Annotated in this window: 55 protein-coding genes and 1 rRNA gene (1 of these 56 cut by a window edge); 28 read left to right on the top strand and 28 right to left on the bottom strand. The window is 61.1% G+C overall.

The genetic code is table 11. From position 1 onward, the window contains the following. Nucleotides 1–175, top strand: the final stretch of a protein-coding gene (locus tag G9C82_RS16360; RefSeq protein ID WP_127014688.1) for an NAD(P)/FAD-dependent oxidoreductase. 995 nt of this gene lie to the left of the window's left edge; only the last 175 of its 1170 coding nucleotides appear in the window; the start codon falls outside the window, past its left edge; its stop codon occupies nt 173–175. Nucleotides 176–378: 203 nt separating this feature from the next. Here G9C82_RS16360 and G9C82_RS16355 read toward each other — a convergent pair whose 3' ends face one another. The 3 genes from G9C82_RS16355 to glp all read right to left on the bottom strand — a co-directional run bounded on the left by G9C82_RS16355 (nt 379) and on the right by glp (nt 4866). Beyond that, the gene (locus G9C82_RS16355) at nt 379–1602 is read right to left on the bottom strand and encodes an iron-containing alcohol dehydrogenase family protein (protein ID WP_127014687.1); all 1224 of its coding nucleotides are present in this window, start codon (nt 1600–1602) and stop codon (nt 379–381) included. A gap of 163 nt (nt 1603–1765) precedes the next feature. Beyond that, nucleotides 1766–3646, bottom strand: coding sequence for a molybdopterin biosynthesis protein (locus G9C82_RS16350; protein ID WP_127014686.1), 1881 nt, complete (start codon nt 3644–3646; stop codon nt 1766–1768). Beyond that, a complete protein-coding gene (gene glp / locus G9C82_RS16345) occupies nt 3643–4866 on the bottom strand; it encodes a gephyrin-like molybdotransferase Glp (protein ID WP_004956755.1) in 1224 nt (407 codons plus the stop codon). The genes G9C82_RS16350 and glp overlap by 4 nt, the downstream gene beginning before the upstream one ends. A 68-nt stretch (nt 4867–4934) precedes the next feature. Between glp and G9C82_RS16340 the strand changes: the two genes are divergently transcribed. Together G9C82_RS16340 and G9C82_RS16335 are read left to right on the top strand one after the other, a co-directional pair. After that, nucleotides 4935–5093, top strand: a complete 159-nt coding sequence (locus G9C82_RS16340) for a hypothetical protein (protein WP_164734771.1) — start codon at nt 4935–4937, stop codon at nt 5091–5093. A gap of 52 nt (nt 5094–5145) precedes the next feature. Then, a complete protein-coding gene (locus tag G9C82_RS16335) occupies nt 5146–6372 on the top strand; it encodes a tripartite tricarboxylate transporter permease (RefSeq protein ID WP_007188918.1) in 1227 nt (408 codons plus the stop codon). Here the strand turns inward: G9C82_RS16335 and corA are convergent. The 5 genes from corA to G9C82_RS16310 all read right to left on the bottom strand — a co-directional run bounded on the left by corA (nt 6367) and on the right by G9C82_RS16310 (nt 10313). Next, nucleotides 6367–7344, bottom strand: coding sequence for a magnesium/cobalt transporter CorA (corA, locus tag G9C82_RS16330; RefSeq protein ID WP_127014685.1), 978 nt, complete (start codon nt 7342–7344; stop codon nt 6367–6369). The genes G9C82_RS16335 and corA overlap by 6 nt on opposite strands. Continuing rightward, nucleotides 7341–7511: a hypothetical protein gene (locus tag G9C82_RS16325; RefSeq protein ID WP_164734770.1), complete on the bottom strand. Its 171-nt coding sequence runs from the start codon at nt 7509–7511 to the stop codon at nt 7341–7343. The genes corA and G9C82_RS16325 overlap by 4 nt, the downstream gene beginning before the upstream one ends. 43 nt (nt 7512–7554) lie before the next feature. Continuing rightward, on the bottom strand, nt 7555–8196 hold the full coding sequence (locus G9C82_RS16320) for a DUF6517 family protein (protein ID WP_004956742.1): 642 nt from the start codon (nt 8194–8196) through the stop codon (nt 7555–7557). Between the two features lie 105 nt (nt 8197–8301). Continuing rightward, nucleotides 8302–9780 (bottom strand): cysteine--tRNA ligase, encoded by a 1479-nt coding sequence (cysS, locus tag G9C82_RS16315; protein ID WP_127014684.1) that lies wholly within the window; start codon nt 9778–9780, stop codon nt 8302–8304. A gap of 47 nt (nt 9781–9827) precedes the next feature. Further along, the gene (locus tag G9C82_RS16310) at nt 9828–10313 is read right to left on the bottom strand and encodes a hypothetical protein (protein ID WP_127014683.1); all 486 of its coding nucleotides are present in this window, start codon (nt 10311–10313) and stop codon (nt 9828–9830) included. 218 nt (nt 10314–10531) lie between these two features. On the opposite strand from G9C82_RS16310, the gene G9C82_RS16305 reads away from it, so the two are divergent. Together G9C82_RS16305 and G9C82_RS16300 are read left to right on the top strand one after the other, a co-directional pair. Next, nucleotides 10532–10690 carry a hypothetical protein gene (locus G9C82_RS16305; protein WP_011223535.1) on the top strand — a complete coding sequence of 53 codons (159 nt, stop codon included), beginning with the start codon at nt 10532–10534 and terminating at the stop codon, nt 10688–10690. 114 nt (nt 10691–10804) lie between these two features. Beyond that, nucleotides 10805–11686: a CbiX/SirB N-terminal domain-containing protein gene (locus G9C82_RS16300; protein ID WP_011223534.1), complete on the top strand. Its 882-nt coding sequence runs from the start codon at nt 10805–10807 to the stop codon at nt 11684–11686. Here G9C82_RS16300 and G9C82_RS16295 read toward each other — a convergent pair. Both G9C82_RS16295 and G9C82_RS16290 read right to left on the bottom strand, forming a co-directional pair. Then, a complete protein-coding gene (locus G9C82_RS16295; protein ID WP_049938870.1) occupies nt 11683–12798 on the bottom strand; it encodes a PQQ-binding-like beta-propeller repeat protein in 1116 nt (371 codons plus the stop codon). The two genes, G9C82_RS16300 and G9C82_RS16295, sit on opposite strands and share 4 nt — an antisense overlap. Then, nucleotides 12795–13787 carry a M48 family metalloprotease gene (locus G9C82_RS16290; RefSeq protein WP_127014857.1) on the bottom strand — a complete coding sequence of 331 codons (993 nt, stop codon included), beginning with the start codon at nt 13785–13787 and terminating at the stop codon, nt 12795–12797. The genes G9C82_RS16295 and G9C82_RS16290 overlap by 4 nt, the downstream gene beginning before the upstream one ends. A gap of 187 nt (nt 13788–13974) precedes the next feature. On the opposite strand from G9C82_RS16290, the gene G9C82_RS16285 reads away from it, so the two are divergent. Continuing rightward, nucleotides 13975–15054: a DR2241 family protein gene (locus G9C82_RS16285; RefSeq protein WP_004956723.1), complete on the top strand. Its 1080-nt coding sequence runs from the start codon at nt 13975–13977 to the stop codon at nt 15052–15054. A gap of 7 nt (nt 15055–15061) precedes the next feature. Here the strand turns inward: G9C82_RS16285 and G9C82_RS16280 are convergent, their stop codons facing one another. From G9C82_RS16280 to G9C82_RS16270, 3 genes are all read right to left on the bottom strand, one after another. Further along, complete coding sequence (locus tag G9C82_RS16280) at nt 15062–15607, bottom strand: hypothetical protein (RefSeq protein WP_004956720.1); 546 nt, start codon at nt 15605–15607, stop codon at nt 15062–15064. Between the two features lie 51 nt (nt 15608–15658). Continuing rightward, the gene (locus G9C82_RS16275) at nt 15659–15853 is read right to left on the bottom strand and encodes a methytransferase partner Trm112 (RefSeq protein ID WP_127014682.1); all 195 of its coding nucleotides are present in this window, start codon (nt 15851–15853) and stop codon (nt 15659–15661) included. A gap of 113 nt (nt 15854–15966) precedes the next feature. Next, a complete protein-coding gene (locus G9C82_RS16270) occupies nt 15967–17343 on the bottom strand; it encodes an adenylosuccinate synthase (RefSeq protein WP_004956714.1) in 1377 nt (458 codons plus the stop codon). Between the two features lie 178 nt (nt 17344–17521). On the opposite strand from G9C82_RS16270, the gene G9C82_RS16265 reads away from it, so the two are divergent. Then, a complete protein-coding gene (locus tag G9C82_RS16265; protein WP_004516266.1) occupies nt 17522–17827 on the top strand; it encodes a hypothetical protein in 306 nt (101 codons plus the stop codon). A gap of 9 nt (nt 17828–17836) precedes the next feature. Here the strand turns inward: G9C82_RS16265 and G9C82_RS16260 are convergent, their stop codons facing one another. Next, on the bottom strand, nt 17837–20365 hold the full coding sequence (locus G9C82_RS16260) for a hypothetical protein (RefSeq protein ID WP_127014681.1): 2529 nt from the start codon (nt 20363–20365) through the stop codon (nt 17837–17839). An 89-nt stretch (nt 20366–20454) separates the two neighbouring features. On the opposite strand from G9C82_RS16260, the gene G9C82_RS16255 reads away from it, so the two are divergent. From G9C82_RS16255 to G9C82_RS16240, 4 genes are all read left to right on the top strand, one after another. Beyond that, nucleotides 20455–20850, top strand: a complete 396-nt coding sequence (locus tag G9C82_RS16255) for a hypothetical protein (protein WP_121303254.1) — start codon at nt 20455–20457, stop codon at nt 20848–20850. Nucleotides 20851–20913: 63 nt separating this feature from the next. Continuing rightward, on the top strand, nt 20914–21165 hold the full coding sequence (locus tag G9C82_RS16250; RefSeq protein WP_004956700.1) for a DUF6684 family protein: 252 nt from the start codon (nt 20914–20916) through the stop codon (nt 21163–21165). Between the two features lie 167 nt (nt 21166–21332). Further along, complete coding sequence (locus tag G9C82_RS16245; protein WP_004956695.1) at nt 21333–23117, top strand: cytochrome c oxidase subunit I; 1785 nt, start codon at nt 21333–21335, stop codon at nt 23115–23117. 212 nt (nt 23118–23329) lie between these two features. Next, nucleotides 23330–23599, top strand: coding sequence for a hypothetical protein (locus tag G9C82_RS16240; protein WP_004956692.1), 270 nt, complete (start codon nt 23330–23332; stop codon nt 23597–23599). 144 nt (nt 23600–23743) lie between these two features. Here the strand turns inward: G9C82_RS16240 and G9C82_RS16235 are convergent, their stop codons facing one another. The 6 genes from G9C82_RS16235 to G9C82_RS16210 all read right to left on the bottom strand — a co-directional run bounded on the left by G9C82_RS16235 (nt 23744) and on the right by G9C82_RS16210 (nt 31457). Continuing rightward, on the bottom strand, nt 23744–25447 hold the full coding sequence (locus G9C82_RS16235; protein ID WP_007188906.1) for a methylmalonyl-CoA mutase family protein: 1704 nt from the start codon (nt 25445–25447) through the stop codon (nt 23744–23746). Nucleotides 25448–25522: 75 nt separating this feature from the next. Beyond that, nucleotides 25523–26314: a CBS domain-containing protein gene (locus tag G9C82_RS16230; protein ID WP_004956686.1), complete on the bottom strand. Its 792-nt coding sequence runs from the start codon at nt 26312–26314 to the stop codon at nt 25523–25525. A gap of 38 nt (nt 26315–26352) precedes the next feature. Then, complete coding sequence (locus tag G9C82_RS16225; protein WP_127014680.1) at nt 26353–28068, bottom strand: DHH family phosphoesterase; 1716 nt, start codon at nt 28066–28068, stop codon at nt 26353–26355. A gap of 35 nt (nt 28069–28103) precedes the next feature. Then, entirely contained in the window at nt 28104–28532 is a 429-nt protein-coding gene (lrpA1, locus tag G9C82_RS16220) for an HTH-type transcriptional regulator LrpA1 (RefSeq protein ID WP_004956678.1), read from the bottom strand. 84 nt (nt 28533–28616) lie between these two features. Continuing rightward, nucleotides 28617–29555 (bottom strand): thiamine pyrophosphate-dependent enzyme, encoded by a 939-nt coding sequence (locus G9C82_RS16215; RefSeq protein ID WP_004516277.1) that lies wholly within the window; start codon nt 29553–29555, stop codon nt 28617–28619. A gap of 3 nt (nt 29556–29558) precedes the next feature. Continuing rightward, nucleotides 29559–31457, bottom strand: coding sequence for a 2-oxoacid:acceptor oxidoreductase subunit alpha (locus G9C82_RS16210; protein ID WP_127014679.1), 1899 nt, complete (start codon nt 31455–31457; stop codon nt 29559–29561). A 267-nt stretch (nt 31458–31724) separates the two neighbouring features. Here G9C82_RS16210 and G9C82_RS16205 point away from each other — a divergent pair, with 267 nt between their 5' ends. Next, nucleotides 31725–32444, top strand: coding sequence for a DICT sensory domain-containing protein (locus G9C82_RS16205; protein ID WP_004956670.1), 720 nt, complete (start codon nt 31725–31727; stop codon nt 32442–32444). A gap of 69 nt (nt 32445–32513) precedes the next feature. Beyond that, a complete protein-coding gene (locus G9C82_RS16200) occupies nt 32514–32696 on the top strand; it encodes a hypothetical protein (RefSeq protein ID WP_007188902.1) in 183 nt (60 codons plus the stop codon). Between the two features lie 16 nt (nt 32697–32712). On the opposite strand, the gene G9C82_RS16195 is transcribed toward G9C82_RS16200, so the two are convergent. Next, a complete protein-coding gene (locus G9C82_RS16195; RefSeq protein ID WP_007188901.1) occupies nt 32713–33510 on the bottom strand; it encodes an N-acyl homoserine lactonase family protein in 798 nt (265 codons plus the stop codon). Nucleotides 33511–34122: 612 nt separating this feature from the next. Between G9C82_RS16195 and G9C82_RS16190 the strand changes: the two genes are divergently transcribed. Continuing rightward, nucleotides 34123–35451, top strand: a complete 1329-nt coding sequence (locus G9C82_RS16190; protein ID WP_004956661.1) for a Cdc6/Cdc18 family protein — start codon at nt 34123–34125, stop codon at nt 35449–35451. Between the two features lie 829 nt (nt 35452–36280). Here G9C82_RS16190 and G9C82_RS16185 read toward each other — a convergent pair. Further along, entirely contained in the window at nt 36281–37435 is a 1155-nt protein-coding gene (locus tag G9C82_RS16185) for an acyl-CoA dehydrogenase family protein (protein ID WP_004956660.1), read from the bottom strand. Nucleotides 37436–37561: 126 nt separating this feature from the next. Here G9C82_RS16185 and G9C82_RS16180 point away from each other — a divergent pair, with 126 nt between their 5' ends. Then, entirely contained in the window at nt 37562–38335 is a 774-nt protein-coding gene (locus G9C82_RS16180) for a DUF6517 family protein (RefSeq protein ID WP_004956656.1), read from the top strand. 33 nt (nt 38336–38368) lie between these two features. On the opposite strand, the gene G9C82_RS16175 is transcribed toward G9C82_RS16180, so the two are convergent. The 4 genes from G9C82_RS16175 to G9C82_RS16160 form a co-directional block, all read right to left on the bottom strand. After that, nucleotides 38369–40021, bottom strand: coding sequence for a long-chain fatty acid--CoA ligase (locus G9C82_RS16175; protein WP_004956654.1), 1653 nt, complete (start codon nt 40019–40021; stop codon nt 38369–38371). Between the two features lie 102 nt (nt 40022–40123). Then, complete coding sequence (locus G9C82_RS16170) at nt 40124–40726, bottom strand: chemotaxis protein CheC (RefSeq protein WP_011223526.1); 603 nt, start codon at nt 40724–40726, stop codon at nt 40124–40126. A 100-nt stretch (nt 40727–40826) separates the two neighbouring features. Next, on the bottom strand, nt 40827–41495 hold the full coding sequence (locus G9C82_RS16165; RefSeq protein ID WP_007188899.1) for an O-methyltransferase: 669 nt from the start codon (nt 41493–41495) through the stop codon (nt 40827–40829). A 50-nt stretch (nt 41496–41545) separates the two neighbouring features. Further along, nucleotides 41546–42583, bottom strand: coding sequence for a hypothetical protein (locus G9C82_RS16160; protein WP_127014678.1), 1038 nt, complete (start codon nt 42581–42583; stop codon nt 41546–41548). 197 nt (nt 42584–42780) lie between these two features. Between G9C82_RS16160 and G9C82_RS16155 the strand changes: the two genes are divergently transcribed. Beyond that, nucleotides 42781–42939 carry a hypothetical protein gene (locus tag G9C82_RS16155; protein ID WP_004956641.1) on the top strand — a complete coding sequence of 53 codons (159 nt, stop codon included), beginning with the start codon at nt 42781–42783 and terminating at the stop codon, nt 42937–42939. A 243-nt stretch (nt 42940–43182) separates the two neighbouring features. On the opposite strand, the gene G9C82_RS16150 is transcribed toward G9C82_RS16155, so the two are convergent. Beyond that, the gene (locus G9C82_RS16150) at nt 43183–43773 is read right to left on the bottom strand and encodes a thioredoxin family protein (RefSeq protein WP_127014677.1); all 591 of its coding nucleotides are present in this window, start codon (nt 43771–43773) and stop codon (nt 43183–43185) included. Nucleotides 43774–43846: 73 nt separating this feature from the next. After that, nucleotides 43847–44179 carry a hypothetical protein gene (locus G9C82_RS16145; protein ID WP_007188896.1) on the bottom strand — a complete coding sequence of 111 codons (333 nt, stop codon included), beginning with the start codon at nt 44177–44179 and terminating at the stop codon, nt 43847–43849. A 117-nt stretch (nt 44180–44296) separates the two neighbouring features. Between G9C82_RS16145 and G9C82_RS16140 the strand changes: the two genes are divergently transcribed. The 12 genes from G9C82_RS16140 to G9C82_RS16085 all read left to right on the top strand — a co-directional run. After that, nucleotides 44297–44791 (top strand): Lrp/AsnC family transcriptional regulator, encoded by a 495-nt coding sequence (locus G9C82_RS16140; RefSeq protein WP_004956629.1) that lies wholly within the window; start codon nt 44297–44299, stop codon nt 44789–44791. Continuing rightward, nucleotides 44788–45933 carry a pyridoxal phosphate-dependent aminotransferase gene (locus G9C82_RS16135; protein WP_007188895.1) on the top strand — a complete coding sequence of 382 codons (1146 nt, stop codon included), beginning with the start codon at nt 44788–44790 and terminating at the stop codon, nt 45931–45933. The genes G9C82_RS16140 and G9C82_RS16135 overlap by 4 nt, the downstream gene beginning before the upstream one ends. Nucleotides 45934–46070: 137 nt before the next feature. Further along, the gene (locus tag G9C82_RS16130) at nt 46071–48563 is read left to right on the top strand and encodes a type II/IV secretion system ATPase subunit (protein ID WP_007188894.1); all 2493 of its coding nucleotides are present in this window, start codon (nt 46071–46073) and stop codon (nt 48561–48563) included. Then, entirely contained in the window at nt 48560–50596 is a 2037-nt protein-coding gene (locus tag G9C82_RS16125; RefSeq protein ID WP_011223521.1) for a type II secretion system F family protein, read from the top strand. Before G9C82_RS16130 ends, G9C82_RS16125 begins: the two co-directional genes overlap by 4 nt. Before the next feature lie 57 nt (nt 50597–50653). Next, nucleotides 50654–51178, top strand: coding sequence for a hypothetical protein (locus G9C82_RS16120; protein WP_127014676.1), 525 nt, complete (start codon nt 50654–50656; stop codon nt 51176–51178). A 2-nt stretch (nt 51179–51180) separates the two neighbouring features. Continuing rightward, on the top strand, nt 51181–51747 hold the full coding sequence (locus G9C82_RS16115) for a hypothetical protein (RefSeq protein WP_127014675.1): 567 nt from the start codon (nt 51181–51183) through the stop codon (nt 51745–51747). After that, nucleotides 51741–52607 carry a hypothetical protein gene (locus G9C82_RS16110; protein WP_127014674.1) on the top strand — a complete coding sequence of 289 codons (867 nt, stop codon included), beginning with the start codon at nt 51741–51743 and terminating at the stop codon, nt 52605–52607. Before G9C82_RS16115 ends, G9C82_RS16110 begins: the two co-directional genes overlap by 7 nt. After that, nucleotides 52604–53068, top strand: a complete 465-nt coding sequence (locus G9C82_RS16105) for a hypothetical protein (RefSeq protein WP_127014673.1) — start codon at nt 52604–52606, stop codon at nt 53066–53068. The genes G9C82_RS16110 and G9C82_RS16105 overlap by 4 nt, the downstream gene beginning before the upstream one ends. After that, nucleotides 53065–53820: a hypothetical protein gene (locus G9C82_RS16100; RefSeq protein ID WP_127014672.1), complete on the top strand. Its 756-nt coding sequence runs from the start codon at nt 53065–53067 to the stop codon at nt 53818–53820. Before G9C82_RS16105 ends, G9C82_RS16100 begins: the two co-directional genes overlap by 4 nt. Nucleotides 53821–54343: 523 nt before the next feature. Next, a complete protein-coding gene (locus tag G9C82_RS16095; protein ID WP_004956601.1) occupies nt 54344–54580 on the top strand; it encodes a UPF0058 family protein in 237 nt (78 codons plus the stop codon). 153 nt (nt 54581–54733) lie between these two features. Further along, nucleotides 54734–55030, top strand: a complete 297-nt coding sequence (locus tag G9C82_RS16090) for a translation initiation factor eIF-1A (RefSeq protein WP_049909223.1) — start codon at nt 54734–54736, stop codon at nt 55028–55030. Between the two features lie 632 nt (nt 55031–55662). Then, nucleotides 55663–56629, top strand: a 16S ribosomal RNA gene (locus G9C82_RS16085); the annotation flags it as partial.

The raw sequence follows: 56629 nt of genomic DNA, 5'->3' as shown, positions 1-56629 counted from the left end.
CAAGGGCACGGTCGTTTCGGTCGGCGAGAAAGCCGTCGCCCACGACGTGGTGAATATGCCTATCGAGACGTTTGGCGGGATGCCCGCGAAACTGCTGAAGAAAGCGATTGCCGCCCGCTGGATCAACGACATGACTGGTGTCGGTCGAGCCGCCAAGGCCTGGCCTGACATGTAGCGAGTCCCTTTTTACGTCACCTCCTCTCCTCGCGCCTCCGGCGCTGCGGGGAGCGGGTTCGTAAAAATCTACGCTAAAAACGACCTCCGAGTCGCGTTCTGCGAACGCGCTCGGAGTGAAACCGCGTTCGCTCCGCTCGCGCGGTATGCCGTGTCTGCCACCTTCCCCAGTAGCTATTGATATATGCCGCCGTCTGTAGGTCGCTACCAAGCAGACTCTAACACGCCGACAATATCCTCCCGGGTTGGCTCCAGCCCCGACGGGACGTTCATCATGAAGGCGTCTTCAAGGACGGCATCGGCGACTTCGGGAAACTCCGCCCGGTCAGGGCCGGCTACGTCCCGGAGTTGTGTTGGCAGTCCCAGCGTCGTCACTACCTCACTGACTCGGTCAACGACCGCCGTCCCAGGGTTGTCAGCGTCGCCGACCCCGAGTGCGTCGGCCAGAAGTGACCGCCGGCCGTCGACCTGCTCGAAGAGGTACGAGAGCGCGTCCGGAGCAATGATTCCGTGAGCCGCGCCCTGCTGGACGGCGTCGGTCCGGGTTAGTCCGTGGCCGAGGGCGTGGATCAGCGAGAGCGTCGTCCCGTTGGCCCGCGAGATACCGTACTGGACGAGCATGAGTCCCTGCGTGACCGACTGGTACACCCATGGGTCGTCGTCACCGTTACCGAACGCGAGCAGGCCTTCTGTGAGAAGGCCGAGGCCGTGCGACGCTGTGGCGTCGGTTATCGGAGTTGCGTTGGCCGCGTACAGCGTCTCGATACCTTTGTCGAAGCCGTTCATCGCCGACGCCGTGAGGACCGACCGGGGCGTCGTCGCAATCAGTTCGGGGTCGTAACAGGCGGCCGCGGGCATCAGTTCCGGGTCACTGACACCGCCGCTGGCCGGTTCGTCCACAGGACAGGTGTCTGGTGCGGCTGTGACGCCAGCGACGATAGAGAGGTCAGCGCCGGCCAGCGTCGTCGGGACGGCGATAATCGGTGGCAGTGCTGCTTCGGGGACAGCTATCGTTCCGGAATCAGCGAACGCCGTGCCGACAGCGGTTGGGTCGCGGTCGGTCGCCGCGAGAATACTGATGATTTTTGCCACGTCGAGGCTGCTCCCGCCGCCGACGGCCACGAGACAATCGGCGTCAGCCTCGCGGAAGCGTTCAAGCCCGTCGTACGCAGTGCCGAGCCGCTTGGCTGGCGTTGTCTCCGCGAAGACGCCGGCAAGTCGGTCACCGAGTCCGTCCCGAACAGGGTCCATCACGGCCGGCGTCTCACCGACGGTAGTGCCACAGACGACCAGTGCACGGTCGTAGCCCTGCTCGTCTAACTCCGTACCCAGCGACCGCACGGCGTCAGGGGCGTATCGGAGCGTCGCGGGGGCATACTCGAACCGAAACGGGGCCTCAAGGTCGCCGGCAACCGGTGTGTCGGCCATCGGTGTGACGCATTCGGCCCCGCTCGTCTTTAGGCCTTCAGGTCGCCAGAGCCGTCAATCGCCACAACTTTCGCTTTCGATGACTGCAACGCGGACACGTGACGGTCCCTTGCAGGACGGCAGCGTATTCTCGGCTGAAGTCCCCGCGTTCGGGTAAACGCCGTTACTGCGGTTCCATACCAGCTATCCCGTCGGCCAGCGAGTCAAGGTCGTCGAGCGCCTCCTCCAGCGCACCGACGCTGTGTTTCTCCCGTCGGTCCGGGTTCGCAAGTACCCGGACCTGCTGTGTTCCCAATGAGACGAACCCGAGGTCAAGTTTCGCCGCTGTAGCGTGAAGCCCGAGCCCCGCATCCGCACCGCCCGCCATGACCTTTCGAGCGGGACTCTCGTGGGCTTTTGTCGTGAGTTCGTAGCCTTCGATGGCATCGACGACCTCCGCGCGGCCGACGCCCCGGTCCTCGCCGAGGGCGTCGAGCGCGTCGTCGAAGCTCCGTCGCAGTCCGGAGGCGGTGTCGCGGTTGACAAAGCGGTAGTCACCGTCGACGAGGTCGCCCAAGTCGGATACGTCGGTATCAGGACCAACGACAAGCCCCCATTCGCGCTCCCAGCCGCCAATGTCGGCCGCGTCGTGGTCATCGGCGGCCGGCCCCGCAACGACGGCGACGTCGGGCACGCCGTTGTCGAGGCGGCGGAGCCCCTCAGTAGATCCAAGCGGGAGATACCGCGGCCGGCCAATCGTGTCGAGCAGGCGCGAGAGCAGCGGGTCGTCCTCGCCCATCCCCAGAAGCGTCGGCGGCCTGACTGCCGGAGAGAACAGCGTCACGTCGACTGCCTCCCCCTCTGCCAGGTAGTCCGTCCCCGGCGGGACGTCGACGAACCCGTCGGCGTCGACGAGGCTTGTCGTCGCGCCGCTGCCCTTGTCGACGGGGTAGACCAGCAGCGACCCCGTTTCGTCCTCGACCAGACCCGCCGGCATGAGGCGTCTGCGCCCCTCGCCGTAGCGTTCCTGAACTGCCATCGTGCCAGAGACCGTTGCTGTCCGTGGCGGGTCCCGTCCGGCGGCGTCCCGGACTGCCGGCGCGACAAACGTCTGGAAGATGGTCAGCGCCGACACCGGGTACCCCGGCAAACCGACGTACGCCGAGTCGCCGATAGTGCCGACGAGCATCGGCTTGCCGGGCTTGACGGCGACGCCGTGGAGCCTGAGTTCGCCCCGCTCCTCGATGACGCGGTAGATGACATCGACCGCGCTGGCGCTCGTCGACCCCGACGAGAGGACGAGGTCGCACTCGTTGGCTGCCTCGTGAAGTAACCGCTCCATCTCCTCGTAGTCGTCGCCGGCGTGGGGGTACATCACAGGGTCGCCGCCGGCCTCCGCGACCGCGCCCGCCAGCGTGTAGCTGTTTACGTCGTATATCTGGCCGGCAGCGCTGTCGAGGGGATTCCCGGGTCGGACGAGTTCGTCCCCGGTTGAGAGGATGCCAACCTGGGGCCGGCCACGCACCGGAACCTCGTCGACGCCCAGCGCGGACAGGAGTCCGATTTCCCGGGGCGTGATTCGCGTTCCGGGGCCGAGCGCGCGCGCGCCGGCCGCGATGTCCGCGCCGGCGAGCATCACGTTGTCGCCGGGCGCAACGGACGTGCGTATCTCGATGCCATCGTCAGTCTCAGTCGTTCGTTCGACCATCACGACGGCGTCCGCGCCGGCCGGCATCACCGCGCCGGTCGAGATTTCGGCGAGTGAACCCGGTTCGACGGTTACGTCGGGCTCCTCGCCCGCGTGGACCTCCCCAACGACCGACAGCGTCACCGGGTCAGCCTCGTCAGCGCCGAAGGTGTCTCTGGCGTGTACAGCGTAGCCGTCCATGCTCGCGCGGTCGAACCCCGGCACGTCGATGTCGGCGTCGATCCGCTCCGCAAGGACACGGTCGCGGGCGTCCGCAAAGGGAACGCTCTCAGGTTCGGGATCAATGTCGAGGCCAGCGACGACTTCGTGGGCCTCTTCGGGTGACGCCAGGTCGCGGAACTCGCGGCGGTCGCTCACTGTGACCACTCCCAGTCCTCGACGGTCACGGTGTCACCGGCGTCGTACCCCTCAACGGACTCCGGAACGACAACCCAGCCGTCAGCGAGCGCGACGCTTGAGAGGACACCGGAGCCGCTGGCCCGCGTCGGCGTCGCGGTCGTTTGCTCGTCTGCGTCTTCATCGTGCAGTTCCACCCGCGCGTAGGTTCGGGTCCCCGGCTCGCTGGCGATCTTCCGCGTGAGTTCGGCCTTGGTCGTCGGCGGGTCGGTCGACCGGAGATGGCCGGCCTGCCGGAGCGCTGGCCGGAGGAACTGGACGGCGTTGACGATGCAAGCGACCGGATACCCCGGAAGCATGAGAATCGGCGTCCCCTCAGCCACGCCGAGCGCGACCGGGTGGCCCGGCTTCAGTGCGACCCCGTGGACCAGCACCTCGCCAATCTCGCTGACGACCTCCGGGAGCAGGTCACGCTCGCCGACAGAGGACCCGCCGGTCGTCACCACGAGGTCGTGGTCAAGGTCGTCACTGATGGCCGCCCGGAGTGCGTCCACGTCGTCGGTGACGATGTCGCGGTAGGTCGCGTCGCCGCCCCAGCGCTCGACGTACTGGGTGACGGTCTGGCCGTTCGTCTCGATTACCTGCCCCGGTTCTGGGTCATTTTGGACCAGCTCCTCGCCGGTCGGAATGACGCTGACCGTGGGTCGCTCGTACACTTCGACCACGTCGTTGCCGACCGATTTTAACAGCCCGAGGTCCGACGGTCGGAGCCTGTGGCCATCCTCGTACAGCGTCTGCCCTTGCTCCACGTCCTCGCCGACAGGGGCGACGTTCTCCCCGCCAGCGACCGCATCGAACACTGTGACGCTGTCGCCGGTCACCTCGGTCTCCTCAACCATCACGACGGCGTCGGCACCCTCGGGGAGTTCGCTCCCCGTGTGCACGCGAGCCGCTGTTCCCGTTGTCACCGCCTCATCGACCCGGAGCGATGCCGGCGACCGCTGGCTCGCGCTAAACGTGTCCTCGGCTCTGACAGCGAAGCCGTCCATCGCCGCACGGCGGTAGTGGGGCACCGCTCGCTCGGCCGTGATTTCACCCGCGACGACGCGTTCGTCGGCGTCACGCAGCGGGACACGCTCCGTCCGCTCGTGTGGGGACACTGCGTCCAGCAGCGTCTCCCTGGCCGTCGTCACCGGCGTTCGGTCCTTGAATCCGGCTGACTTCCGGGACTCGTTGCTCATATGTGTACGAATGGCCGGCACACCAAAAAGCTCGCCAGATTCAGGGGGCTTCGGGCAAACAAGAACGTATGGCTGAGTCGGACCTTCGCTGTCGGCTCTGTGGGAACGAGCTCTCGAAAGGACTGGTCGCAACCGACAGCCGGCACTGCTGTCTCAATGCCACCCCTATCGCCGGGACCTGCCCCGAACACGGTCCGGTCGGCCCGCATCACGCTGTGGAGGACTAGCCGGGCTGCGCGTCGCGGAGGTTCAAGTACGGGAACGGGGCCACGCCTCAGTGTGCTTCCGGGGCTTCCTGCCGCCGACCCGACAGCGACGCTCGCGCTCCTCACAGCGATCGGGGCAGGGGTCGGACTGGGAACGCTCAGCGGACTCGTTCCGGGGCTACACGCCAACACGTTCGCGCTCTTGCTCGCTGCTGCGGCGAGCAGTTTGCCCGGGCCGCGGCTCTACGTCGGCGTCGCGATGCTTTCGGCCGGGGTGACACACACCTTTCTCGATGTGATTCCGGCGCTGGCACTGGGCGTGCCGGACCCGGCGATGGCGGCCAGCGCGCTACCGAGCCACCAGCTGGTGATAGAGGGCCGCGGTCGGGAGGCGCTTCGCCTGTCTGCGCTGGGGAGCGGGCTCGCCGTGGTGTTTGCCGTCCCACTCGCGGTTCCGCTCACTCTGGTAATGAAGCGTGTGTACCCGCTCCTCCGGCCGTGGCTGTCGGTGCTACTCGTCGGGGTCGCCGTCCTGCTCGTGGTCACGGAGCACGGCCGCCGCCAGCAGGTCGGCGCTGCGTGTTCGCTCGCCGCGAGCGGGCTGCTCGGAGTCAGTCTGCTCGATGCGCCAGTGACCGGCGCGTTGCCTGTGTCAGACGTGCTGGTCCCGCTGTTTTCGGGGCTGTTCGGCGCGCCGGTGCTCTTGGCCGCTATCGAGGGGGATGGCGTCCCGCCACAGGCCGGTGCAACGGTGACGACGCCGCGGCGAACAGTCGGCGTCTTAGCAGGCATCGGCACGCTCTGTGGGGGTGCAGTCGGCTACATCCCGGGAATCTCGAGTGCTATCGCGGCGACGCTAGCGTTGGGTCTGGTCTCCGACCAGGGACCGCGAGCGTTCATCGTGACGACGAGCGGCGTCAACACGGCGACGGCGGTATTTGCGCTGTTCGCGCTCATCTCGCTCGGGACGCCCCGGACCGGCGTCCTCGTCGCGCTGGACCGGGCGGAAGTCCCGCTGGTGCTTCCAGCGCTGCTTGCGGCAGTCGCTATCGCTGCCGTCGCCGGCGCGATACTCGTCCCGACGCTGGGCGACCGGTACCTCCGAATTGTCGGCCGACTGGACCCGACATATCTCTCGCTGTCGGTGATTGCAGTACTCGTCTGTCTCTCCGCGCTCTTCGCCGGCCTCGTCGGGGTGGGCGCGTTCGGGGCCGCGACTGCAGTGGGCCACCTGCCCCCGAAGTTCGGAGCCCGGCGAGCAACCCTGATGGGGGTCTTACTCGTCCCGCTGGCGTTATAGGTAGCCCCGCTGGCGGAAATGAGCGAGCAAGACTCCGACGACGATCACCATCCCAATCATCACCGCGGGATACCCGAACGCCCAGCCCAGTTCCGGCATATTGTACGGGCTGTCGGTGAAATTCATCCCGTAGACGCCGACCACGAATGTCAGTGGGATGAAGATCGTCGCAACGACGGTCAGCATCTTCATCACCTCGTTTGTCGACTGGGACACCGTATTCAGGTAGATATCCCGCGCCCCCGAGACGAGGTCGCGGTAAGTCTCAGTCAGGTCGACAATCTGGACCAGGTGGTCGTAGACGTCCCGGAAGTATTTCTCCGTCTGTGGCTGGATCTGTTTGGGGTCGCCACGGGCGAGCACGCCAATTGCCTCCCGTGCTGGCCAGACCTGTTTGCGGAAAGACAACAGGTCACGCCGAACGTCGTTGATCCGTTCGAGCGTCTCGATATCGGTGGAGGTAGTCACCTCCTCTTCGATCTGTTCGATATCGGTCTCGATCTCGTCCAGCAAGTCGAAGTACGCGTCGACGATGACGTCGATGACCCGGTAGGCAGTAAAATCCGGGCCGCGGTGAAGGAGTCGCTCGTCCCCACGGCCGACAGCGTCCATCACGCGCTGGATGGATGGGACGGCGCCCGTCGACAGCGTGACAACCCAGTCGGAGCCGACAAACAGGCCGAGCGGCGTCGTTTTCACCTCCTTGTCGAAGGTCGTATCGCCGGGCGTAAGCGACGCAGATTTGACGAGCACGAACGTGTAGGCGTTGAACTCCTGAACGTTCGCCCGGACGTCGTTCTTGATGTCATCGATAGCCAGCGAATGAAGGTCGAAGGCGGAACTGACGGCGTCAACCTCATCGGCTGTCACGTCGGTGACGTGAACCCACGTCGTTCCGGCAGCCGTTCGGGCGGTCGTCAGATCCTCGTACTCTATCGCCTGCTCGTCAGCGTACACCACTGCGGAAATCACGGCGTGTCCTCCGTCGGCGTGGCGTGGCCGACGGCCGCCACAGTCAGCCCGACCATCACCGCCGTTACTGACACAGACCGGCCGGGATAGGCGACGCTCGTCCCGACGGCGTAGCCGGCGATACCGACAAGCGTGAGCACCACACCGCCGACAGACAGCCGATTCATGCCTCCGTTATCACTGGCCCGAAAGAAAACAGTGTCCCCGCAATCAGTTGCCCGAGTGCGAGAGGCCGCCAAGCAGCGTATCGACGCGCGGCCCTTCGCTGTCGTCAAGCCGCTCAGGGTAGACGGCGACGGCGACGACCACGTCGCCCTCGTGTTCGAAGCTCGTGAGGTGGATCAGGACATCGACACTCTGACCCTCAATGGTCGTCGTCCCGGAGAACACAGCCACCTCACGGGACTCACCCAGCGCTTCCACTGTGCGGTTACGCTCGAACTGGACGTCGTTGATCTGGTCGTTTCGACTGGCGACTTCCTCGACAAGGCGTTCGTTGGACCAGCTCGCGGCGGGGTTCAGCGTCTGTCCCGCCACACTGGCGCTGGGCGTCGAGAAGACGATGAATCGACCGGCGTTGACCTCACCGACCGGTCCGAGATCGATGCCACGCTGGTACTGTCGGACGTGGTTCGTGACACGGATGGTTCGCTCTTGGCCGGCGACGGTGACCGTCCGCTCGATTGTTTGTTCGTCCGCCATCGACTGCTCGTAGCCGGTTTCATCGAGCGCACTGTCGCTGACTGTCGCCGGTGCGGAGTCGAACGCTACCGTCTCTCCGGTTATCAGGCCGGTACAGCCCGACGAGACGACGAGTACCCCGACAAGAAGCGTGAGTATCCCCTTTCGCATTGTTGTCCTTACACTGTGTCCAGTATATAAAGTACATGGCCGTTCAAGGTATCAGCCGGGCTATAGAACTCACCGATACGCGTTTAGAGCCGGTACATCGTCCCTTCAGAGGCGATAGGTCGGCCCGTCGTCGGTGTCCTGCACCTCGACACCGAGCGCTTCGAGTTCGTCCCGGAGTTCGTCGGCGCGCTCGTAGTTACCGGCCTCCCGTTCCTGTTGACGGACGGTCAGAACGAGGTCGACGACGTCACCGGCCAGCGACACGTCGCCGCTGTCGTCGTCGCCGAAGGCCAGTCCGAGGATGCCGCCGCCGAATTCCTCGAACGTCTCGACGGCGCGGCGGAGCCCCTGGTAGTCGTACTCGTCGTGGCCGTCAACGTGCGTGTTGACCGCGGCCGTCAGGTCAAGCAGCGCGGTCATCGCTTCCCGCGTGTTGAAATCGTCGTTCAGTGCCGCCTCGAACGCCGAGCGAGCATCCTCAACAGCGTCGCGAAGCGTCTCGTCGGTCACCTTCGTGTGGGCGTCCACGTCGTCGCAGGCTTCGACCGCCCGCTCGTAGCCACGGGAGAGGCGGTCCCAGCGTTCTTTGGCCTCCGCAATGGTCTCATCGCTGTATGTTGCCCGCGAAGTGTAGGCCGTCGACAGCAGGAAGGTTCGGAGTACGTCGGGGCCGAACTCCTCTACAGCGTCGGCGACGGTGAAGTAGTTGCCAAGTGAGGATGACATCTTCTCCTCCTCGGTTTCCAGCAGGCGGACGTGGAGCCAGTAGTTCGCGAACTGCTGGCCGGTCGCGGCCTCGCTCTGGGCTACCTCGTTCTCGTGGTGGGGAAAGACAAGGTCCTGCCCACCGACGTGGATGTCGATGGACTCGTCGAGGTGGGTCATCGACATCGCCGAGCACTCGATGTGCCAGCCGGGTCGCCCCTCGCCCCACGGCGAGTCCCATATCTGAGCGGTCTGGCAGGCTTCCTCGGCGGGTGCGGCCTCGGGGTGCTGGTGGTCGGCGATGTCCTCCGGGTCGACGCCGCCGGCCTTCCAGAGCGCGAAGTCTGCGGGGTGCCGCTTCTCCCCTTCGGTGTCTTCGCCCTGGGACTCGATGTCGTCGACGGACTGGTTCGAGAGTTTCCCGTAGTCCTCGAAGCTCGTCACATCGAAGTAGACGGAGCCGTTCTGCTCGTAGGCGTGGCCCTGCTCGATGAGTCGCTCAACGAGGTCGATGATTTCCGGGACGTGCTCTGAGACGCGGGGGTACACCTCCGCGCGGCCGAGGTTGAGCGAGCGCATATCGTCGATGGCCTGCTGGACGTAGTGGCGGGCCACGTCGGCCTCGCTGTCGCCGTCCTCGCCGACGCGAGCGACGATCTTCTCGTTGACGTCGGTGAGGTTCTCGACGTGGTGGACGTCATAGCCCAGATAGTCGAGCCAGCGGGCCATCACGTCAACGTGGACCCAGCCGCGCGCGTGGCCGAGATGGGGCGGGTCGGAGGTCGTCAGCCCACAGTAGTACAGCAACACGGAGTCGGGGTCGCGCGGCTCGAAGGGCTCTTTCTCACCGGTCAACGTGTTCGTCACGCGAAGCGTCATTACCCGGGAGAACTGTGTCCGCCCGCTTTAAGCCGTCGGAAGGCGGCTCACTTTTGAACTGCAGCTTCAACTGTTCGGAGTACGTCAGGCCCCGCGCGGCGGCTCACTACCACGACGAGCGCGGCGTCGGTGACACCGGCAGCGTCGACGGAGACGTCCGCCGCTCGCAGGCGTCCTAGCACCTCGGCCAGCGCCGCCGCCGAGAGGTCACCGGTGGCGACGATGCCAGTCAGCGACCCGGCGCCATCGGCGAAGGCGGCGTCGCCGACTGTGAGGACGGCGGCCGACTCAGCATCGGGGGACTCGACCCGGCCAAGCCCGCTCTGCATCGAGACCCTGGCGTCGCTGTCGTGTGGCGGGTCGGTGGGCAGTTCCTCGGCGAACCGACGGAGCGCAGTCGCGACGGCTTCCTCCTCGCCGTCGATGTCGAGCGTACGTGCGGCGGCCGTGTAGTTGACGATGCCCGCCCGGAGTGCGTCGTAGAGAAACGGCCGCTCGCGGACGGCATCCCTGGTCGCGGCTGCGAGTGACATTGGCGTCGGCCACGGGCGGCGTGGGCAAAAGTCGTTCTATCAGGCGCGAGCGAACGCGGTTCCACGGGGCCGCTCGCTACCGAGGGGCCTCGCCGTCCTGTGATGAACGGTAAACGGGCGCGCTGGACCCGCAGAACTTCGGGACCACTCCCAGCGACTGAGAACAGTCAGAGGGGATTGTGCCACAGGAGGCCGTCTCTCTACATGAGGGAAGGACAATGGCTATTGCACAACGCGAACGGCAAGTGTTCGGACAGCCCCTGAAAACGGCGGAACGAGTCATTGGTGGCCTCGTCGTGGTCGCCGGCGCGCTGGGACACGCCGCACTGCTGGCAGCCGCCGGACTGTTGTTCTACGTCCTCCTGTTCGGGCTGTGACTAAGTAGAATCGGTCGGCAACGACACACTTTCGGCACGCAACACTACACAGCTCGCCGGCTACCCGAGCAGGTCAACGAAGGCCCTAAGGACGGCTCGCACCAACCAGTGGATATGGACGAAGCACTCGTTATCGCGGCCCACGGCTCCCACCTGAACGCCGAGTCGAGTACGCCCACCTACGACCACGCGGACACGATTCGAGCGACCGGCGCGTTCGCCGAGGTCCGTGAATCCTTCTGGAAGGAGGAGCCGTCGTTCCGGGAGGCACTGCGGACCGTCGACGCCGACGAGGTGTATCTGGTTCCGTTGTTCATCTCTGAGGGCTACTTCACCGAGCAGGTCATTCCACGGGAGTTCCGGCTGGAGGACTGGGACCCCGAGCTGTGGGACTCCGACGGGACGAGCGCGACCAACGCGACGCTAGCCGCCGAGGACACGGACCAGACGGTCCACTACTGCGGCCCGGTCGGAACGCACGATTCGATGAGCGATGTCATCGTCCAGCGGGCCGAGTCCGTCACCGGTGACCCCGACGTCGGCGACGGGTTCGGCCTCGCAGTCGTCGGCCACGGCACGGAGCGCAACGAGAACTCCGCGAAGGCCATCCAGTACCACGCTGACCGCATCCGCGAGCGGGACCGCTTTGATGAGGTGCAGTCGCTGTTCATGGACGAGGACCCCGAGGTCGATGATGTCGCGGATTACTTCGAGAGCGACGACATTGTCGTCGTGCCGCTGTTCATCGCCGACGGCTTCCACACGCAGGAGGATATTCCCGAAGACATGGGCCTGACCGACGACTACCGGACGGGCTACGACGTGCCGACCACCGTCGAGGGCCACGACATCTGGTACGCCGGCGCGGTCGGGACGGAGCCGCTAATGGCTGACGTGGTGCTCGAACGGGCCGCCGACGCGGGGGCCGATGTGAGCAGCGCCATCGAGCAGGTGCGTGAGGAGACCGGCGGGGGCACCACGGCCGCTGGGGACTAGCGGTAGCGAGCGACGATTGCTTCGGTCCCCGAGTGGACTATGATGTCCTCGGTAACTGCGTAGAGAAAACTGAAGTCGAGACGAGGTTCGTGCCAGCGGAGAGTGCCGTCGGTCCCAAACTGAAACAGCCCGTGGTGCTTCGTGTTGAGAAACACTGACGCGCCGTCCGGGGCCGGGACCGCGCCCGTTGCCCCGAGATCTATCTCGAATTCGCTTCGCCCTCGTTCCATGGCCGCCAACCGCTCATCATTGAACCGCCACAGTTCTTCGCCATCGGCGGTGGCAATCGCTATCAGGGCGTGACGCTCCGGAATGTAGACGATTTCGCCGTCACGGCTGAACCGCAACGGTCCATCCGGAATAGTGGTGCCCCTGTTCACCCAGCGGGGTGCCCCCGAGTCGCGGTTGAACGCCCGGAGGAATTCCGAGCGGGCGTAAACCGTGTCACCGCGCACGTGCGGCCGGCCGTTGAGGCTCCGCTGTAGGGGCTGGTCCCACAGAACCGAGCCATCCGGGGCGTACACGTCGAGTTGGGACTCCTCGCTGGTCCCCCAGTCGACAGCGAGGCTGCCGTGTCCCGCACCGACTGTCGGCAGGTCGCTCTTGGATGGGTCAGTGGGGACCGGAAGCGACTTCGACCACCGCTCTGCGCCGCTCTCGCCGTCGAAGGCAACGATGCGTCCGCCGTCGGTCCCGACGTACACACGGCCGTCAGCGGCGGCGACACTGGCTACTGGGTGGTCGACGGTTTCCGTCCAGGCTCGTCCGTCGCCGGCCACCGCGACGACGTGGCTGGCTTCCGTTCCCACGTATAGGTGGGCTCCGTCGCTGGCCCAGTCCGTAGCTACGCCCTTGAACTCGAAGCGACCCAATCTGGTCCCATCAGCGAGTGTGTATCGAGCAACAGCGCCTACCGGGTAGTCGTCAACGAAGCGCGTCGCATCGAACGTCACTTCGAACAGCGTCCCGTCAACCAACGTGACCAGCCGGCCGCCGTCGTCGGCGGTTTCCCACTTCTTATCGCCCGGGCCGGGGCGATAGCCACACCCGGCGAGCGACCCGACAACGCCGGTCAGGCCCGTAAGAACCGTTCGGCGGCTGTACTCCGTCACGTCGGTCCCTCCGTGGCCATCGCCTCCAGTCGTTCGATGCGGGCCTCGGTTGGCGGATGGGTCTGGGGGAACACGTCGTTGGCAACGAAATCAGGCGCGTCTTTGAACTGTGTCTCGTCGATGGGTGCGATATAGAGCGCGTCGAGACCACCGTCTTGCGCCCGGAGGTCGTGGTCCGGGGCCGCCGCCATCTCGTCATCGATGGTCGCCAGCGCGCTGGCGAGCGCCGCAGGGTCGCCGGTGATAGCGACGGCCCCGCGGTCTGCGGCGTACTCGCGGTACCGCGAGAGCACGCGAAACAGCGTGAAACTGGCGAGCCAGAACACGGCTGAGACAGCGAGCGTCAGTAAGGCACTGACTGTCAAGATAAAGATGCCGAGTAAGAGGCTCCGGGCGCTGTCGCTATCGGTGTGTCGGAAGCCGGTGAAAGCACCGGGGATGGCCTGAAGAAGCCCGAGGGTGCTGGCTGCGAGGCTGTAGGTTAGCGTCGGGAGCACGTAGGAAAGCGACATCACGGTGGCGTCGCGGTTCTTGATGTGAGCGAGTTCGTGGGCGATGACGGCGTCGCGCTCGTCGTCGTCGAGTGCGTCGAGCAGTCCGGTCGTGAGCACCAGCGTGGCGCTGTCGGGACTCCGGCCAACAGTGAATGCGTTCGGCGCGTCGCTGTCTGCAATGGCGACTGCCGGTGCCGGAAGGTTCACTGATTGCGCTAGCCGTGTCACGTTTTCAACCAGACCGGGTTCGTCGTCGGGGCCCACGGGGCGAGCGTCCAGCGCCCGCAGGGCGATGGTGTCGCCAACGGCCAACTGCGCGGCGAACCCGACCACGACGCCGCCAGCGACCAGCCACGGCTCGATGTAGAACTCGCCGGCCAGCACCCAGTCGGTGGCTAGCTTCGCCAGCCATATTCCGGCCGTGTTCACGAGTGCAAGGCCCGCGTAGACGAACCCCACCGGGAGGAGTCCCACAAGGACGACAGCAGTCGCCATTCGGACCTGTAACCCCCGGTCAGTCGGCCAGTCCACAGCGTCCACCTCCGGACACGGACCGCCCCCACCAAATTGTCATAAATCATCTACGATTCTTGTAAAATATAATTTTACCGAATTTGGAACTATCTCCACTCCGATTGCCGGAACAGGCGACTTTTCCCGGTGCGACACCTACGGCGGCGGTATGGACGACACCCATGTCGAGGCGTTCGCCGAGGCAGCGTCGGACGGTATCGCGTTCGACGGTATCGAGGCAGCGGTCGAGGGTGGACGCTACGCCGTCGAGACGACAGCGGAAGCAGAGAGTACGAGTATCGCGGACCTCGATGGCCTGGCCGCGTCGTACCCCGAGTACATCTCGAACTGGTACTTCTGGCACGCAAAAGCGCCTCAGGCGGAGCCTCGCTGGGCGTATCTCCGGTGGCTCGAAAACGCTGAGTCGACGCCGATTCCGGACCGATACGACCAGTTACGAGAGGGGCTGACGACGACGTGGGGTGAGCTCTCGATTACCGTGACACTGGACGAGGACGACGAGCGGGTGTACGACCTCCGCCACGTCGACGACACGGGGACAGACGCCGATTCGCTGGACGCGTACGACGACCCACTGGACGCCCGTACCCTCGCCAAACACGACGACCGTGACCGCTACCGCCCGCTGAAAACAGCCCCCACTCTCCAGTCAGGCTGGGTGTTTCCCGAGCTCGGACCGACGGAGCTAGTCCAGGCGGTGGACTTCTTCTATCCGGCCACGATTTCGAACTGGCACCGTGAGCGTGAGGGCGAGTTGGACGTGAGCCACTGGCGCGACACCGTCGACCGCCAGACCGGGATTTACGGCGTTGTCAAGACCTGGGACCGCGGCGACGGCTACGAACACGTCAACTGGGTCGCCGAGGCTTGCTGTGACGATTCCCAGTGTCTCAAGCGCCGGGAGTGGCAGTACGACGACGAAACGGAACTTGACGTCGACGGTGGGTCGGGGAAATTCCCCTGCCGTGAACCCTGTTCCCTCGTCATCGCTGGCGCACGCAAGTGGACGAAACTCGAAGGCGAGCAGTCCCAGACCTACGAGTTCGAACTCACGCCAAGCGAGAAAGAACAGTTGGAAGCCATCATTGATGCTGTCGCCGACGGCGAGGCAGACGACATCCGCGAGGCGGACATCTACGAGGGAGCCAACCGGTACCGCGCACGGTTCCTGCGGGCGAAGCTGTTCGACGACGAGGAGAACCTCGGCGGCGTCGAGACGGAGCAGTAACCGGGTTTCAGGACGAGCGAAGAGTCACGGACAGGAGTCCCAGCACGATTGCGACCGCAAATACGGCGGCAACGGTCAACAGCACGCTTTCGGTGAGTACCAGCGTGATGAGCCCCGCAATCAGGGCTGTGAAACCGCCAGCCGCCAGTATCGGTCCAGCCGACAGGTCTTCGAGGCTGGGTTCTGAGTCCGTCGCCGGTTTCGGCTGTGGCTTTGACAGTTCCTCGTCGACGATGACCGGTTCGTTCTCCGTCCCGCCTTCCGGGATGTAAATGTCGATGTATCGAGTCTCAGCGCCGTATCCAGTCACGACCTTTAGCTTGCCACGGACTGGTCCGTCACCGTCGACGGTCACTCTGGCCAATCGGTCGGTTTCGGCCCGCACGTGGTGATTTGTGGCGTCAAGCGAGGCGACAGAAGAGAGCGAATCGCTGAGGTGGAGATGGACGTGCAGCGCCTCGCCGTGATTGACTAGCTGTACATCGAAGCTCCCTGTCGCGTCGAACTCCTTTGGAACGTCCAGGCTGTGGATGTCCGTCCGGTTGAGGTGCACGGGCAGGGAGTCAGGCACGGATGTGACTCCGCGTGGCGAGGAAAAAAAGGTTCAGGCCGGTGCCTCGTCGCGCATGTCCGGCGGGAGCAGGTTCGGAATGCCGTCCTCGATGGGGAACGTCTCGCTACACTCGGTACAGGTGAGTTCGCCCGACAGAATCTCGCCGTCGTCGTGCTCCGTCACTTCGAGGTCGAGGTCGTGCTTGTCCAGAGGGCAGCAAATAATTTCCATCAGGTCCTCTTTCATACATTCGACCAAGACCGGCGGTCGCAAAAGTCTGCCGCTCTCTCAGTGGTACCGCCCCACCGCTGGGCGAAGGTAAGTGGGCACTCAAACGCCGAACCCGAGAGGAAGGGCGCTCAGAACGGCTGTTCGCGGACGATAGTTTCGCCGCGGCCGGGACCAACGCCGATGGCGTAGGCCGGTGTGTCGAGTTCTGATTCGATGTATTCGACGTAGGCCTTCGCGTTCTCGGGGAGTGCGTCGTACCCCTCTTCGGCGGCGTCCGCCCAGTCGACCTCGGGCCAGCCGTCGAACGACCGGAAGTTCGCCTCGCACTTGGCCCACTGTTCGGTGGTCGCAGGCATCGATGCCAGCTCCTCGCCGTCGAGCGTGTAGGTGTGGCCGACCTTCACTTCGTCGAGGCCGGCGAGCACGTCGAGGTGGTTGATGGCGATGCCGGTAAAGCCGGACACGCGCGTGGAGTGGCGCAACATTGGCAGGTCGAGCCAACCGACACGTCGCGGGCGGCCGGTAACGGTCCCGTACTCGCCGCCTTCCTCGCGGATGTAGTTCGCTAGCTCCTCGTTCTCGCCTTCGCCCTGCTCGTCGTAGCCGGGCGTATCGCCGACGACACCGCCGAGTTCGGTCGGCAGCGGGCCACTGCCGACGCGGGTGAGGTACGCCTTCACGATCCCGATGACTTCGCCGTCGCCGACGACACCGGGACTGAGTCCGGTCCCGGTCGCCGCGCCGCCGGCCGTCGGGTTCGATGACGTGACGTAGGGGTAGTTCCCGTGGTCGATGTCGATGATTGTCCCCTGTGCGCCCTCCAGCATGACGTTCTGGCCCTCGTCGATGGTCGCGCTGAGGAAGGCCCCAGCGTTGACGGTCATGTCCTCGGCCTCGAAGCGACGGCCGAACTCGCGGAACTCCTCGAAGATGGCGTCCACGTCGAAGGCGTCCGGATCGTCAAGCTCGTCGACATCGAGGTCGTACACGTCCTCGACGACGGCCCGCTTCTGCGGAACGACGTATTCGAGGCGCTCGCGGAGCACGTCCGGGTCGAGCAGGTCGCCGACGCGGACGCCGCGACGACCGGCCTTGTCCTCATAGGTCGGGCCGATACCCCGGCCCGTCGTCCCGACTTCGTCATCCGTTTCGCTTTTTAGTTCCTCCTCGATACCGTCGAGCACGCGGTGGAACGGAAGAATGACGTGTGCTCGTTCGGCGATGCGAACGTCCGGGTCGAGGCCCCGTTCCTGGAGCGTGTCTATCTCGTCGAACAGCGTTCGCGGATTGACGACGCACCCGTTGCCGAGTACGCCGACCTTGCCGCGGATGGCTCCGCTCGGAACCAGCGAGAGCTTGTACTCCTCGCCCTCGTGGACGACGGTGTGGCCGGCGTTGTCGCCGCCCTGATAGCGCGCGACGACGTCCACGTCGTCGCCGTACAGGTCGACGATGCCGCCCTTCCCTTCGTCGCCGAGCTGTGAGCCGACGATGGTTACGGTCATCGCACGCACCTTCCATCCACCGTGATAAACAGATTACGGTCCGGAACTCACGCTCGTGAGCAGTACCCATGTGAATCGTTACGACGGTTTTAAGACACCCCTGTTCAAACGTATCAACGTTGTAGCGATTATCCGAGGGAGAACCTTTAAATACCGCAAACACAAGTTAACAATTGCCATGATAGACAGGCTTGAAAAGGAAGTTGACATGCTGGAGCGCCACTTGCAGGTGCTTCGCATGGTTATCGAGAACGAGCCTATCGGTATCGTGAAGATGTCCAACGAAACCGGCTACCCGCACCACAAGGTGCGGTACTCCCTGCGCGTTCTCGAAGAGGAGAACCTCATCGAGCCCTCCAGCCAGGGTGCGATCACGACCGAACAGACTGGTGAGTTCGTCGACGACCTTGACGAGAAGGTCGACGAAATCATCGACAAGCTCGAAGGTATGAAGATCGAAGACGCAGCCGAAATCGAAGGCTAAGCTTCTTTCTCAGAGTTCCGGGACCGCCAGGTGGAACTCCTGGTTTCTCGCTTCTAACAGGCAGAGGTGAAAGCCCTCTTTGCGCGAGAGGTTCACGAAGCTCTTCCGCTTATCCCGGTTGAACAGCCCGCTAGAGGTAGCTTCTTCGGCGGTTTCGAGTGCGCCCGGCTCGAAGAAACTACTCGTGACGAGAAACGCTGACGCGAGCGACCCGGAAGCGTTGCCGACCCGCTCGGCGTTCCGGATGAGATCCGACATCTGGCCCTCGGAGGCCGGTTCGCGCGAGTTGTTGATGTTTGCAACAACCAGCGGGTTCCCCATCCGGTCGCGGACGACCACGTCGAACCGTTCCTGCGAGCGGTTTTCCTGTCCATCCTCGGTGTAGGTCACCGTGACGTTGCCGTTCAATTCGGCGCGGTCGATGGCTGGGAGGCCCTCGTAGAGGTCCTTCATCGCGCCCGCGTGTCCGGTGTCCCGAATCTCGTAGAGGAGGTTCCGGATGAGCCAGTTGACAAAGCGGTACTGGATGCTGTCTTCGAGGAACTCCTCGAACGGCGTCCCGTTGACCGCAGCGCCCTCGGCCTCGAACTGCGTGTGGTACTCCAGCCTGAGGTTCGCTTCGACCTCCTCGCGGCTCGCCTCGCCGTCCTTGGCCTCTTCAAGCGTCGCCTTGCCCTTCGAGTCGTACCTGACGAAGAGGTTCGTCCCGTTTATCGCCTCGCCGGCGCTGAGCCGGGTACCACCTGCGGCGTCGTCGTTTTGCTCGTCGAGTTGTTCTTCCAGCTGGTCGATTTTGGCCCGCGCGTCGGCTAGCTCCGACTCCAGGCGGTCGCGTTCGTCACGAAGCTCTTGATTTGTTGCCTCCAGATCGGTGAGTTCGGATTCGAGCTCCGACACCGTCTCGGCTCGCTGTTCGAGTTCGGATTCGAGTTCTGCGACGCGCTCCCCCTCGCGCGGTGTTGGCTCTTCGTCGGCAGGCGACTGTCGCTGGTCCCCTGTCGACGGCTGGGACTGCGGCGTATCGACCGGCTGTGGGTCTTTCGTAGGTGTGCCACGGCTTTCCTGAGCCGGTGCTGGTCCCTGCACACTGGGTTCGGTTGACGATGTCGGGTCGTCTTGGGCTGGCTGGTCACGTCGTGGCGTCGATACCTCTTGCCCACCTGTTGGTGGCGTCTGGGTGGATGACACGCTGGAGGGTGTGCTTTCCTGCGCACCGCCGGACTTGTTCGGGTCCAGCGACGGGACCGAGCGCGTCTCCAGGTCCGTACTTGCCCCGCCAGAGCCGGCTTCGGGTGTCGGAGTTGGCGAATCAGTCCCGGGCTGTGCCTTGGACGGCTGTGGCTCGGTGCTCTGGTTCGGTTTCGAGTCGGTCGGTTCAGGGTGGCGGTCTGTCGAAGCCGTCTGGTCGGTCTGTGCCGGTGAACTGCGGGTACTGGCTTGCTGGGCTTCCCGTGTCTGTGACGGCTCGGCCCCCCGGCGTTTCGGCTCTGTCTCCCCGGTAGTCTCACGCACCCCGGTCTCCCGTTCAGTCGGTTCCGTCTGTGTCGCGGTGTCGGTGTCTGCCGTCGCCCGGTCGGTCACCCTGCTGTCTGGCCGGCTGTCCGCATTCGGCTTTTCGTCCACGTTCGGTTGCTCGTCCGATTCGGAACTGCGGCGGGACCGGCCCGGATTCGCACCGGCAGCTTTCGACCCCGGCGGGCCGCTGCTTGCAGGGCCGCGGTCCGGTGTCGACTCTGCTGCGGTCCGAGTCTGCCCAGCGTCGTCGGCTCTATCGGTTCCGCTGTCCCTGGTGGCTTCCGGTGGCGTCTCGACCGACTCGTCGCTGCGAGCGTCGTCGCGTTGCGGTGCCCCGTCCGGCTCTTCCTCGCCTGTCGCCGCGGCGTCCGCCACACCAGCATCAGCCGGTTCGTCGGTAGCGGCTGTCTCGTCACCAGCGTCGAGCGGGTCAACGCCGGCAGCCGCCGGGTCTGCTGACTGCTCGTCCGTCTCGTCTTCCGGCGGTTTCGGAATCTCGATCGGCTCGATGTCGACCGGCATAACCTCGTAGATGCCGACCTCGTCGTTGGCCGTCTCGAACGCCTCATCGTCAGTGAGCAGATTGTCAGAGTTCCCGACCCACGCGACGCTCATCGAGCGGCCCTGGTGGTAGACGGTGTAGTAGTCGCCCGAGAGGACATTCTCGGAGAGTTCGATAAAGCCGGTAAAATTGCCACTCGACAGGGTCTGGTCGACTTCCGCAAGCGCCGTGTCTTCAGTGTAGTACTGTGCTTTCACCTCGTCGGCGCGCTCCTGCATCACTGCGAGCAGTGGCAAGGCCTCGTGCGGTGACCGCTTAGCTGTTCCCGACGCGTCCTCGAAATCCTCGATGGTGCCGTCGAGGACGCCGACGACGGTCCCGTTCAACATGAACAGGCGCGTCGGACCCGTGATGACCGCGCCGGAGAACTCCTGCCCGGCGAGGTCCTGTAGGCCCGCGAACCCGCCGTCGAACGGAACCGACTCCCACCCGTCGACCCGCTCGACCGTGCGTGTACTCATTACTCCCACCAAGCCGGATGGTGAACAAATAGTTTGTGCCCACGGGCGCGGTCCGATGGACATATGATGATTCGAACCGAAGTGTTGGTATGGCAGAGGAGCCGGGACTAAGCGACCAGTATCCGACTGCGAGTCCGTGGCCGCTGTTCGTTGCACTGGGATTAGCACTGTCAGAGATCGGCGTGTTCGTCGGACTCTTTCCAGTGGCTGTCTTCGGGCTGATACTGTTTGGCGGTAGTATCGCCGGCATCCTCACGGAGTCCGGGTACGTGGGGCGGCCGTGGCCGACCATGCTGGGTGTGGGCGTCATTCTCATTGTCCTCGCTGCTGCGTTTACGCTCTGGCAGGTTCCGGTCGCCGACATCGCGCTCTCGAATGTCGGGACCGGGCCGCTGTTCACTCGGCTGGTGGCTGTCGCCGTGGCGGGCGCAGTGATGATCGCAATGGGTGGCGTTGCCTCGATAATGGAACAGACCGCTGTCTGAGACGGGTCCCTGCCCGATACGGAAACCAACAATCTATTTACTGGCCTGTGCTAACGGGCAGACATGGCACTGTTTGGGTTCGAAAAAGACACCCTGCTCGACCTCACCGTGAACATCATTCCGCTTGGGATCCTCTTCTTCTTCATCGTTGCATTTGCCGTGTTCCCGGCGTTCGGAACGGACCCCGTTTTCTCCGGGCTGCAGTTCGCGTTGATTATCTCGATGTTCCTGTTGCTCGCTGTCCTGACGTACTACGCGGGGAAGGCTGTCGAGAACGCCGAGAAAGAGAACGACGAACTGGGCCACGAAGGCTGAGCGGCCAGTTGCAGACAGACCGTTTCGAAGACGCCCGCGCTTGGCACCGGGCGACAGTGTGAGTGGTCCCTTATTTTTGAAGCTGTAATGCTGGATGGGAGCCGTATTTTATGGTCGTTGCTGCAGGAATCGACCCTTTGATAATGTCCCAGTCCTGAAGGACGACTATGGTAGCAGGAGATATTGTGCTGACGGGGCTGATGGCCGTCCTCCTCGTCGGCGTCGCCGCGCTTCTCACCCGTGTCGAGAACTGGCGTTCGTATACGCCGCTCGCGGGTGGCGGGGCCGTCACGGGTGACGAGACGGCGGTCATCAACCGTGAGAAACCCGCAGGTATCATTCGCTGGCTAACAACTGTCGATCACAAGGACATCGGTCTGTTGTACGGGGTATACGCGGTCATCGCCCTGGCTGTCGGTGGGATCATGGCGATGCTCATTCGTATCCAGCTCGTCACGCCCGCAGGGGCCATCCTCGGCAACAACGCCTACAACTCCATCCTGACGAGTCACGGCATTACGATGCTGTTCCTGTTCGGGACGCCCATCATCGCGGCGTTCGCGAACTACTTCATCCCCCTGCTTATCGGGGCTGACGACATGGCGTTCCCGCGTATCAACGCCATCGCGTTCTGGCTGCTCCCACCAGCAGCACTGCTGATCTGGGCGGGGTTCTTCCTCGCGCCGGTGACCGACAACATGATCGAGCCGGCCCGCACGGCCTGGACGATGTACACGCCGCTGTCCGTCGAGCAGGCGAACCCCGGTGTCGACCTGATGCTGCTGGGGCTGCACCTTTCGGGCGTCGCAGCGACGATGGGGGCGATCAACTTCATTGCGACCATCTTCACGGAGCGCAATGAGGAGGTCAACTGGGCGAACCTCGATATCTTCTCGTGGACAATCCTCACCCAGTCCGCACTGATCCTGTTCGCCTTCCCGCTACTGGGGAGCGCCATCGTGATGCTGCTGCTGGACCGGAACCTCGCAACGACGTTCTTCGCTGTCGAAGGTGGCGGCCCGCTGCTGTGGCAGCACCTGTTCTGGTTCTTCGGCCACCCTGAGGTGTACATCCTCGTCCTGCCGCCGATGGGACTGGTTAGCCTCATCCTGCCGAAGTTCTCCGGGCGAAAGCTGTTCGGCTTCAAGTTCGTTGTCTACTCGACGCTCGCCATCGGCGTCCTCTCGTTCGGTGTCTGGGCCCACCACATGTTCTCGACGGGCATGGACCCGCGGCTCCGGGCCTCGTTCATGGCTGTCTCGTTGGCTATCGCAATACCGAGCGCGGTCAAGACGTTCAACTGGATCACGACGATGTGGAACGGCCGCCTGCGTCTGACGACGCCGATGCTGTTCTGTATCGGCTTCGTCTCGAACTTCATCATCGGCGGCGTGACGGGCGTGTTCCTCGCCTCCATCCCCGTTGACCTGATCCTGCACGACACCTACTACGTCGTCGGGCACTTCCACTACATCGTGATGGGGGCCATCGGCTTCGCGGCCTTCGCGGGCATCTACTACTGGTTCCCCATCTTCACCGGTCGGATGTACCAGCGCACCCTCGGGAAGGCCCACTTCTGGTTCTCGATGGTCGGGACCAACATCACGTTCTTCGCGATGCTCGCACTGGGTTACCTGGGGATGCCACGACGGTACGCCACCTACCAGTTTGACGGCGCTATCGCACCGCTGACGCAGGTGTCGACGTTCCATCAGGCGGCGACGGTGGGCGCATTCATCCTGTTCATCGGTCAGCTGTTCTTCGTCTGGAACATTGTCCAGTCCTGGCTCGAAGGCCCGAAAGTCGAGGACGGCGACCCGTGGGACCTCGAAAGCGACGGGATGCTGGACCGCGAGTTCCAGTGGTTCGACGAGCAACTCGAAGCCGAGGCACCCGAAAAGGACCCATCGCTGCTCGCTGACGGCGGCCAAGAAGAACAAGACGACTCGTAAGCGTCCCGAACCCTGTTTTCGTCTGCTTCTTTTCGTTCGCAGCCAGAACGGACAGTGCCTGTTAGCTTGCGCCAGAGACCAGTACCATAGCCGTCACGAACATCATGAGCGCGATTCCGGTCAGGACGAGAAACAGTAGCTCTTTCTGTGACATAGGATAGCTACGACGTGGAAGTGAAAAAGGCTAATCGTCTCCGAGCCGTTGGTCTCACATGAGCGAGTCAGCCGAGGCCAGATCCGGGCAGCAAATCGTCCTTCGCCTGTATGTTGCTATCGTTGTGCTTGCCGGTGTGATGGGGTTCGTCCTTGGAAGCATTCGTCCGGAGGACCTCGAACCGGAACTGTTCGGTGTAATCGCACTACCGCCGACGCCGTTCGGTGTCGCTATCTACGGGTTTGTCACTATCGGTATCGTCCTTGGCGTGTTGCTTGGCCTCGTCATATACGTCTCCGAGCGAATCGACGACGCGGCCAGTTCGTGACCAGAGCGACACGGTGATCAGCGGCGTTTTCGACGAAGCAACACGAACGCACTGCGATGAGACGCCTATCGTGACTCGACAGGTCCGGGCAGCGTGCTACGAGAGCGCCGTTACGCGACGCTCGCCGTTACGCGACGCTCGCCGTTACGCGACGCTCGCCGTTTCCTGATAGCTCCCGTACTCTGCCTCGAAGACAGCCATAATCTCGCCCATCGTCGCGTAGGCTTTCACCGCGTCGATAATGATGGGCATGACGTTCCCGCCGTCGGTGACCACTTGCCGTAGGTCATCGAGCGCCGCCTCCACGGCCGCGTCGTCGCGCTCTGCTTTGACCGTCGCGAGCTTGTCCCGCTGGCGTTCCTGTACGTCCTCGTCGACGGTGAGAATCTCGGGTTCGGTGTCTTCCTCGACGGTGTACTTGTTGACGCCGACCATGACTTCTTCCTCGCTCTCGACGCGTTGCTGATACTCGTAGGCAGCGTCCTGAATCTCACGCTGGAAGTAGCCGTCCTGAATCCCCTGAATGACGCCGTCCCGGACCGACCCGTCGCCGAGTTCATCTCTGATGTGATTGATGTAGGCCATTGCCTTCTCTTCGACCTCGTCGGTCAGTGACTCGATGGCGAAACTGCCGCCCATCGGGTCGACGATGTCGGCGGCCCCCGACTCCTCCGCGATGATCTGCTGTGTCCGGAGGGCGACGCGAACGGCCTGCTCGGACGGGAGCGCAAGCGCTTCGTCGAAGCTGTTGGTGTGCAGACTCTGGGTCCCGCCCAGCACACCTGCGAGGGCCTGAATCGTCACCCGGACGATGTTGTTCAGCGGTTGCTGGGCAGTCAGTGACTGGCCAGCGGTCTGGGTGTGGAACTTCAGTTGCTTGCTCGCGTCGGCCTCCGCGTCGTACCAGTCGCCCATTACCCGGGCGTAGATGCGCCGGGCCGCGCGGAACTTCGCGATCTCCTCGAACATGGAGTTGTGTGAATTGAAGAAAAAGGAGAGTTGTGGGGCGAACTCGTCAACATCCAGCCCACGGTTCAGACAGTCCTCGACGTAGGCGAAGCCGTCCGCGAGCGTAAACGCGAGCTCCTGTACCGCTGTCGAGCCGGCCTCCCGGATGTGATACCCCGACACAGAAATGGGCTTGAACTTCGGCGTCTCCTGACTGGCGAACTCGATGGTGTCGGTCACAAGCTTCAGCGACGGCTCTGGCGGGATGACCCACTCTTTCTGTGCGATGAACTCTTTGAACATATCGTTCTGGAGCGTCCCACGGATTTCCTCGCGTGGGACGCCCTGCTGGTCGGCCAGCGCGATGTACATCGCATAGATGACGGGAGCGCTGGGGTTGATAGTAAAAGAGGTCGACACCTCGCCGAGATTGATGCCGTCGAACAGCCGTTCCATGTCCGCCAGTGTGTCGACGGCGACACCCTCCTTGCCCACCTCGCCGTCGGCCATCACGTCATCAGAATCGATCCCCATCAGCGTCGGCATATCGAAGGCCGTCGAGAGCCCGGTCTGGCCCTCGTCGATGAGGTAGTGAAACCGCTCGTTGGTTTCGTCAGCGGTCCCGAAGCCCGCGAACTGTCGCATCGTCCACTGCCGGCCGCGGTACATTGTCGGATAGACACCGCGTGTGAACGGCTCCTCGCCGGGGAAGCCGATATCTTCCTCGTAATCGAGGCCATCCACGTCGCGTGGCGTATACAGCCGGTCTACATCGAGGTTTGAGACCGTCGCGAACCGCTCCTTGCGTTCGCCGTAAGCGTCCAGTACGGGGTCCAGTGTCTCGGCTTCCCACTCGTCTTTCTGCTCGCGGATTCGTTGGAGGTCTGACTCGTCGAACATACTCCGGTGTATGTCATGATTTAGTAAGAAGGTTCGGGCAAAGCGGGGTGCTACCGTCGATCACACCGCTAGGGACTAGTCTTGGAGTCGTTCCGTTGTCTGTACGAGCGGGTGGTGTGCGTAGTCGACGACCTCGATATCGTCGATGGACTCCAGGTCGGAGTCCGCGGCCGTCTCGGCCATCCCCAATTCGACCGTCTCATCGAGGACGATGACGTAGGCGTCCATCTCGTCGATGTCGAGTCTGGCAGCGGCTTTCACGCGGTGATGGCCATCCGCCAGCAGGAGGTCTCCGCCGTTGTCGATGACGACGAGTGGTTCCGCCAGTCCCCGTTCCAGTTCGTACACCCGGCCTTCGAGTTCGTCGGCGTACACCGTTGTCTGTGTTGGCGTCAGGTCATCGAGGTCCACCTCACGGCGGCCTTCGTGTGTCGTGATCCCGTGGATATTCTCGAGCGTCCGGCCGAGCTTGTCTACCTTGCCCGGTGTCGCCCGTTCGATCTGGGAGCGGATCACGTCGGCGTTCGAGATGATACCGACAAGATGGCCGGCGTCGTCGACAACCGGGAGTTTCTGGATGCCCGACCGCAGGATAACGCGCGCCGCGTCCTGCACGGCCATGTCTGGATGTGCCACAAGGATATCGTCGGTCATCACGCGGAACATCGGCTCGTGGTCCTCTGCGAGCAGCAGGTCGCGCGCGCTAACGAATCCCTCGACCCGGCGGCCGTCAGTCACCGGAAACCCGCTGAAGTGGTCATTGTCGGCGATTCGTCGGGCGACCTCTCCCACGGTGTCGTCGAGTTCGACGGTGGCAACCTCGCGTGTCATATAGTCCCCGACCGTCGGGCGATTCGAATCCTCCATCGGCACTGGGTTCTCGACCGACAGCAAAAAAGGCTCGCCTACAGCGGTTCGCCGTCGTCGGGTTCGACGAGCGTTTCCGGGCTGTCCTCTCCCTGTTCTGCCTCGTCGTCTGTCGGTTCAGCCGCGTCGGCTGCCTGGTCTGGATCGTCACCACCGTCTTCGTCGCCGTTCTCCAGAAACATCACATCGCTGTTCCAGTCCGCTGTGCCGTCGTCACCAGCCTCTCCAGATGCGCCTTCGGCCGTCGCTGAGGTGTCGTCGCTGTCCTGACTAAGCGCCGTCGACTCCGTGAACGCGGCCACGTCGTAGTCAGCACGGGCGTAGACGCGCCCAAGCAGCCGGTGGGACCGCGACTGGACAGCGTCGAGGAACCGATTGGAAACGATAGCGCGGACAATCTCCTCCAGTGATTCCTCGCGGTCGTCGACGGTGATCATCCCCACGTCGATCTGTGCGCCCGCCATATCGGCGTGACCGCCCGCGGACCCGATCTGTCCGAAGGCGTCCCGCAGCGCCTCGCCGAGGTCGATATCTGCCCCACGTGCCCGAGCGGAGACGTATATCGTCCCGTCGACGACGCCGTACACCATCGTCGTCTGGACGCCTTCGAGGTCGAGGAGCCTGTCAGCCGCCTGTGCGAGTGCATCCCGGTCACTGATCTCACCGACACCAGTCAGGAGCACTGAGCCCTCCTGATCGCGGTTTGTAATCGCGCGGCCGATGACCGACAGCGTCTCCGGGCTCACGCTTGGGTCTTCGATTCGCTGGAGCGTCGCCATGTCGGCGTTCGTCACGAGATGCGCGGCGGCCTCGAAGTCCGCGGCAGCGACTTCCCGGCGGAAGTCCTTCGTGTCGACCTGAATGCCGAACAGCAGGCCCGTTGCGATAGGTGTCGGAATGTCAACGTTGAACCGCTGGAGGTAGTCGACCAGCAGTGTGCTCGTCGCCCCGACGCCGCTTCGGAGGTCGACGAAGCGGGCTTCGATCGGAACGCGTGGCGGATGATGGTCAATGACGATGTCGATGGGGGTCTCTGGGGGGAGTTGGTCGTTGACACCGGCTCTGGAGTGGTCAACTAGCGCAAACGCGTCGAACGCTTCCAGTTCGTCTGGTGAATCGGCGTCAAGGTTTCGGAGGTCAAACTCGAGGAGGTTGACGAACGCCCGGTTCTCCTGATGGGATATCTCCCCGTAGTAACAGATCGTCACCTCGCAGTCGGCTCGTTCAGCGAGCGCTCCGAGGGCGACAGCGCTGGCAATCGCGTCAGGGTCGGGATTGTCGTGCATGACGACAGCGAGATGGTCGTCGATGTCCCGCAGTACCTGATGGAGCTGTCTGGCCCGCGTTCCTTCGTCGCCGACCGACTGGGTAACGTAGTCGGTGACGACGGTCTCCGGTGTGACCAGCCGGTCCGCCACGCTGTCAAGCCGGTCGCGCTGGTCGGTTGTCGCGCCGTGGCCGGCGTATGCGAGGAGGAACGCATCGGGAAAGCAGTCACGCGCGGCCGTTGCCGCGTCGGCGTTCTGTTTGGGATCCTCACTGGCGACGATGATGCTTTCGGGGTGAAAGTCGAGGTCGGCGAGAACAGATGGGTCGGCCTGGTCGGCTTCGAGCACGTTGATGCCGTCCGCCCGGAGCGTTTCAGCACGGTGCTCGTCCTGGGTCACGACCGCCAGCTCGCCGCGGTCGTCGCTAATCGCGTCGAGAAGGTCCGCGGCCGTCGGCCCGAGTCCGAGCACCAGCCGAGAAAGCATACCGTGCAGTCAGCACTGGAGCGTCTAAAAACCCGTTACTTCAGCCGTTCCTGCAGAAACGACGGATGTGCGGCGGTAACACCGTCGAGAGCGAGGATCTTGTCTTCGATGACGTCCGCCAGCGAGTCACCGTCCATCGCCCGGACTTCCGCCATCAGCATATGGTCGCCGCTAGACGTGTACAGTTCCTCCATCTCCGGAATCTCCTTGAGGTTCCGCGTGGCTTCGACGTAGCAGTCGCTCGCGATGTCGATGCCGACCAGCGCAATCGACTGGCCCGCCAGCTTCTTCGGGTCGACATCGGCGGAGTAGCCGACGATGACACCCTCCTCTTCGAGTTTCTGGATGTATTTCCGGACTGTCGGCTTCGATACCTCCGCTCGCTCTGCGATTTCTGCGTACGAGGCCTGTGCGTCCTCTTCAAGGACCGACAGGATTCGACGCTCCGTAGACTCGGCACTCATGCACTAATCTTTTCGGTGCATGAAAAAATATCTTCCGAACCAGAAACCCACGTTCGGGGGGTATCCGCAGTCCGGCAGCGAGCCTTATTTGTGGTGTTCGAGGAGGTTGTCGTAGGTCCGCTCCCACTCCGCGTCCTCGTCGAAGTACCGCTCTGCGAGCGGTTCCTCGGGCATTTCGCCGATCTGGCGCTTCTCCTCGCCGTAGGAGGGGCGCTCGTCTTCGATGTACATCCGACCGGTGAGCACTTCGCCTTCGTACAGTCGCTCTTCGGTCTTTCGCATCATCTCGGCGGCTTCCGCGCGGTCCGAGACGTCGAAGTCGAACTCGTCGGACTGCTGGACGTCCGTGTACGGGACGTAGTGTTTCGCGTCCTTGTTCCAGGTCGGACACTGGGTCAGGAAGTCGATGTGCGCGAAGCCGTCGTGCTCGATGGCTTCGGCGATGATTTCCTTCGCCTGGTTCGGGTTGACAGCCGCGGTCCGGGCGATGTAGGTCGCACCGGCGTTGAGCTGCTGGGACAGAGGGCGGATCGGCGACTTCGCCGAGCCGTGGGGCTGTGTCTTTGACTTGTGGCCCTTCGGCGATGTCGGGGATGTCTGGCCCTTTGTCAGCCCGAAGATCTCGTTGTTGAACACGATATACGTCATATCGTGGTTCTCACGGGCCGTGTGGATGGTGTGGTTCCCACCGATACCGTAGCCGTCGCCGTCCCCACCGGCCGCGATGACTTCGAGGTTGGGGTTGGCGAGCTTCGCGGCCCGGGCGACGGGCAGCGAGCGGCCGTGGATGGTGTGGAAGCCGTAGCTGTTGAAGTAGCTGTTGAGCTTCCCCGAACAGCCGATACCGGTGAACAGCGCGACTTCGTCGGGGTTCTTGCCGACTTCCGGCATGGCCTGCTTGAGCGCCTTGAGGACGCCGAAGTCGCCACAGCCCGGACACCAGGTCGCCTGGGGTTCGATGCCGGGTGTAAACTCGTCGCGCTCGATTTCGCGTTCTTCGTTGATTGCTGAGAATGCACTCATAGGTTAGTCACCTGCCGCGGGTACGTACTTCATGTTGCTCGCGGCGAGTTCCTCGCCGTCGATGCTGGATTCGAACCCGTCGACGATCTCGGCGGGCTCGAAGGGGTTGCCGTTGTACTTGAGCAAGCTCGACAGCTTGTCGCCGTACTTGCCGAGTTCCTTCTGGGTCAGACCGCGGAACTGGGCCGTCGCGTTCATCTCGACGACAAGTGCCTCGTCGACTGATTCGAGCCACTCAGAGACTTCTTCCTTCGGGTACGGAGCCATATCGGAGACGCCAAGCGCCTTCACGGAGTGGCCGTTCTCGTTGAGTCGGTCGACGGCCTCGAAGACGGTCCCCTGCTGGCTGCCCCACACGAGGATGCCGTAGTCGGCTTCCTCGGGTCCGTGGTAAGTCTGGTGGGACGTGTTCTCGTCCAGATCAGCACGGATGTCGTCGAGCTTGTTGAGCCGACGGTTCATCTGGGCGATGCGGTTCTCGGGGTCCTCGCTGATGTGACCCGATGGGTTGTGCTCGTTGCCTGTCGCGAGGAAGCGGCCGTCCTTCTGGCCCGGCACGGAGCGCGGGCTGACGTTCGAGCCGTCCTCGGGCTCGTGGAGGAACCGCTGGAACTTCCCGGAGGAGTGGTGTGCGGCGTCCTGAATCTCCTCTTCGGTGAGGACCGAGCCGGGATCGGCGTTTGGCTCCTCGTCGAAGTGGCTGGCCGGGAGGTTTCGGAGTTCGCCCTGAATCTTCTGGTCGTAGATAACGATGACCGGGATCTGGTACTCGTAGGCGATGCGGAACGCCGAGCGGGTCTGCGTGTAACACTCGCGGATGTTCGCCGGTGCGAACACGACGCGGGCGGAGTCGCCCTGTGAGGTGTACAGGACGTGCTCAAGATCAGCCTGCTCGGGCTTGGTCGGCATCCCCGTCGAGGGGCCGGCTCGCATCGCTTCGACCAGCACGATAGGCGTCTCGGTCATCTCTGCCAGTCCAAGCGGTTCGGACATCAGCGCGAAGCCACCGCCGGAGGACCCGGACATGGCCTTCACGCCGGCGTGGGATGCACCGAGCGCCAGCGCGGCGGCCGCGATCTCGTCTTCGACCTGTTCGGAGATGCCGCCGAACTCGGGCAGATGCTGTGACATGATCGTGAACACGTCGGTCCACGGAGTCATGGGGTAGCCCGAGATGAAACGACAGCCCTCGTCGATTGCGCCGTAGGAAATCGCGTTCGAGCCCGAGAGAATGACCTGCTCCTCGTCGTGGGAGCCCTCGGGGACCTCGATATCGTGGTCGATATCGAGTTCGCTGGCGGCTTCGTAGGCGTCCTCGAGAACGTTGAGGTTCGCCTCCTGCATGTCGCCGCTCATATTCTGTGTGATGAGTTTCTCGAACTCGTCGGTGCTGATATCGAGAATCGCCGCTGTCGCGCCGATACCGGCCGTGTTCCGCATAATCTCGCGGCCGTGCTCCTTGGCGATGCCGCGGAGGTCCATCGGGACGACGTGCCAGTTGTTCTCCTCGGCAGCCTCTTCGAGCCCGATTTCGTCGACATCCTCGTCGTCGAGCAGCCCCTCGTCGTAGAGGAGAACGCCGCCTTCTCGGAGGTCGTCGAAGTTCTCGTACAGCGGTTTGAGCTCTTCTTTCCCGTAGTAGGCCTCTTCCTGTGGGTTCCGGGCGAAGGAGTCACCCAGTGCCAGCAGGAAGTTGTAGCCGTCCCCACGGGACTGTACCGGTTCGTCCTTTGCACGTACTTCCACGTACGTGTGGCCGCCGCGGATACGCGACGGGTAATGACGGTGTGTGAACACGTTCAGCCCCGACCACATCAAGGCCTTCGCGAAGTTCTGGCTTGTCGAGTCGATTCCGTCACCGGAACCACCGGCGATTCGCCAGATTAGTTCGTTGTCTGTCATGGTGAAATCCTCGGCCCCAGCTCTGGTGCCGTATCATTCCGTTGGGGGGCCATGACTAAAGATTTTCCACTATGTCACCACTCATTAATCGTTATCTTTCGGCTCAGGCACCTCAGATTGCCGTTTTCGAAATGAGGTTCGTCACTAGTGAGACAGATTCATAGGGTCGATATATTCAGCTAACCCACACGTGTCAGCCGCTACTAGTAAGTCGCGTAACTCCCTCCCGCAACGACTAACACGGTGAATACCGATGTACAGTCGAAGATGTCGTTAACGGAACTCATCACCGGCGTCGAGGACCATCAGAAGACGCTGACTATCTTTAACGCCGGGCCGACAGCGGCCGAGGACCTTCGCGAGCGCTTCGCGGACCGTAACGTCCACGTTCAGACCGAGCAGACCGAGAGCGGACGACCGGGCGAGTTTATCACCCTCAGCGAGGACACAGAGGTGATCGCGGCCGCGAGCCTCAACTCGTTCACGGACGCGCTCAACGAAGGTCGGCAGTACATCACGCGTGACAACAGCCCGTACGTGTCGATTCTCGACCACCTTGATGAGACCATGTTCACCTCGTGGTCGATTCAACGGATGACCGCCGCATCGCGCGAAATAGAGGATCGCGCATGGCGAGTGGGACAGGGAACCCTGCACGCCGGCTTTCAGACACTCTCGACGCTTCAGGGCGAACTCGACCTCTATGAACGACTGGGTGAGACCGACGTGGATGTTCACGCCTATGCCGTCCCTGACGTCGAACCGCCCGAGTACAGTACGTTCTCGCTGCATCTGGAACGGTCAAACGAGATCGCCGACTCGTGGTTCGTCGTGTTCGATGGCGGGGGTGACCCGACCCAGAAATGCGCCCTGTTGGCCGAGGAGCGCGAACCGCGCGAGTTCTACGGCTTCTGGACCTACGACGAGTCGACGGTCGACTGGATCATCGACTATCTGGAGGAGACGTACGGCTATCTCGAACAGTGACAGCCGCGCGCAAACGGGCCAACGCGGCCACTGCCACGGCACGCCGTTGGCTGCCATCTCGTCTGTGACATGACGAACGTTGCTGCGTCCCGGGAGTTCCGTATCGAAGAGACCGGCGAACGCGTCAACGGTCTCGAACTGGAGTTACACCTGTTTTTCGGCGTGTGGGCAGTCGTTGAGCGGCACGATAACCGGTGGATCGTGGCAACTGAAAACGGCGAGCGCCGAACGCTCGTCGTTGTCTCGGACTGACCCAACGAACCGCGTCTCAGTCTGTCGCCCCGGCTACGTCCTCAAACACCCCGAGGTCGTGGCCGAGTAGGACTTCAGCCCCCGTGGCCCGCTGGCGGTCGCGGCACCGTTCGAGGCTCTCCTTCCACGCGCCGTTGTTCCACAGGAGGCTCGTCGCCATTGGTTGGCCCGCGTAGTTCGCCTCAACGTAGGCTTCGTCGCCGACGACGAGGAGCGGCTGGTCCGGGCGGTCGATGAATGCACCCATGAGCCCTGGGGTGTGGCCAGGGAGGTGAAGCAGTTCGATACCATCGGTGAGGTGATAGCTGTCGCCGTGAACGATCTCCCAGTTCAGGTCGCGGTCGAAATCGCTGGCGAGGTAAGCGATAGAACCGTCGTCCGTGTTGGCGCTGTAGTACGCGTATGGGAGTTCCTCGCGGTGGACGTAGATCGGCACGTCCGTTCCCGCGAAATTGCGCAGGCCGCCAGCGTGGTCCAGATGCAGGTGGCTCATCACGACGGCATCGATCTCGTCGATGCTGTAGCCCGCATCTTCGAGATCTGCCGGCAGGGCATGCTCGGCGGCATCGGTGTGTGCGAACGCCTCGTACAGCGGCGTCGGCCAGTACCCGTCGCCGGCCTCTGGGTGAGAGCCGGTGTCCCAGAGGACGGTTAGCTCGGGCGTCTCGATGATGAGGTTCCATACAACGTACGTTTCGTACTCGTGCTCCGGGTCACGGTGAGAGGCTGTCGCGACGCTGTGGCCGTCAACGACGAAGTTTCGGTCAGCCTGTACGCGGCCCCGGTCGATGAATGTCACTGTGAGGTCGTCCATACAGTGTCTACGGCCTGTCACAAAGTAAAGACGATGCCGTGCGCAGTGGGCTGGCTCGGTGCACCAACCGCATTTCGCTGTGGAATGGGGTTTCATGCCGTGTGGACATTGAGTGAGATTTATGCCAAAATATTCGTGACAGAGCGGGACCCACACACACCACCCTGCAAGTGTTCTTGGGGTTTGCAGGGGGTGGGGGCGGGGAGTGGCGGAACCACGTCACTATATTTAAATAGAGTGGAGATTGTTCTGTCTCGCCGAGACTGTGTGGTCGGTACTGTACCTGAATACATAGATTTAGCCGTTACAGACCCTTTTTGGTGCGGATTCTATAGACTGTGCTATTAAACAGCAACCAGATTATATTGCATATACCATAAGATATAAAAACAGTCTCTAGTTCCATATCTAGTCATTGACTAGAGAATGAAGAATCACAGGAATCAAGTGTGTTAAGTCAGGTATCGGTGTAGCAGGCCGCTCGTAACTGTTTTCGAGTGGGAGCGGAGAAACACTTGCAGGGTGGTGTGTGACTGTTCGGCGTGAAAACACTTGAAACACTTGAACGGTGGTCACTGGTTTTATATAGAGCCACTCAAAAGGTGGAATACGATGGTCGACGTGAACGAGAACCCGTTCGACGGGACTGATTCGATCTTCGAACGAAAACAACCACTGAAAAAAGACACGTTCACGCCGGATACAATCTTTCACCGCGACGAGGAAATCGAATTCTACATCAACGCACTTCAGGATGTCATTGTCGGCCACGACCCCAACAACGTCTTCGTCTATGGTCCAACAGGAGTCGGCAAAACTGCTGTTACAAAGTGGGTACGAGACAAACTCGAAGAGAAAGCCGAGGCTGAGGATATCCCGCTCACCGTTGTCGGTCCGATTAACTGCCGGAACTACCGGTCGGCGTATGCACTGGTAAATACGCTCGTCAACGAGTTCCGGGATCCCGAGAACCAGCTCCCGGAGAGCGGCTACAGCACTGACAGCGTCTTCGAGTTCCTCTACGAAGAGATAGAGGCTGTGGGCGGGAACGTGCTTATCATTCTGGACGAGATCGACAACATTCCTGCGGATGCACGGAACGACTTTCTCTACGAACTGCCGCGGGCCGAAGCGAACGAGAACACGCCGATCACCGATGCGAAGGTTGGACTTATCGGTATCTCAAACGACCTCAAGTTCGTCGACGTGCTGGAACCCAAGGTGAAATCGACGCTGGGGGAGCGAGAGATCAAGTTCGGCCCATATGACGCGACTGAACTTCGAGATATTCTTGGCTACTACGCCGACATCGCGTTCCGGGAGGACGTGCTCGGCGAAGATGTCGTCCCGCTGGCAGCAGCCTTCTCTGCACAGGAACGCGGTGACGTTCGGCAGGGACTCCGAATCCTCGAAAAGGCCGGGGAGTACGCGCGGATGGAGGGTGCAGAGGGTGTAACGGAGGCACATACACGGCGGGCGACGGACACCATCGAAACCGATGAACTGCTGGATTACTTCGAGCACGATCTGAGTTCACAACAAGCATTGACCTATCTCGCCACGACGCTTGCACTCATCGAGCCGAAACACGAGGCGTCGACAAAACGGATCTACAATCTCTATTCCTCTATCGCGGAGTCGAGCGGTCGCCGCGTGAAATCCGAGCGGAAGATATACGAGTTCCTTGACCAGCTCTCAATGCAGGGACTGGTCCGTTCTGCGGAACGCAACCTTGGCCGCAAGGGCGGACGCAAGTATATTTATGAAGTCACTGATGACCCGACCGACATCATCAACGCTGCACTCCAGTCCTCCTACAGCGATGCTGTGCCGAGTAACGTCAATGGGATTCTCGAACATTATCTGGAAGACGAGGCGACTGAGTTCGAGGCACCGGACACTACTGACGACGAGCAACAGAACCTCTGGCAGTTCACGTAGCCACCCCCCGTCGGCTCACACGGCAGAACACTTGCACGGTGGTGTGTGTGTGTTCAGCGGTGGTCTAACTATTGTGGCGTCCAGAACAGTTGCAGGGTGGTGTGTGTCCCCACAGTAGACAGTGAAAGGGGGTGCAAACAGGCGGTTATCTGGTATCTGTTCCCCGCTGCAGTGTGTAGAACACTTGCAGACCGGTGTGTCCGTCCGGTTCCACCACGACCCTACGTATTCCGTTTCGAAAACACTTGCAGGGTGGTGTGAACCCGATCCGACGGGAAAACCGCCCAAAACGGCCTTTTCGAACACTTGCAGGGTGGTGTCTCAGCATACTCTCACACATCTCAAGCAGTACGTGAAACACTTGCACGGTGGTGTGCAAGGGCGAATCGGAACTCGGAACAACGCTACAAAAACACTTGCAGCGTGGTGTTTTCGTAGATTCAGACGCTTGCACACCTTCCGTGCGAACACTTGCAGGGTGGTGTGTGAACACGTGTTCACCATTCTGGTCTGGCTGTACTCGAACTGGAAACACTCGCAGGGTGGTGATAGAACACTTGTATGGTGGTGTCGGGTCAACTGTCTGGTGATGTCAGAACACTTGTAGGGTGGTGTACCGACTCAGTATCACTCGCATGGACTTCGTACAGTAGCGTAATCCCTGTCTGGTTGGTATATCCGGGCTGTACAGGCTGTCCAGTCGTGAACAGCCGCTGGAGTGATAGCTGGCCAGCCACGCTCCTCTAAAGAACACTCGAAGGGTGGTGTTCCCGCGAAAAACACGCCGTTTGCGACGCAATCAATCGACAGTGACCGACGACTCTCTCCGTTACATCGGAGCCTGCTTGTAGATGAGGTTCCGCTGGATGTCGTTGGCCCCCTCGTAGATAACCGGAATCCGAACATCGCGATACACGCGGGAAATCCGGTTCTCCGTCAGCACGGACCGCCCACCGTGAAGTTGCATCCCCTTCTCCGCACAGTCCATTGCGGCTTCGGTCGCGTTGGTCTTTGCTAGTGCGGCCCAGTAGCCGGAGTTCTCCTGATTGGCGACGCGTTCGGCCGCGTGCCAGGTGAGGGTCCGGGCGGACTGGAGGCTGAGTTGCATATCGGCCAGCTTGTGCTGGACCGCCTGGAACTCGTCGACGGTCTTGCCGAAGGCTTCGCGGTCATGGACGAACTCCCAGGCTTCCTCGATGGCTGCGGCAGCCAGCCCGAGACCGTGTCCGCCGACGACGACGCGGCCGTGATTGAAGAACTCGGCGAGCATATAGAAGCCGGCCCCTTCGACGCCGACCAGATTCTCCTCCGGAATCCGGCAGTCGTCAAGCACGATGTGGGCCTGCTTGGACGCCCGGAAGCCCATCTTCTCGGGGATGTGCTCGGCGTGGTAGCCGTCGGCGTCCGTCGGGACGATAAACATCGAGTAGTTCCCGTAGCGGTCGTTCGGGTCGTCACCGGTCTTGGCGTACAGCGTCACCCAGTCCGCCTCGACACCGTTGCCGATCCAGTATTTTTCGCCGTTAATTACCCACTCGTCACCATCTTTCTCAGCGGCCGTCGTCATCCCAGCAAGGTCGCTCCCCGTTTCCGGTTCAGAGACGGCGAGACCGGTAAGCTGGTCGCCGGCAGCGACGGGCTTGAGGAACTCCTCTTTCTGCCAGTCCGCGCCGTGGTCCTCGACGATCTCTGCCCCGAAGCTGGCGAGCTGGATCGTCAGCGCGATTCCTGCGTCGGCTTTGTACAGCTCCTCTGCCATCGCAAGCATCTGCTGGAGGTCGTAGCCGCTCCCGCCCCACTCTTCGCCGATATCCTGTGCGACGAGCCCGGCCTCCGTCGCCGCTTCGAGCACGTCCCAGGGGTACTCCCCGGACGCGTAGTACTCACCCGCGACTGGCTCGATGTGCTCCGCGGCGAACTCCCGAGCCTCCTCCTTGACCTCGTGTGCGTGCTCCGGAACGAGTTTCTCGGATAGCAGGTCCATAGAGATTATCATGGTTTGTGTACTCATATACTCCGTGGAACTCTGCCAAACACCGTCGTAGTTGTTTCTGGGAAACTCCTGATAATCGGCCAGCACGCTTTTCCATGGCTGTAGCCTTCCTCTGACATGAATCGTCGAGACTACTTGCTCGCCGGAGCCACCCTTGGAACTGCCGGGCTTGCGGGGTGTTCGTTTCTGGCCGCAGCCGAGGCACCGCCACCGGACGTTCCGACAGCGCAACTGAACGACGGTGGCTGGACGCAAACGGCCCAGTCCTCGGAAACAGTATTCGACCGGAGCTACGGCCCGGTTTCGGTCGAGGCCGTCTCCAGTACGGTTCAGTACGTCGACGAACAGCTACAGGAGCGTGTCGCCGACCGTACTCTTGACCAGGTTCAGACTGCACTCTCCGTGTTTTTCGCCACCCGAGTGGATTTCAGCCCCAATCTGGACAATCTTCCGGCTGGCGTGGGGCGCGAGGAACTGCTGGCGGAAGTCAAAACAAACGCCCGCGACAGCTTCGAACAGCAGATGGAAGCGCAGGGGCTGACCGACATCGAGAAATCCGGCGAGGGGACAATCGATATCGACACCGGAGAGACAGCTGAGACGGTGGAACTGTCCGCCGTGTACCCATTCGAGGGGATTTCCTTCGACGTGACCGAGGACGAGGCCGTCGAGATACCAGCCAGCGACATCGACATCTCGGCGATGTTCGCCGTCTGGCACCACGGCGACTTCGTCGTCATTTCCGGGGGCGCGTACCCGGCACAGAACTTCGAGCAGGTCGTCGAAAACGACCTGAGTGACGGCATCACAGTCACCGTCGATGTCGACCTCGGACTCCAGCCCGAAACCTATCGGACAGAAGTCCGGAATCTCGTCACTGGCGTCCAGTAGCGCTACTGAGCGGCTGAAAACGCGCCAACTCTCCTATTCCGGCGCGGCGTCGTCGGGGACGCGACCCTCGACGAGCGATTCGTCGGCGTACTCGTCACGGAGCGACTTTTTGTCGAACTTTCCGGTTGCCGTCTTCGGAACCTCGTCGATGGTGACGAAGTTGTCCGGGACCCACCACTTGGGGTAGGACTCGAGGATGTACTCACGGAGTTCATCACCAAGCGTCTCCTCGTCGGCATCGGCCGTCGGAACGATCATCGCAAGTGGGCGTTCCTGCCAGCGCTCGTGCGGGACACCGATGACTGCCGCTTCGTTCACGTCGTCGTGGGCGATCAGTTCGTTTTCCAGTTCGAGCGAAGAGATCCACTCTCCGCCGCTCTTGATAACGTCTTTTGCTCGGTCGACGATCTTGATGTAGCCGTCCTCATCGACGGACACCACGTCACCAGTCTTCAGATAGCCGTCCTCGAACTCCTGCTCGTTCGCTTCCGGCCGCTTGAAGTACTCTGTCGTCACCCACGGCCCGCGGATGTGGAGTTCGCCGAAGTCCTCGCCGTTATGTGGGACCTCGTCGCCGTTGTCGTCGATGACACGGAACTCCAGCCCGGGTGTGATGAGTCCCTGCTTCGCCCGCTTGTCCAGTTGCGTCTGGTAGTCGGCGTCCTCCAGGTCGCTCCGCAGGGACGCCACGGCACCCACCGGGGCCGTCTCGGTCATTCCCCAGGCGTGGACGAGTTCCACGTCGCGGTCGTCGAAGAACCGGATCATCGCCTCCGGTGCGGCGCTTCCGCCGACGATGAGGCGCTCAAGGGATGAGAGGTCAACGTCGTTCTCTTTGATGTACTCCATCAGTCCCAGCCAGACGGTCGGGACGCCGGCGGTGACGGTGACGTCCTCTTCTTCGATGAGCTTCGCGAGGTCCGCAGGCTCCGGCTGTGGGCCGGGGTAGACGTGCTTGGCCCCGCCGGCAGTTGCCGAGAACGGGAGACCCCACGCGTTGACGTGGAACATCGGGACGACGGGCATCATCACGTCGTCGTCGTCGAGTGGAATTCCCTGTGGCGATTGAATCGCCATCGTGTGGCTCCACAGCATTTGCTGGGTGTACTCGACGCCTTTTGGTCGCCCGGTCGTGCCGGACGTGTAACAGAGGCCGGCAGCGCGGTCCTCCTCCAGCTCGGGCCAGTCGTACTCCGTCGGCTGGTCGGCGATGAACGACTCGTAGGCAACGGCATCAAGCTCTGTCTCCGGGACGGAGTCACTCATTACGATGAACTGCTCGACCGTTTCGAAGGACTCTGGGTCCGCTGTTGCAGCGCCTTCGAGTTTCGGCAGGAGCGATTCGTCGACGAAAATGAGTTCGTCCTGTGCGTCGCTGACGATATACTGGATGTGTTCGTCGGGCAGGAGCGGATTGATAGTGTGTAGCTGCGCACCGGTTCCGGGTACCCCGAAGTACGTCTCGAAGTGACGGCTGTGGTTCCAGCAGAACGTCCCGAGCCGTTCACCGTCGCCGTAGCCGGCTTCTTCGATCGCGTTCGCTAACTGTGCCGTCCGTTCGGCATATTCGGCGTAGTCGTGGCGGACGATGCCCTCGTGGGTACGAGAGACGACCTCTGTGTCCGGATACAGTGTTTCTGCACGCCACAAGAACGGTCGTAGAGTTTGCGGGCTGCCTCCTGGCATATCATGACGCAAGGGCCCACGGTACAAGAAACACTGCTAAATCTTTCATGAGGGACAAGGAGTTCATCCGCAGTTCCCGCCGCCAGAATAAGTTCGGACCGCTTACACTTCGATTTCCTGCATCAGGTCGACCAGCTCTTCGAGTTCCGGAAATGTGTACACCTTCACGTTGATGTCGGACTCCAGTGCGTGGACGCGGGAGTCGAACATCAGCGCCATCTCGTTGTCCCGGTCGCCGACGAGCTGGTCCACCATCCCGCTCCCCGGGCCGAACGTGAAGTTCGGCGTGGAGATGTCGATGGTGGTATCGAGAACGTTTGCCCAGCCGTCGATGAAGCCGCTGGTCATGATGTTGCCGATCTCCTGAATCGCCGAGCGTTCCATGTCGGTGAAGCCGTTCGCGTTGGGGTCCGTCTCACCCATATCGCCGATCATCCCGGTGGCGAGGTCCTTTGCACTGGCGGCGTTGAACAGGAACAGGATGTGCCCATGGGGCTTTTCCACCATTTCGATACTGATACCGATCTGCTTCTCGTCGCCGACGTGTGTTTTGATATCCGGGATATCGATGAAGTTGATCTTCGTGATCTCCATCTCCGTCTCCATCCCAGTCATCTGGCTAAGGTGGTTCGCAACGGTGTTACCGCCTTCCTTAGCCATCTGATTGAACAACCCGAGCTTCCGAATATCTATCATCAGACTCATTCGTTAGGACCAGCGTTGCCGCTGAGTTGTGTGCCCTCATACATAAGCTATGCACCCGCATTTTCGTCGGCGAGAATCGGAGCGTGTTGCTGCCGCTTGCTCACTCCACCCGGACGCTCACAGCGACGCCCTCACCGAGCGGTAGCAGCCCGGTCTCGAACGCCGGGTCGCTGCCGACGCGTTTGAGATACGCGGCGATACCGCGACTCGTTTCGTTGGCGTCGATGTCCTCGCCAGCCAGCAACGCCCGTACATCTGCAAATTCCAGCGGCCCGGCCTCGATCATGTTGTCAGCGACCACGGCCCCACCGACCGGCACCTTTGCCCGGACAGCCTCGAAGGCCTCTGCATAGCGGTGTTTCTCGTTATCAATAAGCACCACGTCGAACGGGCCGTCGTAGTTCTCGACGATTTCGATTGCGTCACCGTGCTCGAAGGCGGCCAGGTCGGCGAACCCGCCGCGGTCGAGGAACTCGCGGGCATCCTCGAGTTCGTCGGCGTCGATCTCCGTCAGGACAATCTGTCCATCGTCGGACACAGCGGGTGCCATCCAGTACGCCGAGTAGCCGAAGCCGGAGCCGAACTCGAAGACACGGTCGGCGTCAACCATCCGGGCGACGAGGCGGAGCCACCCGCCGACTGCGGGACCGACCGTCGGGAATCCCTCTCGGTCGGCTCTGGCGTCCATCTCATCGATAATTGCATCGCTGGCTGGCGCCAGTGTGCGAGCGAACTGCTCTGTCACTTCCGGGAGCGGGGTTTCGTCCATGTCAGGCTATGCCGGTAGCGGCAACATAAACGAGTGGGTCCGGACCGGAACTAGCCGAGTTCGAGGCGTTCGACGTACTGAATCACGGACTCCAGCGCGGGATTGGCGTAGTACTCAACAGTATTGTCCGCTGTCTCGTATGAGAGAATCCCCAGATCGTCCAGCCGCGGAAGGTGATTGTGTGCCAGCGACACGCCCACTTCATCGCGTGATTTTGGCGTCGTTCTGGCTGGAATAGCCTTTTCGCGTTCGTAGACGCGGTCGACGAGGTCGTCCAGTGGGACCTCGGTTTCAGACCGGTCTTTCAGGTGATACAGGAGACTGCGCCGCCGCGGAGCGGAGATCAGTTCCAGTACCTGGTCAAACGAGTAGGGTATCGGAATCGTTTCGGGCTCCTCCGGGTCGCCCTTCTTGACGCCGCCGGGTGGGGTGACGGTGTCTCGAAACGTCGGCGTCTCTTCTGCGTCTTGCGACGCCGTGACGGTCCAGCCGTGGTCCGGGAGATACTCGTACACGACATCATACAGTGGCCGAAACATCTCGACTGTCTCCTCCGTATGGGCCTCGGGGTCCATGTGGTGATGGCCCGAGACGTCCATCTCGGCACATTGTCGGTTCAACGCAGTCACCAGCGCGATGACGCGGTCACGCTCCCAGGACTCAAGCAACCCAGTAAGCGAATGCAGGCACAGAAGCAGCGGTGTATCTTCCTGCTCCAACCGACCGAGATGGCGAGAGACGGTCGCGCTGATGTCTATCGGCGCCACTGTTGCGGGAAGGGTATCAAGCGTCAATGAAGGAAACGCACCAGACGCTGCTGCCTGTGAGGTAGCCGGTAACTCGCTGCCGGCGTCGACGATGATCGCCTCTTCGGGCATCTCGTCGTCGAGGTGCTGCTGCCACAGCGAGAGGCGCGAATCGGGGGATTCGGACACTGTGACACAGATCGCCTTCGACTTACTGACCTCCTGCTCAGCCAGAAACCCGGCACACCCCTCTCGTTCGGCGTCGCTTGCATTGCGTGCCAACACCAATACGGACGCAGCCTCTTTCAGAGGCTGGTCAACTGTCCCACTCCCGGAGTTCATTGCGTACTGTATCGTATCTGGAACCATAAAGCCATCAACAAATAAGCGTTCCCTTGACATACGGTAACTTTTGATTAGCGCCACTCGAATACGAGACAGTGCTCGTCTCGGCTCTCTCTATACAACTAGCCTCTAGTGCCTATTCTATACCGTCTCAAGTCCGAGGATTTTTGCGGTACGATGCCGTATCACTGTCTATGCCAGTCATGTCGAGTAGCGACTTTTCTATTCATATCGAGGAGTGTGATGAGTTTGATGATGGGATGCCGATAAGTTCACTTCCGGACGAAGTCACGTCCATCGACGACCTCGACTGCGAGTGCTGGAGCGGGTTCGAATCTCTGGACGAAATCTAACAGCAGGTATCGACGCCCGGGTTTCCAGAACTGGCTTCAGTTGACTGGTCGTCGAGCATCTCGTTGACGACCGTCTTCACCTCGGTGCTGAGTTTCTTATACTGTATGTCTACTGACACCTAACCACTACCTAAGGTGCCCGTAGATACGATTGAAGTTATAACTAGTGCGTCTACTGGGTCACCATCTCAGCACGGGCAACGCATTTGTCTCGGTTGTCTTGCCCACGCCGGGCCATCCCGATTAAACGTCCCAGTACGCGGGTTCGTTACCGGGCTTCCACTTTATCGAGCACCCTCTGGATGGTTTCTCGACCGCCGTAATCTGGTCGCCATCCAGCAACGTTTCGACGTGTGTAGCCATCTCCCGCTTGCTCGGTTCGTCGTCCGGGTTCGGCGCGTCGTCAAGGCGGCCGTGGTACGCCAGTTTGAACGCCCCATTGTCGTTCCGGAACAAGAACGGGTCAGGGGTACAGCGGGCACCGTACGCGGCTGCGACATTTTGTGACTCGTCGAATAGATACGCGTCGTACTGTATCTCTCCGCGCTCGACGAGTTCCTGCATCCGCTCGAACGAGTCGTCGGGGTACTCCTCGGGGTCGTTGGCATTAATCCCGACGACAGCGAGGTCGTCGTATTCTGTCGCGAGGCGATTTAGCTCGTCTATCTTCGCTTTCGCGTATGGACAGTGGTTGCACGTAAATACAATTAGTAGTGCGTCCTTGTCCGTGAAATCCGACAGTGAGTACGTCGCCCCGTCGGCCCCCGGCAGTTCGAACGTCGGTGCTTCGTCCCCACGTCCGAGCACGTCGGACTCCGAATCGAGTGAAACCATCGCCTTCCACTACGGCTGTCGCCGTCAAAAGTCCACGGACGCTAGGCTGCCTTCTGTGACAGCCGTTTTTCGATCAACTATCCACGTCGCTGGATGTCGCTGCCGCAGTATCGAAGGCCTTCGCTGCCTCGAACGCTGCGCTCCCGTCATCGACCGAGAACAACGTCTCTTCGCCCTCCGCTTCGTGCTTTTCCAGCAGCCCGACCGTCACTAGCTCTTCAAGCGTCCCGTCAAGGTATAGCGTCTTCAGCGGCACGCCAGCTTCCTCACTCAGGGCCGTTTTCGTGTACGTCTCGTCCACGTCCAGGCGGAGTATCGTGTCAATAACTGTTGCCGCCTTGTCGTGATTCGCGACATGTGCCCATCCAGTGTCAGAATCAGCCCGCTGGCCACCCTCTTCGAACATTAAGCGATATATAACCAGCAGAGATATTAAAACCGTCTGGTGCATTCCCGACCGAATGATGTGACGCTCTCTCACTATTGAGCAAGGCTTTTGTCCGCGTCACTCTGCTGGCACTGTATGAGCAGTCGCCGCGAGATACTCGACCTGCTACGGGAGAACGCTCGCTACACGACCGAGGACATCGCTCGGTTGACCGATTACTCCGAGAGCGAGGTAGCCGAGATTATCGACGAATTCGAGGAGGCAGGCATCATTCGCGGCTATCAGGCAGTCGTCGACTGGAACGCGGTCGAGAACGACGAGGAGCGCGTCCGCGCTACCGTCGAACTCAACGTCACGCTGGACCGTGAGACCAGCTACGACGACATCTCCGACCGGATCGCGAAGTTCCCGGAAGTGACTTCGCTACGCCTCGTCAGCGGCGACTACGACTTCGATCTGGAGGTCGAGGGCGATTCGATGCGCGAAGTGTCGCATTTCATCAGCGACAAAATCGCGCCGATCCCCGAAATCACGCAGACGGTAACCCACTACATCATGGAGTCGTACAAGGAGCAGGGGATGGAGTTCGACGACCACGACGACGACGACCGCCTGTCCGTCTCACCATGACATTCGAAGCAGCGGACAGAGTCGACAGCGTGCCGCCATCAGGCATCCGTCGGTTCTTCGAACTGGCCGAGGAGATGGACGACATCATCTCGCTCGGGGTCGGCGAACCGGACTTCTCGGCCCCGTGGTCGGCCCGTGAAGCCGCTATTGCGTCGCTCGAACGCGGCCAGACCTCCTACACCGCCAACCGCGGGAAACGGGAGCTCCGGGAGCGCATCGCGGACTACGAAGCGGCGACGCACAACCTGCAGTACGACCCCGATGAGGAAATCCTCGTCACGGCGGGTGCGAGCGAGGGCCTGGATCTCGCTTTTCGGGCACTGCTAAACCCCGGCGATTCGATCGCTATCGCCCAGCCGTGCTACGTCTCGTACGTCCCCGGTGCGACGTTCGCTGGTATCGACGTTATCGACGTTCCGACGCGCGCGGAAGATGAGTTCAAACTCACCCAAGAGGTGCTGGAATCGTCCGGTGCGGCGGAGGCCGACGCACTCGTATATTGCTTCCCGAACAATCCGACCGGAGCGACGATGACGGCCGAGGAGATGGCGGATGTTGCGGCCTTTTGCCGCGAAAACGACCTCCTCGTGTTCGCCGACGAGATCTACGCCGATCTCACGTACGAACACGACCATACGTCTATTGCTACCCTCCCCGGGATGCGTGAGCGGACCGTCGTGTTCAACGGCTTCTCGAAGGCCTTTGCGATGACGGGGTTCAGACTGGGATACGCGATGGCACCGCCGGAGGCTGTCGAGGCGATGAACCGAATCCATCAGTACTCGATGCTTTCGGCCCCGACGACGGCTCAGCACGCCGCTATCGAGGCGCTCGACAACTGCCGCGACGAGGTCACGGACATGGCCGCTCAGTACGACCGCCGGCGGAAGTACGTCCTCACGCGCTTCGAAGAGATGGGGCTGGACTGCTTCCCGGCGGCCGGAGCGTTCTACGCGTTCCCGGAATGTCCCTGGGACGATGCCGGTGAGTTCGCCGAGAGTCTCCTTCAGGAAAAGCGGGTCGCGGTTGTCCCCGGAACCGCGTTCGGGGAGGGCGGGTCGGGCCATCTCCGAGTGTCATACGCGACGGGTCTCGATGATCTCAAGGAAGCAATGGCCCGGATTGAGTCATTCCTTAATTGACAACTAGGATCGGCGAAACATTCAGTATGGTCCACTTACTACCGTAAGGAGACCGTGATACGAACAACCGGAACTTCTTTTTCATCGACATTTGGTGGGGATAAACTTTTTTCCTGCCTAACGGGAGATAAATAACAATGGCTATCGATGATACTGGGGGAGGTGAGTCAGAACAGGTCAACAGTGGGGGGAATCTGACTGACGAGCCTGTACGGGTCGGCGAATACACGTGGGATGATCTCCGGCGAGAGGTACACGATGGGGGGCGGTTCGACCGGAGCGTGTACCTCGGCTTCGAGCCGAGAGAACTCAGTCAGCGACTCGAAGACGCGGCGAGTGCCGGGAAAACACTGCAAGCGCCGTTCGAAGAGTATCTCGACCCAACTACGACACCAGTCGCGAAAGACATCTACACGTGGGAGCATTTCAAACAGGAGTACTATTACGAGGACGGCAGTCTCCCCCGTGACAGTGACGGCGAAGTTATTCCGTTTGATGCAAGTGAGTATCTGCACTTCGACTCTGAACACACGGAAAACAAACTGTCCGCCGCTGAAGACATCGCCAGTGAACTGCACGAGTACGTCGATGAAAACACCGTTGACGTGAACCCGGAGCTGGACGAAGACGAGTTCTTCTCGACACGGGACGGCCACACGACCGTCGTCAACCGCTACGACCTCGAAAAAGCTGTTCCCCAGTCGAAGAAATCACATTTCAACGAACTGGAACGGTACTGGGTCAACAAACCCTACGCCTGCGTTATCATCTTCCACTCACGGAAAGAGAACGAGAAGAAGTACTACGTCATTGAGCCGTATCTCACCGATATTGAGATCGACCTTCGAGAGTTCCTCTCGGGCAAACTCAAGACCGCGATCAAGTACTCTGAGGACGACGTGATCGTTCAGGGGACTGATGCTGACCGGGCACAGGTCATCCAGCGGGAGGCCGAACAGCTCCTCTCGCGGTATGACCTCTACGACGGCTCAGTCTCCAGCCGTGGTGAAGAGAGCGTTCTTGGACAGGTCAAGGAACTGTTCGGGCTGGATGAGGAAACACAAAGTGAAACGACGGGACAACTCTCCGGCATTTCGACACGTCCCGAACCGGCTATTCTTGAAGACGACGAACCGAAGCTAAACGAGTATCAGGTCGAGAAGCTGCTGTATATGCTCAAGCGGGACTTCGTCGGCTATGCCCGCATCGACGGCGTCAAACACGATATCAACGTGGAAGATATCTCCTGTGACGGGTACAACTCCCGGGTGTTCGTCTATCACACTGACTACGAGCAGATCATCTCGAACGTCGAACACGGCAAAGGGGAACTCGACGACTTCGTCGTGAAGCTCGCACAGCGGTCCGGGAAGGGTATCTCGAAGCGCCAGCCACAGGTCGATGCGACGCTCCCGGACGGGTCGCGTGCCCAGCTGACACTGGGTAGGGAAGTGTCCGACCACGGGACGAACTACACTATCCGGCAGTTCAAGGACGTCCCCTTTACCCCTATCGACCTCATCAACTGGAACACGTTTTCGCTGGACGAGATGGCGTTCCTCTGGCTCTGTATCGAGAACAACAAGAGCCTCATCTTCGCCGGCGGTACTGCCTCGGGGAAGACGACAAGCCTGAACGCCGTCTCGCTGTTCATCCCATCGAACTCCAAGATCGTCTCCATCGAGGACACGCGTGAGGTCGAACTGCCACAGCGAAACTGGGTGGCAAGCGTTACGCGCCCTTCCTTTGGTGAAGACGACAAGGGTGACGTCGACGAGTTCGACCTGCTGGAAGCCGCACTCCGTCAGCGTCCGGACTACATTGTCATGGGTGAGATCCGCGGTGAAGAAGGTCGGACGCTGTTCCAGGTCATGTCGACCGGGCACACCACCTACACCACGTTCCACGCCGACTCGGTCGGTGAGGTCATCAAGCGGTTCACCACCGAACCGATCAACGTCTCGAAGACGCTGTTTACCGCGCTTGATCTGGTGTCGATTCAGACCCAGACGCGGGTCGACGGCAACAAGGTTCGCCGAAACAAGTCCCTGACCGAAATTAACGAGTACTCCGCGGAGAACGATGAGATCAACGTCCGGGACGTGTACGAGTGGCGCGCCGAGACGGATGAGTACATCCAGATGGGGAACTCGAACACGCTTGAAGAGATCAAGTTCGACCGTGGGTGGACCCAAGAAAAACTCGACGAAGAGCTGTTTAAGCGCAAAGTCGTCCTCGCATATCTCATCGAGAAGGGGCTCAACACCTACACGCAGGTTGCGGCGACCATCCAGGCGTTTATTAATGACCCCGACACCATCCTCACGCTCATCGCCAACGACCAGCTCGAACTGTCACTCGAAGACCTCCGGGAGATGGAATCGGTCAAAATCGATATCGACCCGGAGAAAGAGGAGATGGTACCCCGACCGGACGCGCCGCCGGAAATGGTCGAGGAGACAAAGCAGGTGCTCGACAACGCCCAGCCGCTGTTCAACACGTACAAGAGCCGCGAGACGCCGGACATTGTCTCAGCGTTGATGGACGATTCCGAGGAGAGCGCTGACGAAGACAGCATCGACTTCGGTCAGTTCGTTCCGAAGGCCGGTGCGGAGGCAGATAGCGAATGAGCCTCGACACACCGGGTCAGCAACAGGTCGGCAGCGGCGGTGCGCTCGGCGACACGTTCTACCCGGCGTACCAGATGGTGTTCGACGACGAGGGCGACTTCGTCAGCAGTGTCGAGAACAAACTCGCGGAGGCCCGGATGGCCGACAACGTAGAGATGTTCCTCGCACGCGCACTCGCGGTCGGTGTCATCGCGGGTCTAGCGCTGTGGCTCGTCGGCACGTTCCTCGGGTATCTGCTGGTCCAGTTGTTGTTTGCCAGTGGAGAAGCGCCGACGCTCATCGGGATTCCAGTATCTGAGAGCGTCTCAGAGATTCTCGCCGTGCTGAAACTCCCCTTCCTCGTCATCGTGACCGGCTTCGTCTTCGGTGCCATCGGGTTCGGTATCGGCTTCGGGTCGCTGGTCTCGATTCCGTATTTCCGTTCGAGCGCGCGTGAGCGCGAAATCAACGTCTTGTTGTCCGACTCAATTTCGTTCATGTATGCGCTGTCCGTGGGTGGGCTCAACCAACTCGAAATCCTGCAGTCGATGGGGAAAGCCGAAGACACGTACGGTGAAGTCGCAAAAGAGTTCCAGTCCATCGTACTGGAGACGGAGTATTTCGATACCGACTACCGAACCGCCGTCCGGAACCAGGCGCTTCAGACGCCCTCAGACGAACTGTCGCAGTTCCTGACGGATATGCTTTCTATCATCAATTCCGGCGGTGACATGACCTCTTTCCTCGAAGACCAGAAGGAAAAGCACATGCGAACCGCCCGGCAGGAACAGGAGAAGATGCTGGAGACGCTGGAGCTGTTCGGCGAGATGTACATGACGCTCTCGCTGTTTCCACTGCTTCTCATTATCATTCTGGTCATCATGTCGATGATGGGGAACGCACAGCAGTCGCTTATTTATGGGACTGTGTACGGGTTGATTCCCCTGACCGGCCTGGGCTTTCTCGTCCTCGTTTCGACTGTCACGCAGGACTCAATCGGGGACGGCTATCTGCGCTCGAGCCCCGGCGAGAAGGAACTCGTCGTCGATGAGGGCGTCGGCGTGTTCAACCTCGGGCTCATCGAGAGCTACACGGGGACCTACAGCGTCTTCGACCGGATCAAGAGTCGGGAGGGAACTCACGAACTTCTCGCCATCCTCACACGGCCTGACCTGTTCTTCCGTGACCATCCCCTGTTGGTGCTGTGGCTGACGGTTCCACTGTCAATTCTCGCTGTTGTCGCGGCTATCGTCATCGGCTGGGCCCCGTTATCGCTAGACGGGATGATCGCTGTCCCGGTTCGTTCGACGTTCTTCTGGGTGTACGTCCCGATGTACCTCAACTTCATCCCGCTGATGATCTTCTACGAGTGGAACCAGCGCTCGCGGAAGGCAATCATCGGGAAACTCTCGGAAAACCTCCGGAAGCTTGCATCGGCCAACGACACCGGGATGACGTTGCTAGAGTCGGTCAAGGTGGTCTCCGAGACGTCTTCCGGAAAGCTTTCCGACGAGTTCGAGACCATCCACGCAAAGGTCAACTACGGAACGAGCCTGAAAGACGCGCTTCGAGAATTCAACAACAAGTACAACGTCCCACGACTGGCGCGGACGGTCAAGCTCATCGCGGAGGCACAGGAAGCCTCCAGCCAGATTCAGGACGTGCTCTCGACGGCCGCGCAGGCCTCGGAGAATCAGGACGACATCGAACGGGAGCGCAAATCCCGGACGCGGATGCAGACGGTCATCATCCTGATGACCTACCTGACGCTGCTCGGCGTGATGGCGTTGCTAAAGACACAGTTCCTTGATGTGATGTCGGGGCTGGCGACGCAGGCCTCCGGGTCAAGCAGTTCGAGCGCGCCCGGTGGCGGCTTCGGCGGCAGCGTCGACACGGAACTGCTGTCGATGCTGTTCTTCCACGCAGTGACGCTGCAGGCGTTGCTGTCGTCGTTTATCGCCGGCTACATTCGGGAAGTGAAGCTCGTCGCAGGCGTCAAGTTTGCAGTCGTCCTGTCGACGATTGCACTGGTGGTGTGGATCGCCGTGGGTTAGCGCCTCACTCGCGGTTCGACAGCGGACGTATCAGATAATAAATAGGGTGTGTGGGATATGGATTCAAGAGCACAAACACCGCAGGACTTCGCCGTGGGGGTGAGTGTCCTGCTCGTGACGATAATCGGGGTATTGGCCTTCGTACAGGGTAGTGCGGTCGGTGTGTACGAATCCCCAGACGTACAGCGTAACCAACCAATTGCGGACAGGGCGGCAACGTACCTCGTCGAAAACCACTCGGTTGAGGGGACGCGGAACCTCATTCGATACAACGCGAGCGGTGGGATCAACGAGTCCCTCAACATGGACAGTTCCGAACTCGATAGCCTCAAGACCAACGCTGGACTCGATGTCGCGACGGAACGTCGCGTGAACCCGCGGGTGAACGTAACGGTGGTCAACGCGTCATCGCTTGAAGTAGGAACACGAGACCCAGCAGTTGATGACCACGGCCAGCGGCTCGCCTGGGGGCCCGATGTCGCCAACAGAGACAACGTCGCGTCGACGTCCCGTGTGGTGAAACTGACCAACGCAACCGGCCAGTGCGACCCGGTCTGCTGGCTCATTGTGAGGGTGTGGTAACGATGCGCGGCCAAGCCTACACGCTGGAAGGCGTTCTCGCGGCTATCGTCGTTGTGACCGCGACCGTCTACGGCCTGTCGGCAGTCGACACCGGGCCGTTCCAGACCGGCGCCCAGCAACGAACCGCGGCACTGGAAACCCGCGCAAGCGACACGCTATCACTGGCGGCAGAAACCGGAGCGCTGCACAACGCGACGGCGTGTTACAGCGTCGGCACACCGACACTCAACGGTAACCAGACGGGCAGCTCAACCGAGTTCGAGCGGATGTTGAACCGTACTTTCGACCGTCAGGGAGAACAGTACAATCTCTACTTCAGTTACTCGGATTCAGGCGTGCGCCAGACAGTTCTTGCCTCGCAGGAATCAGATGACAACGTCGCTGAGCGGCCGGCTGATGCAGCTGTCGCAACCGAAACGGTGACCCTGACCGACAATATGCCCGCCCGAATCGGCGACTGCAGCGGCACCGGCCCGTCCCTCTCAGTTGTCGACGGGTATTTCGCTCCCGACGCAGAGCCAGACTCTGTCGTCTACAACGTCGTGGAGGTGCGTCTGGTCGTATGGTAGCCAACGAGCGCGGACAACTGCTGTTGATCGGTGGCGTCGCCATCGCTATCGTCGTGTTCAGTACGATACTATTTGCCCACAGTCTCGCCGTCACTGACGGCATCACGACCACCGGGAGTGCAGATACTATTGAGCGGTCGGCTGACCGCGAAGCCTCCATCGAACGCGATCTTGGACGGCTCGCGGCCCAAACGCGGGGCGATGACCTCGACGGATTCGAGGGGCGATACGAGAACGCACTCCAGAACTACACGCGGACACACAACCGGGTCGTCGCAAGCAGCGGTGGCACCTATCTCAACGCGACGCTGAACGAGTCCGCATCGTCTGGAAAGGAAGCCAACCTGACGAGGTCATCCAATAATAAGTTCCAGAGTCCATCTGGTCCCTCTAAAAATGATTGGACAGTCGTCGAGAATGTTACTCGCATCGCTGTGTTCAATATCACCGCAGACAAGGTCTTTGGCGGCCCCGCGTTCACTGTCATTGTTGGAAACAGCGATGGAGAGTTAACGTTGACAATCGATTCGACTGGTAGTGGCAACAGTGTCATAGTCAACGGAACAACCCAGTGCAGCGGTCCCGGCACTGTTCGCGTTGATCTCGTGGCTGGTTCGTGTACTGCTGTAGGCGGCATCAACAGTTCATTTGATAGCTATCACAACCTCAAACCGCCATATTCTGTTGAAATAAAGAACGGAAATAAGGCTAAAGGGAAATCCCAGTTTGCGGCAGTTGGAAACTTTACAAGCAATGTCTCTGCGTCTAGCTATACTATCGTCCCTGCTGTAGACACGACATACGACACACCATCTGCGAGCTACAACCGAACAGTCCTTGTGGAGGTGGACGACGGATGAGCCTCGACCGTCTCCTGTCCGACAGCCGTGGCGTCTCACCTGCAGTCACGCAGGCGCTCACTATCGGTATCACGTCGCTGCTGGTGACTGGTCTCCTCATCGGCGGGAGCCAGATGGTCGATTCACAGCGTGAGCGAGTGACCGAAGAAGCCCTAGAGAACGTCGGCGATGGTATCGCGCGCGACCTGGTTCGTCTGGATGCGTTCAACACTGAGAGCCTCAATTCGACGGTGTCGTTTCGTGCGACGTATCCGGAGCGGATCGCTGACCAGTCGTACAATGTCGAGGTCTCTCCAGATACTTCGCGCACACGCGTGTACGTGAATGCATCAGGACTGAATCGGTACGCTGTCGTCCGATTCGAAAATGAAACTAATGTCTGCCCATCTGTCGTTTCCAGCGGGCCACTAGCCGTCTCGTACAATGCGACGGCCGACTGCATGGAGGTGACACGCGGATGACATCACCACTGTCAATCCCAGACAGTCACGACCGTGGCGTGTCCGATCTGCTTGCGTTTACGCTTACGTTCAGTATCATCATCACTGGCATTGCGCTGGTGACGCTCGGTGGGCTCGGTGCGTTCGACGCTATCCAACAGGGGGCAACAACTGATGTCGCCGAAACGTCGATGATCGGGTTCGCGGAGACTACAGATGACCACATCCAGGGCGATGCCCCACGACGGACCACGAGTATGAAACTCCAGGGCCACGGGCTCTCCATCCGGTCGTCAACGCTGAACGTAACTGTTGGCGGACGGTCAACGAATATCTCGACCGGAGCGTTCATCCGGGAGACTGACTCCGAGACGGATATCGTCTACACCAGCGGTGCAGTGTATCGGGTCCAGCAGGAGGGACTGGTCGTCTCACGGAAACCCAGTTTCCGGTGTACCCCTGATAGCAGCAGTGCATACCTCTCCGTCCTTTCGCTTGACGGACAGACGGACTTCTCCTCGTCGAGTCGCGTCACAATCGAGACTGCTGTCCAGAATAAGACGCTCGTTTCGCCCCAGGCTGGCAAGCCACCGTCCGCGACAACCGTCTTGATCAACGTCTCGGAGACTGCGTACCCGGATGCGTGGCACCGTCTATTTGAGCAGGAACTACCAAACTGGTCGGGCCACTCGGAACCACACACGTACCAGTGTACAGGCATCAGCCGCGCTGTCGTCCACAACACAACGGTTGATATCCGTACCGTTACCTAACGGCCTCTGTACGCGGTGCACAGATCTGTCGCTATGGGATTTCAGTCCTGAGCGGTGGGAAAGCCGTTATGCAGCAGTCATCAGCGCCGCGATGAATGACCACTCCGTCCCGCTATTTGCTTCTTCTTGTTTCGCCATAGCCGCAGTCTTGTCTCGTGGGTGCTTCCAGTTCATTACGACTATAGGTACGTGCTCAGCAGTCATGAAGTGTTCGATAACTAATATATTGTCGTGGTTTTTCATGATTGAGAGCGCTTCGCAGGTCAGTAGCCCACTCAATTCCGTTAACCAGTATTGAGTGATAATTGACACGACAAAGTTTCCGCCGTTACATTTAATATTAGGGCCTGAAAGAAGAATATTACTATCTGTAACCGAAAGCACAAGAGGTAAACGGTACTGCGCCGGTAGACAACTCTATTTTTGCAACTGAGATTGGTGAGTGTTGCATCCGAATGAGCATTACGTGTGGGTCATTGGCAAGGTAGTACTATTACCCTTCACTCCATAAGATTGGATACTAATGAAGAAGCAAGAACTCATTCACCTTCACAGTCTTCTCGCACAGGTACAACACCACTACGAGCACGAGGCGGACACAAGCGTTGAGCACGATCTCTACGCTGACCTTGGTGTCAAACCGACATCAATCCACAAATCGAAGACAGACCACAAAGAAGGGGTCTTTGCGCTCGCGTCCGGACTGACGGATGCGATGGCCGAGGAAGCCGACGAGCCACAGGCCCTGACTGCCGACTGAATCAACGCACTGTCGCCAGTCCGTTCTTATCGTTTCACTGCTTCCGATAGCTATTGGTCAGCTCTTGCCGTGGTACGGCCGTTGTGTCGGATCCATGGTACACGCTATCCCGCCTCTCAAACGACTTATACGGGAGGCGACCGTATTTATGCTGTGAGCGACGATTCAGGGCGGCGGAATCTCCGCATGCCTACAAACGACGAGATGTTTGCAGTGGTAACAGAGCACCTTGGCGGGAACCACGTCCGCATTCGCTGTGAGGACGGCGAAACCCGACTCGGCCGGATTCCAGGTCGGATGAAGTTCCGGACCTGGATTAACGAGGATGACATCGTTCTCGCCGAACCGTGGGACTGGCAAGACGAGAAGGCCAACATCGAATGGCGCTACAAGGGGCAAGACGCCGACCAGCTCCGTTCGGAAGGCCACATTGACTCGCTGACCGCCTAATTTTACCACTGTACCCGCGTCCTGGTTCACAACGACCTGAGATAGTTCTCTATCACAACCCCGGCGGGCCCCTGTTCTGACTGCTGCCTTCCTGCGTCACCCGACGCCTGTTTCGTCATAGTGTCTGGTATACTACGACTGTCTACCGTCAGGTCTGTACCCCTTCCAATTGATATATAATGGCTTTCTGACCTCCGGTCATTGAACCCCATGTCAGGATTCAAGAACAAATACACATTGGATGATAGACAGACTGGCGCTGTCTTGCGATTATGCGTGTCACGCCATCACGTTACGTATGCGTCGTGTGTGTCCTATACAGGGCGGGTGTGAGACGATTCATTTATATGTTCCCCCGTCTTCTGAATTAATGCGAAGGTCGCACCGGGCGGCGAGCCCGGGTCGACACGCTCGGTCGGCCACCTGGGTCGGCTTGAGCTACGAGAGGATCTCGCCTTCCCCTCTGGGGCCTGCGAGATCCACCCTATGAGGATTCCACCCCTGCGGTCCGCCGTTAAGATGGAATCTGATGTGAGCCCACGGACCCATGCAGTAGTCAACACTGGTGTAGGAACCAGTGTGTTAGCTTCCGACGGAGTGCAACCACTTCCGCCGCTGATGTATATCAGCACATTCCGGTTGATCCTGCCGGAGGCCATTGCTATCGGAGTCCGATTTAGCCATGCTAGTTGCACGAGTTTAGACTCGTAGCATATAGCTCAGTAACACGTGGCCAAACTACCCTACAGACCGCAATAACCTCGGGAAACTGAGGCCAATAGCGGATATAACTCTCATGCTGGAGTGCAGAGAGTTAGAAACGTTCCGGCGCTGTAGGATGTGGCTGCGGCCGATTAGGTAGATGGTGGGGTAACGGCCCACCATGCCGATAATCGGTACAGGTTGTGAGAGCAAGAGCCTGGAGACGGTATCTGAGACAAGATACCGGGCCCTACGGGGCGCAGCAGGCGCGAAACCTTTACACTGCACGACAGTGCGATAGGGGGACTCCGAGTGTGAGGGCATATAGCCCTCGCTTTTCTGTACCGTAAGGTGGTTCAGGAACAAGGACTGGGCAAGACCGGTGCCAGCCGCCGCGGTAATACCGGCAGTCCAAGTGATGGCCGATATTATTGGGCCTAAAGCGTCCGTAGCTTGCTGTGTAAGTCCATTGGGAAATCGACCAGCTCAACTGGTCGGCGTCCGGTGGAAACTACACAGCTTGGGGCCGAGAGACTCAACGGGTACGTCCGGGGTAGGAGTGAAATCCTGTAATCCTGGACGGACCACCAATGGGGAAACCACGTTGAGAGACCGGACCCGACAGTGAGGGACGAAAGCCAGGGTCTCGAACCGGATTAGATACCCGGGTAGTCCTGGCTGTAAACAATGCTCGCTAGGTATGTCACGCGCCATGAGCACGTGATGTGCCGTAGTGAAGACGATAAGCGAGCCGCCTGGGAAGTACGTCCGCAAGGATGAAACTTAAAGGAATTGGCGGGGGAGCACCACAACCGGAGGAGCCTGCGGTTTAATTGGACTCAACGCCGGACATCTCACCGGTCCCGACAGTAGTAATGACAGTCAGGTTGACGACTT

The sequence above is a fragment of the Haloarcula sp. R1-2 genome, from assembly GCF_011627385.1.
Classification (GTDB): Archaea; Halobacteriota; Halobacteria; order Halobacteriales; family Haloarculaceae; genus Haloarcula; species Haloarcula marismortui.
Note: the sequence above shows the minus strand (reverse complement) of the source record. Positions and strands in the feature narration are given on the sequence as shown.

Bases quoted from the DNA above. Each gene is read 5' to 3' on its own strand.
- G9C82_RS16110 (WP_127014674.1), top strand. From the start codon at position 51,741: ATGGTAGCCAACGAGCGCGGACAACTGCTGTTGATCGGTGGCGTCGCC.
- G9C82_RS16205 (WP_004956670.1), top strand. From the start codon at position 31,725: ATGTCGTTAACGGAACTCATCACCGGCGTCGAGGACCATCAGAAGACG.
- G9C82_RS16245 (WP_004956695.1), top strand. From the start codon at position 21,333: ATGGTAGCAGGAGATATTGTGCTGACGGGGCTGATGGCCGTCCTCCTC.
- G9C82_RS16290 (WP_127014857.1), bottom strand. From the start codon at position 13,787: ATGGCGACTGCTGTCGTCCTTGTGGGACTCCTCCCGGTGGGGTTCGTC.
- G9C82_RS16320 (WP_004956742.1), bottom strand. From the start codon at position 8,196: ATGCGAAAGGGGATACTCACGCTTCTTGTCGGGGTACTCGTCGTCTCG.
- G9C82_RS16150 (WP_127014677.1), bottom strand. From the start codon at position 43,773: ATGGTTTCACTCGATTCGGAGTCCGACGTGCTCGGACGTGGGGACGAA.
- G9C82_RS16240 (WP_004956692.1), top strand. From the start codon at position 23,330: ATGAGCGAGTCAGCCGAGGCCAGATCCGGGCAGCAAATCGTCCTTCGC.
- G9C82_RS16210 (WP_127014679.1), bottom strand. From the start codon at position 31,457: ATGACAGACAACGAACTAATCTGGCGAATCGCCGGTGGTTCCGGTGAC.
- G9C82_RS16185 (WP_004956660.1), bottom strand. From the start codon at position 37,435: ATGGACCTGCTATCCGAGAAACTCGTTCCGGAGCACGCACACGAGGTC.
- lrpA1 (WP_004956678.1), bottom strand. From the start codon at position 28,532: ATGAGTGCCGAGTCTACGGAGCGTCGAATCCTGTCGGTCCTTGAAGAG.
- G9C82_RS16270 (WP_004956714.1), bottom strand. From the start codon at position 17,343: ATGACCGTAACCATCGTCGGCTCACAGCTCGGCGACGAAGGGAAGGGC.
- G9C82_RS16230 (WP_004956686.1), bottom strand. From the start codon at position 26,314: ATGGAGGATTCGAATCGCCCGACGGTCGGGGACTATATGACACGCGAG.
- G9C82_RS16160 (WP_127014678.1), bottom strand. From the start codon at position 42,583: ATGAACTCCGGGAGTGGGACAGTTGACCAGCCTCTGAAAGAGGCTGCG.
- G9C82_RS16130 (WP_007188894.1), top strand. From the start codon at position 46,071: ATGGCTATCGATGATACTGGGGGAGGTGAGTCAGAACAGGTCAACAGT.
- G9C82_RS16305 (WP_011223535.1), top strand. From the start codon at position 10,532: ATGGCTATTGCACAACGCGAACGGCAAGTGTTCGGACAGCCCCTGAAA.
- G9C82_RS16355 (WP_127014687.1), bottom strand. From the start codon at position 1,602: ATGGCCGACACACCGGTTGCCGGCGACCTTGAGGCCCCGTTTCGGTTC.
- G9C82_RS16100 (WP_127014672.1), top strand. From the start codon at position 53,065: ATGACATCACCACTGTCAATCCCAGACAGTCACGACCGTGGCGTGTCC.
- G9C82_RS16255 (WP_121303254.1), top strand. From the start codon at position 20,455: ATGGCAGAGGAGCCGGGACTAAGCGACCAGTATCCGACTGCGAGTCCG.
- cysS (WP_127014684.1), bottom strand. From the start codon at position 9,780: ATGACGCTTCGCGTGACGAACACGTTGACCGGTGAGAAAGAGCCCTTC.
- G9C82_RS16190 (WP_004956661.1), top strand. From the start codon at position 34,123: ATGGTCGACGTGAACGAGAACCCGTTCGACGGGACTGATTCGATCTTC.
- G9C82_RS16145 (WP_007188896.1), bottom strand. From the start codon at position 44,179: ATGTTCGAAGAGGGTGGCCAGCGGGCTGATTCTGACACTGGATGGGCA.
- G9C82_RS16095 (WP_004956601.1), top strand. From the start codon at position 54,344: ATGAAGAAGCAAGAACTCATTCACCTTCACAGTCTTCTCGCACAGGTA.
- glp (WP_004956755.1), bottom strand. From the start codon at position 4,866: ATGAGCAACGAGTCCCGGAAGTCAGCCGGATTCAAGGACCGAACGCCG.
- G9C82_RS16165 (WP_007188899.1), bottom strand. From the start codon at position 41,495: ATGGACGAAACCCCGCTCCCGGAAGTGACAGAGCAGTTCGCTCGCACA.
- G9C82_RS16115 (WP_127014675.1), top strand. From the start codon at position 51,181: ATGCGCGGCCAAGCCTACACGCTGGAAGGCGTTCTCGCGGCTATCGTC.
- G9C82_RS16215 (WP_004516277.1), bottom strand. From the start codon at position 29,555: ATGAGTGCATTCTCAGCAATCAACGAAGAACGCGAAATCGAGCGCGAC.
- G9C82_RS16105 (WP_127014673.1), top strand. From the start codon at position 52,604: ATGAGCCTCGACCGTCTCCTGTCCGACAGCCGTGGCGTCTCACCTGCA.
- G9C82_RS16225 (WP_127014680.1), bottom strand. From the start codon at position 28,068: ATGCTTTCTCGGCTGGTGCTCGGACTCGGGCCGACGGCCGCGGACCTT.
- G9C82_RS16260 (WP_127014681.1), bottom strand. From the start codon at position 20,365: ATGAGTACACGCACGGTCGAGCGGGTCGACGGGTGGGAGTCGGTTCCG.
- G9C82_RS16175 (WP_004956654.1), bottom strand. From the start codon at position 40,021: ATGCCAGGAGGCAGCCCGCAAACTCTACGACCGTTCTTGTGGCGTGCA.
- G9C82_RS16235 (WP_007188906.1), bottom strand. From the start codon at position 25,447: ATGTTCGACGAGTCAGACCTCCAACGAATCCGCGAGCAGAAAGACGAG.
- G9C82_RS16195 (WP_007188901.1), bottom strand. From the start codon at position 33,510: ATGGACGACCTCACAGTGACATTCATCGACCGGGGCCGCGTACAGGCT.
- G9C82_RS16310 (WP_127014683.1), bottom strand. From the start codon at position 10,313: ATGTCACTCGCAGCCGCGACCAGGGATGCCGTCCGCGAGCGGCCGTTT.
- G9C82_RS16340 (WP_164734771.1), top strand. From the start codon at position 4,935: ATGGCTGAGTCGGACCTTCGCTGTCGGCTCTGTGGGAACGAGCTCTCG.
- G9C82_RS16265 (WP_004516266.1), top strand. From the start codon at position 17,522: ATGATAGACAGGCTTGAAAAGGAAGTTGACATGCTGGAGCGCCACTTG.
- G9C82_RS16200 (WP_007188902.1), top strand. From the start codon at position 32,514: ATGACGAACGTTGCTGCGTCCCGGGAGTTCCGTATCGAAGAGACCGGC.
- G9C82_RS16170 (WP_011223526.1), bottom strand. From the start codon at position 40,726: ATGAGTCTGATGATAGATATTCGGAAGCTCGGGTTGTTCAATCAGATG.
- G9C82_RS16120 (WP_127014676.1), top strand. From the start codon at position 50,654: ATGGATTCAAGAGCACAAACACCGCAGGACTTCGCCGTGGGGGTGAGT.
- G9C82_RS16300 (WP_011223534.1), top strand. From the start codon at position 10,805: ATGGACGAAGCACTCGTTATCGCGGCCCACGGCTCCCACCTGAACGCC.
- G9C82_RS16180 (WP_004956656.1), top strand. From the start codon at position 37,562: ATGAATCGTCGAGACTACTTGCTCGCCGGAGCCACCCTTGGAACTGCC.
- G9C82_RS16285 (WP_004956723.1), top strand. From the start codon at position 13,975: ATGGACGACACCCATGTCGAGGCGTTCGCCGAGGCAGCGTCGGACGGT.
- G9C82_RS16140 (WP_004956629.1), top strand. From the start codon at position 44,297: ATGAGCAGTCGCCGCGAGATACTCGACCTGCTACGGGAGAACGCTCGC.
- G9C82_RS16250 (WP_004956700.1), top strand. From the start codon at position 20,914: ATGGCACTGTTTGGGTTCGAAAAAGACACCCTGCTCGACCTCACCGTG.
- G9C82_RS16275 (WP_127014682.1), bottom strand. From the start codon at position 15,853: ATGAAAGAGGACCTGATGGAAATTATTTGCTGCCCTCTGGACAAGCAC.
- G9C82_RS16135 (WP_007188895.1), top strand. From the start codon at position 44,788: ATGACATTCGAAGCAGCGGACAGAGTCGACAGCGTGCCGCCATCAGGC.
- G9C82_RS16155 (WP_004956641.1), top strand. From the start codon at position 42,781: ATGCCAGTCATGTCGAGTAGCGACTTTTCTATTCATATCGAGGAGTGT.
- G9C82_RS16325 (WP_164734770.1), bottom strand. From the start codon at position 7,511: ATGAATCGGCTGTCTGTCGGCGGTGTGGTGCTCACGCTTGTCGGTATC.
- G9C82_RS16125 (WP_011223521.1), top strand. From the start codon at position 48,560: ATGAGCCTCGACACACCGGGTCAGCAACAGGTCGGCAGCGGCGGTGCG.